Source organism: Franzmannia pantelleriensis, from assembly GCF_900102875.1.
In the GTDB taxonomy this organism is placed as follows: Bacteria; Pseudomonadota; Gammaproteobacteria; order Pseudomonadales; family Halomonadaceae; genus Franzmannia; species Franzmannia pantelleriensis.
Genome location: NZ_FNGH01000005.1, coordinates 55,120 through 112,231, shown reverse-complemented (window position 1 = coordinate 112,231; position 57,112 = coordinate 55,120). Strand labels below are relative to the sequence as shown.

General features: G+C 58.8%; 52 protein-coding genes, 1 tRNA gene, 2 pseudogenes and 1 other annotated feature (2 of these 56 running past the window's edge). Of the genes and pseudogenes, 27 read left to right on the top strand and 28 right to left on the bottom strand.

All coding sequences use genetic code 11. From position 1 onward, the window contains the following. Nucleotides 1–804, top strand: the 3' end of a protein-coding gene (gene putA, locus BLT16_RS07705) for a bifunctional proline dehydrogenase/L-glutamate gamma-semialdehyde dehydrogenase PutA (protein WP_089657951.1). Its footprint begins 2,862 nt before the window's first position; the window shows 804 of its 3,666 coding nt (coding positions 2,863–3,666); its start codon lies off the left edge, out of view; it ends in the stop codon at nt 802–804. 233 nt (nt 805–1,037) lie between these two features. Here putA and BLT16_RS07700 read toward each other — a convergent pair. Next, nucleotides 1,038–2,127, bottom strand: a pseudogene (locus BLT16_RS07700) (IS3 family transposase). Nucleotides 2,128–3,405: 1,278 nt separating this feature from the next. Further along, on the bottom strand, nt 3,406–4,104 hold the full coding sequence (locus BLT16_RS20590) for a hypothetical protein (protein ID WP_143025051.1): 699 nt from the start codon (nt 4,102–4,104) through the stop codon (nt 3,406–3,408). Nucleotides 4,105–4,288: 184 nt separating this feature from the next. Here BLT16_RS20590 and BLT16_RS20585 point away from each other — a divergent pair, with 184 nt between their 5' ends. From BLT16_RS20585 to BLT16_RS07645, 10 genes are all read left to right on the top strand, one after another. Beyond that, nucleotides 4,289–5,719 (top strand): helix-turn-helix domain-containing protein, encoded by a 1,431-nt coding sequence (locus tag BLT16_RS20585; RefSeq protein WP_143025050.1) that lies wholly within the window; start codon nt 4,289–4,291, stop codon nt 5,717–5,719. Nucleotides 5,720–5,782: 63 nt separating this feature from the next. Continuing rightward, nucleotides 5,783–5,980 (top strand): helix-turn-helix transcriptional regulator, encoded by a 198-nt coding sequence (locus BLT16_RS07690; RefSeq protein WP_205600931.1) that lies wholly within the window; start codon nt 5,783–5,785, stop codon nt 5,978–5,980. Between the two features lie 310 nt (nt 5,981–6,290). Continuing rightward, nucleotides 6,291–6,950, top strand: coding sequence for an inovirus Gp2 family protein (locus tag BLT16_RS07685; RefSeq protein ID WP_176817188.1), 660 nt, complete (start codon nt 6,291–6,293; stop codon nt 6,948–6,950). 103 nt (nt 6,951–7,053) lie between these two features. Continuing rightward, the gene (locus tag BLT16_RS07680) at nt 7,054–7,323 is read left to right on the top strand and encodes a hypothetical protein (protein ID WP_089657948.1); all 270 of its coding nucleotides are present in this window, start codon (nt 7,054–7,056) and stop codon (nt 7,321–7,323) included. A gap of 423 nt (nt 7,324–7,746) precedes the next feature. Next, a complete protein-coding gene (locus tag BLT16_RS07670; RefSeq protein WP_422717922.1) occupies nt 7,747–8,688 on the top strand; it encodes a CysB family HTH-type transcriptional regulator in 942 nt (313 codons plus the stop codon). Between the two features lie 101 nt (nt 8,689–8,789). Continuing rightward, on the top strand, nt 8,790–9,845 hold the full coding sequence (locus BLT16_RS07665; RefSeq protein ID WP_089657946.1) for a sulfate ABC transporter substrate-binding protein: 1,056 nt from the start codon (nt 8,790–8,792) through the stop codon (nt 9,843–9,845). Nucleotides 9,846–9,909: 64 nt separating this feature from the next. After that, nucleotides 9,910–10,740, top strand: a complete 831-nt coding sequence (cysT, locus tag BLT16_RS07660) for a sulfate ABC transporter permease subunit CysT (RefSeq protein WP_089657945.1) — start codon at nt 9,910–9,912, stop codon at nt 10,738–10,740. A 12-nt stretch (nt 10,741–10,752) separates the two neighbouring features. Beyond that, nucleotides 10,753–11,640, top strand: coding sequence for a sulfate ABC transporter permease subunit CysW (gene cysW, locus BLT16_RS07655; RefSeq protein ID WP_176817187.1), 888 nt, complete (start codon nt 10,753–10,755; stop codon nt 11,638–11,640). A 26-nt stretch (nt 11,641–11,666) separates the two neighbouring features. Further along, nucleotides 11,667–12,746 carry a sulfate/molybdate ABC transporter ATP-binding protein gene (locus BLT16_RS07650; protein ID WP_089657944.1) on the top strand — a complete coding sequence of 360 codons (1,080 nt, stop codon included), beginning with the start codon at nt 11,667–11,669 and terminating at the stop codon, nt 12,744–12,746. Nucleotides 12,747–12,889: 143 nt separating this feature from the next. After that, nucleotides 12,890–13,483: an RBBP9/YdeN family alpha/beta hydrolase gene (locus BLT16_RS07645; RefSeq protein WP_089658093.1), complete on the top strand. Its 594-nt coding sequence runs from the start codon at nt 12,890–12,892 to the stop codon at nt 13,481–13,483. Here BLT16_RS07645 and BLT16_RS07640 read toward each other — a convergent pair. After that, complete coding sequence (locus BLT16_RS07640) at nt 13,480–13,677, bottom strand: hypothetical protein (protein ID WP_089657943.1); 198 nt, start codon at nt 13,675–13,677, stop codon at nt 13,480–13,482. The two genes, BLT16_RS07645 and BLT16_RS07640, sit on opposite strands and share 4 nt — an antisense overlap. Between BLT16_RS07640 and BLT16_RS20990 the strand changes: the two genes are divergently transcribed. Further along, nucleotides 13,676–14,014, top strand: a complete 339-nt coding sequence (locus BLT16_RS20990) for an IS66 family transposase zinc-finger binding domain-containing protein (RefSeq protein ID WP_245701527.1) — start codon at nt 13,676–13,678, stop codon at nt 14,012–14,014. The two genes, BLT16_RS07640 and BLT16_RS20990, sit on opposite strands and share 2 nt — an antisense overlap. 553 nt (nt 14,015–14,567) lie before the next feature. Beyond that, nucleotides 14,568–15,230: an SOS response-associated peptidase gene (locus tag BLT16_RS07630; protein WP_089657942.1), complete on the top strand. Its 663-nt coding sequence runs from the start codon at nt 14,568–14,570 to the stop codon at nt 15,228–15,230. 28 nt (nt 15,231–15,258) lie between these two features. Here the strand turns inward: BLT16_RS07630 and BLT16_RS07625 are convergent, their stop codons facing one another. The 4 genes from BLT16_RS07625 to BLT16_RS07610 all read right to left on the bottom strand — a co-directional run bounded on the left by BLT16_RS07625 (nt 15,259) and on the right by BLT16_RS07610 (nt 18,169). Next, on the bottom strand, nt 15,259–15,546 hold the full coding sequence (locus tag BLT16_RS07625; protein WP_089657941.1) for a hypothetical protein: 288 nt from the start codon (nt 15,544–15,546) through the stop codon (nt 15,259–15,261). Between the two features lie 81 nt (nt 15,547–15,627). Next, a complete protein-coding gene (locus BLT16_RS07620; protein WP_089657940.1) occupies nt 15,628–16,920 on the bottom strand; it encodes a Y-family DNA polymerase in 1,293 nt (430 codons plus the stop codon). 15 nt (nt 16,921–16,935) lie between these two features. Further along, entirely contained in the window at nt 16,936–17,376 is a 441-nt protein-coding gene (locus tag BLT16_RS07615; RefSeq protein ID WP_089657939.1) for a LexA family protein, read from the bottom strand. A gap of 331 nt (nt 17,377–17,707) precedes the next feature. After that, the gene (locus BLT16_RS07610) at nt 17,708–18,169 is read right to left on the bottom strand and encodes a very short patch repair endonuclease (RefSeq protein WP_089657938.1); all 462 of its coding nucleotides are present in this window, start codon (nt 18,167–18,169) and stop codon (nt 17,708–17,710) included. A 39-nt stretch (nt 18,170–18,208) separates the two neighbouring features. On the opposite strand from BLT16_RS07610, the gene BLT16_RS07605 reads away from it, so the two are divergent. Then, nucleotides 18,209–19,906 (top strand): DNA cytosine methyltransferase, encoded by a 1,698-nt coding sequence (locus tag BLT16_RS07605; RefSeq protein ID WP_089658092.1) that lies wholly within the window; start codon nt 18,209–18,211, stop codon nt 19,904–19,906. A 104-nt stretch (nt 19,907–20,010) separates the two neighbouring features. Here the strand turns inward: BLT16_RS07605 and BLT16_RS07600 are convergent, their stop codons facing one another. From BLT16_RS07600 to BLT16_RS07585, 4 genes are read right to left on the bottom strand one after another with little or no spacing between them, the layout of a single operon-like run. Then, on the bottom strand, nt 20,011–22,098 hold the full coding sequence (locus BLT16_RS07600) for an AIPR family protein (protein WP_089657937.1): 2,088 nt from the start codon (nt 22,096–22,098) through the stop codon (nt 20,011–20,013). Further along, a complete protein-coding gene (locus BLT16_RS07595; RefSeq protein ID WP_089657936.1) occupies nt 22,091–23,101 on the bottom strand; it encodes a PD-(D/E)XK motif protein in 1,011 nt (336 codons plus the stop codon). Before BLT16_RS07595 ends, BLT16_RS07600 begins: the two co-directional genes overlap by 8 nt. Then, entirely contained in the window at nt 23,094–25,931 is a 2,838-nt protein-coding gene (locus BLT16_RS07590; protein ID WP_089657935.1) for a Z1 domain-containing protein, read from the bottom strand. The genes BLT16_RS07595 and BLT16_RS07590 overlap by 8 nt, the downstream gene beginning before the upstream one ends. A 2-nt stretch (nt 25,932–25,933) precedes the next feature. Further along, nucleotides 25,934–27,412 carry an ATP-binding protein gene (locus BLT16_RS07585; protein WP_245701534.1) on the bottom strand — a complete coding sequence of 493 codons (1,479 nt, stop codon included), beginning with the start codon at nt 27,410–27,412 and terminating at the stop codon, nt 25,934–25,936. A 681-nt stretch (nt 27,413–28,093) separates the two neighbouring features. On the opposite strand from BLT16_RS07585, the pseudogene BLT16_RS07575 reads away from it, so the two are divergent. Continuing rightward, nucleotides 28,094–29,288 (top strand): annotated as a pseudogene (locus tag BLT16_RS07575) (IS3 family transposase). Beyond that, nucleotides 28,372–28,487 (top strand) — a sequence feature (AL1L pseudoknot). Its footprint overlaps the pseudogene before it by 116 nt. A gap of 569 nt (nt 29,289–29,857) precedes the next feature. Here the strand turns inward: BLT16_RS07575 and radC are convergent. The 12 genes from radC to BLT16_RS07515 form a co-directional block, all read right to left on the bottom strand. Then, on the bottom strand, nt 29,858–30,355 hold the full coding sequence (radC, locus tag BLT16_RS07570; RefSeq protein WP_089657932.1) for a RadC family protein: 498 nt from the start codon (nt 30,353–30,355) through the stop codon (nt 29,858–29,860). 11 nt (nt 30,356–30,366) lie between these two features. Continuing rightward, the gene (locus BLT16_RS07565; RefSeq protein ID WP_089657931.1) at nt 30,367–30,978 is read right to left on the bottom strand and encodes a lambda exonuclease family protein; all 612 of its coding nucleotides are present in this window, start codon (nt 30,976–30,978) and stop codon (nt 30,367–30,369) included. A gap of 56 nt (nt 30,979–31,034) precedes the next feature. After that, a complete protein-coding gene (locus BLT16_RS07560) occupies nt 31,035–31,796 on the bottom strand; it encodes an ERF family protein (RefSeq protein WP_245701526.1) in 762 nt (253 codons plus the stop codon). 10 nt (nt 31,797–31,806) lie between these two features. Continuing rightward, complete coding sequence (locus BLT16_RS07555; RefSeq protein ID WP_089657930.1) at nt 31,807–31,992, bottom strand: hypothetical protein; 186 nt, start codon at nt 31,990–31,992, stop codon at nt 31,807–31,809. Nucleotides 31,993–32,068: 76 nt separating this feature from the next. Next, the gene (locus tag BLT16_RS07550; protein ID WP_089657929.1) at nt 32,069–33,037 is read right to left on the bottom strand and encodes a DUF932 domain-containing protein; all 969 of its coding nucleotides are present in this window, start codon (nt 33,035–33,037) and stop codon (nt 32,069–32,071) included. 73 nt (nt 33,038–33,110) lie between these two features. Next, complete coding sequence (locus tag BLT16_RS07545) at nt 33,111–33,425, bottom strand: hypothetical protein (RefSeq protein ID WP_089657928.1); 315 nt, start codon at nt 33,423–33,425, stop codon at nt 33,111–33,113. Nucleotides 33,426–33,550: 125 nt separating this feature from the next. After that, nucleotides 33,551–34,420, bottom strand: a complete 870-nt coding sequence (locus BLT16_RS07540; protein WP_089657927.1) for a hypothetical protein — start codon at nt 34,418–34,420, stop codon at nt 33,551–33,553. A gap of 2 nt (nt 34,421–34,422) precedes the next feature. Next, nucleotides 34,423–35,352 (bottom strand): hypothetical protein, encoded by a 930-nt coding sequence (locus BLT16_RS07535; RefSeq protein ID WP_089657926.1) that lies wholly within the window; start codon nt 35,350–35,352, stop codon nt 34,423–34,425. Between the two features lie 3 nt (nt 35,353–35,355). Beyond that, entirely contained in the window at nt 35,356–38,187 is a 2,832-nt protein-coding gene (locus tag BLT16_RS07530; RefSeq protein ID WP_089657925.1) for a hypothetical protein, read from the bottom strand. Next, a complete protein-coding gene (locus BLT16_RS07525) occupies nt 38,180–38,611 on the bottom strand; it encodes a hypothetical protein (protein ID WP_089657924.1) in 432 nt (143 codons plus the stop codon). Before BLT16_RS07525 ends, BLT16_RS07530 begins: the two co-directional genes overlap by 8 nt. Nucleotides 38,612–38,744: 133 nt before the next feature. Continuing rightward, the gene (locus tag BLT16_RS07520; RefSeq protein WP_089657923.1) at nt 38,745–39,977 is read right to left on the bottom strand and encodes a tyrosine-type recombinase/integrase; all 1,233 of its coding nucleotides are present in this window, start codon (nt 39,975–39,977) and stop codon (nt 38,745–38,747) included. Nucleotides 39,978–40,326: 349 nt separating this feature from the next. Continuing rightward, entirely contained in the window at nt 40,327–41,190 is an 864-nt protein-coding gene (locus BLT16_RS07515) for a YicC/YloC family endoribonuclease (RefSeq protein WP_089657922.1), read from the bottom strand. Between the two features lie 164 nt (nt 41,191–41,354). Here BLT16_RS07515 and rph point away from each other — a divergent pair, with 164 nt between their 5' ends. Further along, nucleotides 41,355–42,077 carry a ribonuclease PH gene (rph, locus tag BLT16_RS07510; RefSeq protein WP_089657921.1) on the top strand — a complete coding sequence of 241 codons (723 nt, stop codon included), beginning with the start codon at nt 41,355–41,357 and terminating at the stop codon, nt 42,075–42,077. Nucleotides 42,078–42,150: 73 nt separating this feature from the next. Here rph and BLT16_RS07505 read toward each other — a convergent pair whose 3' ends face one another. Further along, nucleotides 42,151–42,918: an exodeoxyribonuclease III gene (locus BLT16_RS07505; RefSeq protein ID WP_089657920.1), complete on the bottom strand. Its 768-nt coding sequence runs from the start codon at nt 42,916–42,918 to the stop codon at nt 42,151–42,153. Between the two features lie 119 nt (nt 42,919–43,037). Here BLT16_RS07505 and pyrE point away from each other — a divergent pair, with 119 nt between their 5' ends. The 4 genes from pyrE (at nt 43,038) to rep (ending at nt 46,930) form a co-directional block, all read left to right on the top strand. Next, nucleotides 43,038–43,691, top strand: coding sequence for an orotate phosphoribosyltransferase (gene pyrE, locus BLT16_RS07500; RefSeq protein WP_089658090.1), 654 nt, complete (start codon nt 43,038–43,040; stop codon nt 43,689–43,691). A 41-nt stretch (nt 43,692–43,732) separates the two neighbouring features. After that, complete coding sequence (locus BLT16_RS07495) at nt 43,733–44,290, top strand: YfaZ family outer membrane protein (protein ID WP_089657919.1); 558 nt, start codon at nt 43,733–43,735, stop codon at nt 44,288–44,290. Between the two features lie 84 nt (nt 44,291–44,374). Continuing rightward, complete coding sequence (gene trmL, locus BLT16_RS07490) at nt 44,375–44,863, top strand: tRNA (uridine(34)/cytosine(34)/5-carboxymethylaminomethyluridine(34)-2'-O)-methyltransferase TrmL (RefSeq protein ID WP_089657918.1); 489 nt, start codon at nt 44,375–44,377, stop codon at nt 44,861–44,863. 3 nt (nt 44,864–44,866) lie between these two features. After that, nucleotides 44,867–46,930 (top strand): DNA helicase Rep, encoded by a 2,064-nt coding sequence (gene rep, locus BLT16_RS07485; RefSeq protein WP_089657917.1) that lies wholly within the window; start codon nt 44,867–44,869, stop codon nt 46,928–46,930. A gap of 73 nt (nt 46,931–47,003) precedes the next feature. Here the strand turns inward: rep and BLT16_RS07480 are convergent, their stop codons facing one another. Continuing rightward, entirely contained in the window at nt 47,004–47,828 is an 825-nt protein-coding gene (locus tag BLT16_RS07480; RefSeq protein ID WP_089657916.1) for a c-type cytochrome, read from the bottom strand. 254 nt (nt 47,829–48,082) lie between these two features. Here BLT16_RS07480 and BLT16_RS07475 point away from each other — a divergent pair. Then, a tRNA-Arg gene (locus tag BLT16_RS07475) sits at nt 48,083–48,159 on the top strand. Between the two features lie 59 nt (nt 48,160–48,218). On the opposite strand, the gene BLT16_RS07470 is transcribed toward BLT16_RS07475, so the two are convergent. After that, nucleotides 48,219–49,097, bottom strand: coding sequence for a LysR family transcriptional regulator (locus BLT16_RS07470; protein WP_089657915.1), 879 nt, complete (start codon nt 49,095–49,097; stop codon nt 48,219–48,221). Nucleotides 49,098–49,190: 93 nt separating this feature from the next. Between BLT16_RS07470 and BLT16_RS07465 the strand changes: the two genes are divergently transcribed. The 6 genes from BLT16_RS07465 to BLT16_RS07440 are packed head-to-tail and all read left to right on the top strand — an operon-like array spanning nt 49,191 to nt 56,179. Then, complete coding sequence (locus BLT16_RS07465) at nt 49,191–50,630, top strand: aldehyde dehydrogenase family protein (RefSeq protein ID WP_089657914.1); 1,440 nt, start codon at nt 49,191–49,193, stop codon at nt 50,628–50,630. Nucleotides 50,631–50,640: 10 nt separating this feature from the next. Then, complete coding sequence (locus tag BLT16_RS07460; protein WP_176817186.1) at nt 50,641–51,621, top strand: dipeptidase; 981 nt, start codon at nt 50,641–50,643, stop codon at nt 51,619–51,621. A 50-nt stretch (nt 51,622–51,671) separates the two neighbouring features. Then, entirely contained in the window at nt 51,672–53,261 is a 1,590-nt protein-coding gene (locus BLT16_RS07455; protein WP_089657913.1) for a BCCT family transporter, read from the top strand. After that, nucleotides 53,251–55,005 carry a hypothetical protein gene (locus tag BLT16_RS07450; protein WP_245701525.1) on the top strand — a complete coding sequence of 585 codons (1,755 nt, stop codon included), beginning with the start codon at nt 53,251–53,253 and terminating at the stop codon, nt 55,003–55,005. The genes BLT16_RS07455 and BLT16_RS07450 overlap by 11 nt, the downstream gene beginning before the upstream one ends. After that, nucleotides 55,002–55,769, top strand: coding sequence for a DUF3726 domain-containing protein (locus tag BLT16_RS07445; RefSeq protein WP_089657911.1), 768 nt, complete (start codon nt 55,002–55,004; stop codon nt 55,767–55,769). Before BLT16_RS07450 ends, BLT16_RS07445 begins: the two co-directional genes overlap by 4 nt. 14 nt (nt 55,770–55,783) lie before the next feature. Further along, nucleotides 55,784–56,179, top strand: a complete 396-nt coding sequence (locus tag BLT16_RS07440; RefSeq protein ID WP_089657910.1) for a RidA family protein — start codon at nt 55,784–55,786, stop codon at nt 56,177–56,179. Between the two features lie 39 nt (nt 56,180–56,218). Here the strand turns inward: BLT16_RS07440 and BLT16_RS07435 are convergent, their stop codons facing one another. Beyond that, nucleotides 56,219–56,536: a hypothetical protein gene (locus BLT16_RS07435; RefSeq protein ID WP_089657909.1), complete on the bottom strand. Its 318-nt coding sequence runs from the start codon at nt 56,534–56,536 to the stop codon at nt 56,219–56,221. Nucleotides 56,537–56,623: 87 nt separating this feature from the next. After that, nucleotides 56,624–57,112, bottom strand: partial view of an NADP-specific glutamate dehydrogenase gene (gdhA, locus tag BLT16_RS07430; protein ID WP_089657908.1) — the 3' end only. 864 nt of this gene lie beyond the right edge of the window; the window shows 489 of its 1,353 coding nt (coding positions 865–1,353); its start codon lies beyond the right edge, outside the window; the stop codon is at nt 56,624–56,626.

Below are 57,112 nucleotides of genomic sequence, written 5' to 3'. Positions count from 1 at the left end.
CGGGTGCAGCAGATCGTCGAGCGCATCCACGTCGGCAACATCTACGTCAACCGCAACCAGATCGGCGCCATCGTCGGCTCCCAGCCGTTCGGCGGCGAGGGCCTCTCGGGCACCGGGCCCAAGGCCGGCGGCCCGCTCTACGTCTCGCGCTTCCGGCGCACTGCCAAGGTCGAGCACCATAACGCGCCGCAGGGCCAGGCCGTGACCCACGCACAGCTCCAGTCGCGCCTCGACGGCCTGGATGCCCGCAACTGGGCGGCGCGCCCCGACCGCGTCGAGGTACTGCGCAAGGCGCTCTCCGGCAAGGGCGGCGTGGTGCGCCGGGCGCTGAACGAGACGGCGGCGCTGGACATGACGCCGCAGACGCTGCCGGGGCCGACGGGGGAAAGCAACCGGCTGTCACAGTACCCGAAGGGCCCGGTGCTGTGCCTGGGACCAACCCTGGATATCGCCGTGGCCCAGGCCGCCCAGGCGCTGGGCGCAGGCTGTGCGGCCCTGGTGGTAGCGACGGGCGCCGAGCAGGCGGTCAAGTTGCTGGTCGATGCCGGGGCACCAGTGGCCGGCATCGACGGCAGCGTCTCGCCCGAGGCGCTGCTCGACCTCAACGGCATTGCCGCGGTGGCCGCGGCCGGCGACAGCGACTGGACGCGTCAACTACGGATGGCGCTCGCCAAGCGCGACGGCGCCATCGTGCCCCTCGAGACCCAGACCATCGCGCCGGAACGCTACGTGGTGGAGCGCCATCTGTGCATCGACACCACCGCCGCGGGAGGGAACGCCAGCCTGCTGGCGACGGCGGTATAGCGCCAAGGCAGTGGGGGAGCGGCGTCCGTAGACATCACTCGATATTCTGGATCTTAATGTCGACTAAATGAAAAAATTCGTTTAAAATTAAAGAATTATATATAGATTACAGGGTTGGATGCTTAGATTACTCCCCGTTGTACTCCCCACCAGGCAGAGGCTGTCCAGCGTCACTTGATCAAGTACGGCGGAGATGAGAACTATGACCTTACCCAGCATTGATGGACACTGGTCTAAGCGATCATTCGAGCCTCGAAGGCCTCTGGGCTGATCATCCTGATCGCACTGTGCCGGCGTTGCCGGTTGTAGTCCAACTCAATGTACTCGAACACTTGCCGTCGCATGGCTTCTCTGGTCGTGAATCGCTCGCCGTGTATGGCTTCGACCTCGAGGCTGTGAAAGAAGCTCTCGGCGCAGGCATTTTCGAAACAGTTGCCCTTGGCACTCATGCTGTACGGGAGGTCGTGCCGGGTCAGCAACGACGTGTACAGGGACGAACAAAACTGGCTACCACGGTCGCTATGCACGATGACGCCCTTGGGCATCTTGCGGCTCCACTGCGCCATTTGAAGCGCGTCGCCGACTAGGTCAGCGGTCATGCGCTCACTCACCGCCCAGCCGATCACATTGCGTGAATACAGGTCAATCAGCACCGCCAGGTAGAGCCAGCCCTCACCAGTCGCCAGGTTAGTGATGCCGCCGACCCATTTCTGGTTCGGCGCCGTAGCGTTGAAGTCCTGGTCCCAGCAGATTCGGTGCGACGGGCAGGCCATGCCGTGAGTTCGTCGTGGCCTTTAACTTACACGCGGCTTTCACCCGCAAGTTTTGCCGCCGGAGGCTGGCAGCCACGGTATTGAGGCAGATGGCCATGCCAGCATCGTTCAGGTCATGGGTCAGCCTGGGGACGCCTAAGCGCCCCTTTCCCTGCGAAGGCCTGAGCCACGCGCTGATCGGTGAGCGCTTGCCGGCGTCGGCGAGAAGAGGGTTCACCTCCCCGCAGTCTCCAGGCGTAGTAGCCGCTGCGGCGGTCTCCGAGCGAGGGCGGCCTTGCCTTGTCCTTCAGGCCTGACAATACTGCTCAATGAAGGCGTACTTCACATCAGGCTTTTCGCGAAGTACACCGCGGCTTTTTTTGCGATTTAAAGCTCTTCCGACTTCTCAGCTAGCTGATACTTGAGCCTCGCGATCTCTTCCGCTAAGGCCTGCTCGCGACCTAGGAACTCTTCGGTTACTGAGCCTTGGCTCCTCATTGGGAAGCTGGCTTGGTTGAAGACTCAGTTCGCGGGCGGCAGCACTGGCACCAACACGGTCCGAGAGTGACAGGGCTTTGTCCTTGTAGGCTGGGAGTAACGGGTACTGGTCTTCTCATCGACGTTGCTTGCCTTCCCATGGGGCACACTCATTGAGTGTACTGTTTGACGGGGTGTCCGCTGTTGGTGGGCAAGATAAGTGCGTCGATCGGTTGTCTATTCAATTTTTAAATGTGAGAGAAAGCTGGACAAGATCAAATAGCTCTGAAGTGTGCACTGACATTGAGGAGGAATGTTAATGTGTAAACTAGTCATCATGTTGGCGAGCGCTGCCACAGGCCTTTAGGCCACTGTATAGCAAGGAAATTAAACCAGCGTGTTACGTCGCTTCTCGCGAGATAGCTTTTAGCTGAATGCCTTTTCTCCTTTTTTACTCACTACCATGATAGTGTAAATTTTTCGTTGCGACATCAATGTCGACTATGCGAATCATGTTTATGTACGGGTGGGCGGTCTCAAGTTTCAGGCGGAATACTGTTGAGTGTTGCCCACGTACTAGGATCGAGCTGAGAGTTCAGTCTGGGGGATGGAGAGGTAGAACCACCGTGTTGCCCATGGTCATAATTTGGTAAATGCGCACTCTTAAAATAGCATCTCGTAGGACAACGAAGTCAGTTTTTAGGGATGCTGATTACGTTTGATCCGCTGTGTTCCCGTCATCGGCCATTATGTATATTGTGCTTTTCGAGTGTAAGTTTTTTATTATTCAATTAATAATCGCTGAAGTTAGAAAAGATTCACGTATTATACTAACGGATCCATGGGTTAATGACATGTGGGCTGAAACCTATCTTGTCTTACTATGATGGCTGATACCATGGTTTGATAGTTGTCTATAAAATAATTGTAAAAATTCATCCTGCATTCATACGCACCCAACTGAAAGTGAAATATTTTTGATTTTTGATGCGTTTCATCAGACTCGCTTTGACGCTATTAATCCGGAACAATATCCATTGTTAAACAATTTATAATCATGAACAGGAGTGTTCGAAAGCAACCAAGCTAGTAGTGGTCTATCCCCACCTAATATCTGAATTAAATGCTAGGATCTAGGTTTTAATTCTAAGCGAAATTTTATGCCGCCATAGAAAGATCAATCAGAATTGAGGTGCTTAAAGTTCAGTTTATATATTTTCAGTAAAATTTATATCTAGTATGAAAAAATAACTGCCTTCTGCCGTGTATTTTAATTTTCAGGCAACAATTTATCACTTGGCACTTGGCACTTGGCACTTGGCACTTGGCACTTGGGCAACTGCTGCGAGATTTGTTCTGGAATCCATTTTATCTAAGGGTCTTGCTTCCACACCTTGTCACATAATAGCGGCATATGGAGCGATGAGGGGACTTGCATTTTCTTCTGAATCGTCATCTTGATTTCCTCCGTTTGGCGATTGATTTTATGTATCTTGTCTAAGCTCAATCCTTCGTGTGGATGGTCTGGAGGGGGGCTTTTATTTATGTCCTCTTTTAGCTCAAGTTTTTCTTTTATTAATTTCTCTATTTCTAAATAGCACGTGGTGACTACTGAGGTGGCGCTCTTTTGATAATCTAATAGCTGTCTTTCCAGGTGCTCAACTTTTTCTTTTTCTTGCTTTAGTTTCATATTGAGATTTTCATTACCCTGCCTCCTATGTTCTTTGTCCTGATTTACTAGGGCCTCAATATACTCGTGTTGATTTTTGTACCCAAGTTGTTTTGAAGTTGAAAAAATCTTACTTTTAGTTGACTTTTTTAAATTGAATTGACAGCGAGTTCTGTTTTCTCGCTTTACCTTAGCATCATAAGATCTTTTTCTCCACGCTGATTTCATCTTGGATACTGCAAACATAAAGTCATCCCTTCCATCATGCAGACGGAACAATTCCTCTAAGTCAGCGCGGCTGTCATATTTCGACTGATTAACTTTAAAATTTTTATTTTTAAGATAATTCACTGCCCACGCAGCTTGCTCGCTATTTGTTATCCAGTCACTAATATCATTCATGTTAAGAGCTCTTTATCCTTGGGCTGCTATTAAACATATGTTTTTATTACTAGTGTCGTTTACAGTAACGTTACCAGTATCGTTACTCATAACTCAATTGTCAATAATTTTCAATAAAACAGGGTGTTTTTTTGAAAATAGTGTTAAGATTTAGTGCCCTTCGGAGCTCGCATGAGGAGCAGAAATGGAAGATGTGCGATACGCGATAGGCGCTGAGCTGCTGGCTGACTGCCCGCCAGGACTTCGGGCCACTGACAAATTCATCATTCTCCGATGGCTTCAGAAATATGGTCGGAATGACTCCATCGGTAGGGCTGTAGATGACATTGCTCAAGATCTCAAAATTACAGAAAGCAAGCTGCGTAGATCGCTTCAGCGCCTTTTAAGTGCTGGGTTGGTGGGAAAAAAAACTACACCTTCAAAGCGGGGCCCTACTAAGGCGCTCTACGAGTTTACGGGAAAAGGTACTCGCTACAGCAATGCTGTACTCATGGATGCTAAAGGCCTGAAAGCAGCCTGCTGGATGCTTAGCCCATCGGCTGATGACCACCTTAGCAGAGTAGAGGTAGAGGTAGGGGAAGGGGCTCGCAGAGGCGAGGAAAAAGCCCATTGTCTGACTGAAGCAAATCGATTATTGCTGGCTATTTTGCTATTTCATGCTGACGAATTTGGATGGGTCGACGGGGTAAGCTTTGCTAAACTAGCCAAGCTTACAGGGATGAAACCGGACCAAGTTAAAGCCCATATTCGCAAGGCTGCTAGCCTAGGCTACATTAGGTCTATTATTCCAGGTGTGAGCAGCAAAAACCTGATTGGAAAGGTTGCTACCTCTTATGTGTTGAATACATCTCTTGCTTCGCCAAGAAAGGCCTCGTGCCAGATTATCACGGTGATACTTGAAGAGCCGTGGATAACTAATATTAGTGGCAAGGAATCTGGGTTGGTTCGCAAAATATGCCGTGGTATTAAGCATGGTGGGTCTACAAAAAATCTTAACACCATCGGTGGTCAAATATCGGATTTTAATATGGCTAAGTTTGAGGAAATCACATGGATATTTGATGACCTCAAGCGAAAGGAGGTAGCTTTTACCTTTCAACACAAGATTGAGCTCCTGACTTCCATTTTGTTATCGCAGTATTGGGACACTATAAATAAAGATGGTGAGGATGCTGCTGAATGTTTAAAAGATTATGTTGATAGAAGCTTTTCTTATGCTAGAAGCAAAATATTAGAAAGAGAAGGTTTGCTTAACCCAGAAGCGAGTGCCGATTATTTTTGTGATTTTATTTCTGGTCTGATTGTTGTTGTAGCAAGGAGGATACAGCGTCGACTTGAAGAGGTTGGTGCCGGCGAAGGCTTGAGTTATAGTGAAATGACCCATTTTGTAAGTCCGTCCGGAATATTCCCTCATAAAGATAATGGGTTCAGCACAACAAGGTGCATAATATCAATCAATGACAATGCTTCTGCTGCGATGAGGGGTCTACATATTTGGGGGTTGTTTAAAAAAGAAAATAAAAACTCATACATTAGCTTTACTTCTGAAGATGATAAAGGTGTGCCTTATGCATATCAGTTTGGTATAAAATATCACTCGGGACGAATTTGGTGAGTTATTATAAATTAAGAAACTACTCACCAGCTTGATCTCATGAAGGACAATCAGGAGTTCGTCATGAGCATGAAGCTGATCCGCATCAAAGAAGTCATGGACCGCACCGGTCTCGCCAGAGCGACGATCTACAAGTACATGAAGCTTGGATTGTTTCCCAAGCAAGTAAAGCTCGGGACTCATGCTGTGGCTTGGGTCGAGAGTGAAGTGGAAGCCTGGATTCAGAGCGGCATCGAATATAGGGATTCTGAATCAGCCTGACACCTGTCAGTTTAGGAGTAACAATTTAATGGGAGAGTGGAAAAGCCGCTACCATTCTGTTGTCCCAACAGCACCCACCTGCATTTGCTGATCACACATCAGAATTTTCGACCCTTGTTTAATTATTATTACTCTGATCATTGGAACAGGGGAGGGGCCTCAAGCCCCGTACCTAGAAGAGAAAGGTAAGTAGTAGAGAACAACCCACCCATAGGCCAATGTATCCAGCGTATAGCTGGAGGATTCATCGTGCCTGAAAAGAGCCCGTAACCAACAAGGCATGGGCTCTTTTCCATGTCAGGAGAAAAACGTGCTACAGCGACATCATGCCAATCCCAACCTGCACTTGGGCTTCAACACCTCATTCAGAGGCATGCCCGTTCAAAAGGAGTATTTACCAATGGTGACTGAGTACCTCGAGGCACTCCGTATAACCCTCCAGAAGGCAAAATACGAATACCCGAGGGTGTTAGCGATCCGGGTTGATCCGATTATTCCATCGGATATCAGTGACATCATGACGGTAGAAGACCACAAGGGGCTGATCAAGAAGTTCATCGCTTCCCTCAATGCCATCATCGACCACGACTGGGAGCGAAGGCGCAAGAGCGACTGGTTACCCAACAACACGCTACGCTACGTCTGGTGCCGTGAGGTCGGTACCAATGGAAAGCCTCATTACCACTTCCTCCTCATACTCAATCGTGATGTGTACTTCACGATCGGCAAGGCATGCTCGCCTAACGAAAATCTCTGCAGTCGTATCTCTCGGGCCTGGTACAGCGCGCTGGGCGTAGTGTGGAACCCGCAGGAGCCTTGGGTTCATGTTCCTCAGAACCCGGTGTACTGGATTGAGCGAGGTGATGCCGAGAGCTTCCAGCAGGCCTTCTACCGGGCATCGTACCTGTGCAAGGCCAACACGAAGCAATACGGCATTGGGCTGCGAGCTTTCGGGTCTAGCCGTTATTGATGCGATAGGGCCCTGAACAGCTTGGAGGGGCTCTGGAGATCTCATGGAACACGTCAGCAGCGCTTCACGGCGCTGCTGTTGATCGACGAAGAGGACACCGATCATGCAATGCAAGTGCGGAAGTGAGACAAAGCTGAACGAAGCGGTGAGGAGCAGGCTGAAGGCGCGACTGGAGTTCCAGGTCTGCAAGGCCTGTGGTCGCGTGTCGAATGCCGAGTTGTTCGTGAAGGAAGTGAAGGTCGTCGTGGATGACGGGGTGGGGGCCACGGCTCGGCAGCAGTTTGCCAACCTGGATGCAGACACAGCGAAGGCGCTATTTGCTCGTGCTGGAGGGCTTCAGAGGGGGTTCTATCATCAGCGCTCTGTCATCTGAGGGCTGAAGGCGCCAAAGCACAATCTCAATCGGAGCCGGTTCGCTGGCCATCCGAGGTGCTGTCGGTGCTCTGGCGGCGGCTGGCCGCCTTCATGGCCGTGCCCTTGCTGGTGTTAGTGATCGAGGAGGAGCCTGATGCGTGGGCGTTTGCCCAGTCTATCAGCATCGTGCTGGGAGCGGCTTGTCTTGGCGATCTACCTGCGCTAGTGGCTGACACCGATAGCGACTGGGCCACGGCCTCGGCCTCGACTGCGGGCAGTCCCGCCATCGGTTCCATCAAGCCATCCCGGTGCCCTGCGGGCACGCCTCGTTTCCTCGATATGCTTCCCTAGGCGCCTGTCTGTCTCAGGATAAGGATATCGGATTTTCTTATTTTGAAATAAAAATCAGAATTTATATTCTTTTATGGAATATATCTTGGGAATGCCAAATGTGAACTTCCAGCAGCTACGCATCGTCCGCGAGACCGTACGGAAGGGCTTTAATCTCACCGAGGCCTCGAATGCCCTCTACACCTCCCAGTCCGGTGCCAGCAAGCATATCCGCGACCTCGAAGAGGAGCTTGGCGTCGAGCTCTTCGAACGGCGCGGCAAGCGCATCCTGGGGCTGACCCAGGCCGGCAGCTCTCTGGTCGAAATCATCGAGCGCATCCTGCTGGACGCCGAGAATCTCAAGCGCTCGGCCCACCAGTTGACCCATGAGGACCAGGGCAGCCTGGCCATCGCCACCACCCACACCCAGGCGCGCTACGCGCTGCCCCCGATCATAGCCCGCTTCAAGCAGGCCTTTCCCAAGGTACACCTGGAACTCCACCAATGCGGGCCCGATGAGATCGTTTCGATGCTCAAGGCCGGCAAGGTGGACATCGGTATTGCCACCGAGGCGCTCCACGAGGAGGGCCAGCTATTCGCCTGCTTCCCCTTTTACCACTGGTATCACGGGGTGATCGTGCCCGCCGGGCACCCCTTGGACGATGGCAAGCCGCTCAGTCTTGAGCGCATCGCCGAGCATCCCATCGTCACCTATCACGAAGGGTTTACCGGTCGGGCACGAATCGATCAGGCCTTCTCCGCGGTCGACGTGATGCCCGATATCGTGCTGACGGCGCTGGATGCCGATGTGATCAAGACCTACGTGGAGCTAGGCTTAGGGGTGGGGCTTATCGCGTCGATGGCCTATCACGACCAGCGCGATCAAGGTCTGACCCTGCTCGATGCCAGCGACCTGCTGCCTAGAAATACCACCTACCTGGCGCTGCGCCGCGGTCATTTCCTGCGTTCCTATGCCTACCGCTTCCTCGAGTTGTGCCGCGAGGACCTCGACGAGGCCACCGTGCAGTCGGTACTGGCAGGAAAGGCAGCGTAAGCACTATTCGCGATAAGCAATCCAATTTATATTCGTTAATGTGCTTAAGCCGCGAAGGTAACCTGAGTGCATCACCTCATCAATGCCTCAGGAGTAACGCCATGACCCAACAGGCCATCCGCCCCCAACGCCGCCTGCTCCCGCTGACCGCCGCCGTGCTGCTGGGCGGCGCCCTGCTCACTGGCCTCGCTGGCAGCGTTACCGCTCAGGAGCGGGTCGAGCTGCTCAACGTCTCCTACGATCCCACCCGCGAGTTCTATCGCGAGTACAACCAGGCCTTCGCCGAACACTGGCACGAGGAGGCGGGCCAGCAGGTCAACATGCGCCAGTCCCATGGTGGTTCCGGCTCCCAGGGGCGGGCGGTGATCGATGGCCTAGACGCCGATGTCGTGACTCTGGCACTGGCCTACGATATCGATGCCATTCACGACCGCGCGGATTTGATCCCCGAGGATTGGCAGTCGCGCCTGCCCAACAACAGCTCCCCCTACACCTCCACCATCGTGCTGCTGGTGCGCGACGGCAATCCCAAGAATATCCAGGACTGGGACGATCTGGTGCGGGATGACGTCGAGGTGATCACCCCTAACCCCAAGACCTCCGGTGGCGCGCGTTGGAATTACCTGGCCGCCTGGGGTTACGCCCTGGAGAAATACGACGGCGATGAGGAGCGGGCCTACGAGTTCGTGCGCGACATTTACGCCAACGTGCCGGTGCTTGACCCTGCCGCTCGGGGTGCCACCAACACTTTCGTGCAGCGGCGCATCGGTGATGTATTCATTGCCTGGGAAAACGAAGCCTTCCTCTCTGTAGAGCAGCTTGGCCAGGGTGAGTACGAGATCGTGGTGCCGTCGCTGAGCATCCTGGCCGAGCCGCCGGTCACCGTGGTGGACGCCAACGTCGACCGCAAGGGCACCCGCGAGGTGGCCGAAGCCTACCTGGAGTTCCTCTACACCGATGAGGCCCAGCACCTGGCCGCCAAGCACTACTACCGGCCCAGCAGTGAGGAGATCCTCGCCGAGTACGAGGAGCAGTTCCCCGAACTGGAGCTGTTCACCATCGACGACGTTTTCGACGGCTGGAAGAACGCCCAGGAGACCCACTTCAACGACGGCGGCACCTTCGATCGCATCCTCGAGGAGATCAACGCCGGCTGATTACCTGGCGCCGATAAAACAGGAGGCGCCCTTGCCGGGCGCCTAACGACGTTGAGGATTCATCATGTCGATTGCCTTGCCCCGCCGCCGGGTCATCCCGGGTTTCGGGTTGACCATGGGGTTCACGCTGCTCTATCTGGGGCTAGTCTTTCTGATCCCAGTGGGCGCCTTTCTGCTCTACACCACCACCATGAGCTGGGAAACCTTCTGGAATGCCGTGACTCAGCGCCAGGTCGTGGCCTCCTATAAGCTCTCCTTCGGCGGTTCGCTGATCGCTGCCACCATCAATCTGGTGTTCGGCGCCCTGGTCGCCTGGGTGCTGGTCCGCTACCGCTTCCCCGGCAAGCGCCTGGTGGATGCCCTGGTGGACCTGCCCTTCGCGCTGCCCACCGCCGTGGCCGGCATCGCCTTGGTCACCCTCTATGCCAGCAGCGGCTGGGTCGGTCAGTACCTGGAGCTGTTCGGTATTCGCGTGGCCTACACCCAGTTGGGAGTGATCGTGGCGCTGACCTACATCGGCCTGCCCTTCGTGGTGCGCACCGTGCAGCCGGTACTGGAGGACCTCGAGGCCGAGTGGGAAGAGGCCTCGGCCAGCCTGGGCGCCGACCGCCTCACCACCGTTCGCCGGGTCATCCTGCCCGCCCTGCTGCCGGCGCTGCTCACCGGCTACGCCCTGGCCTTCGCTCGGGCCCTGGGCGAGTACGGCTCGGTGGTCTTCATCTCCGGCAACCTGCCGTTTCGTACCGAGATCACCCCGCTGCTGATCGTTGCCAAGGCCGAACAGTATGACTACCACGGCGCCGCTGCCATTGGCACGGTCATGCTGCTGGCCGCCTTCCTCATGCTGCTGGTGATCAATGGCCTGCAGTGGTGGACCAGCCGCCGGCACGGATAACAGGAGCCCCTCGTGACTACTTCAACAACCGTTCTGGAAACCCAAGACACGCTGGCCAAGCGCTGGCGACGGGCTACCGAGGAGCCCGCCTGGCTGCGCCTCACGTTGATCGGCACGGCGCTCACCTTCCTGGCCCTGTTTCTGGTGCTGCCCCTCTCCGTGGTGCTGTATGGCGCCTTCGAGCAGGGACTCGGTGTGTGGTATGCCGCCATTCGTGACCCCGACGCCATGGCGGCGATTCGCCTGACCCTGCTGATCGTGGCGATCGTGGTGCCGCTCAATACCCTGTTCGGCATCGCCGCTGCCTGGGCCATCGCCAAGTTCGAGTTCCGCGGCAAGCCGCTGCTGATCTCGCTGATCGACATGCCCTTCGCCATCTCGCCGGTGGTGGTGGGGCTGATCTTCGTGATCCTGTTCGGCTCCCAGGGCTGGCTTGGCCCGTGGCTGTCGAGCCACGACCTGCGCATCATCTTCGCCGTGCCCGGTATCGTCATCGTGATCGCCTTCGGCACCCTGCCGTTCATCGCCCGGGAGCTGATCCCGCTGATGCAACAGCAGGGCAAGGAGGAAGAAGAGGCGTCGCTGACCCTCGGGGCCAGCGGCTGGAAGACCTTCTGGCATGTCACCCTGCCCAACATCAAGTGGGGGCTGATCTACGGCATCATTCTCTGCAACGCCCGCGCCATGGGGGAGTTCGGCGCCGTAGCGGTAGTCTCGGGCCGTATCCGCGGCGAGACCAACACCATGCCGCTGCACATCGAGGTGCTCTACAACGAGTACATGTTCACCGCGGCCTTCGCCGTCTCCTCGCTGCTCACCGGCCTGGCCCTGGTCACTATCGCCATCAAGAGCCTGGTCGAGTGGCATGACGAACGTCGTCAACGCCTCGCCGTCCTCTGACACGCACGCTTCAGGAACTCACCGCCATGAGCATCGAGATCGATCACGTCAACAAGCACTTTCGCGACTTCATCGCCGTCGACAACGTCAGCCTGACCTTTCGCGAGGGCGAGCTGACCGCTCTGCTCGGGCCCTCGGGGTCGGGCAAGACCACGCTGCTGCGCATCATTGCCGGCCTGGAGCAGCCCGATACCGGGCGCATTCGCTTCCACGGCGAGGACACTACCGATCTGCACGTCAGCCAGCGCGGTGTCGGCTTCGTCTTCCAGCACTATGCGCTGTTCAAGCACATGAGCGTGTTCCAGAACGTCGCCTACGGGCTCACCGTGCGGCCGCGTCGCACCCGCCCCAGCAAGGCCGAGATCAGGCGCAAGGTCATGGAGCTGCTGGAGCTGGTCCAGCTTGACTGGACGGCCCATCGCTACCCTCATCAGCTCTCCGGCGGGCAGCGTCAGCGCATCGCCCTGGCTCGTGCTCTGGCGGTGGAGCCCAAGGTGCTGCTGCTCGACGAGCCCTTCGGTGCCCTGGATGCCAAGGTGCGTGCCGAGCTGCGGCGCTGGCTGCGTCGTCTGCACGATGAGATCCATGTCACCAGCGTCTTCGTCACTCACGACCAGGAGGAGGCGCTGGAGGTCTCGGACCGGGTGGTGGTGATGAACAAGGGGCGCGTGGAGCAGGACGGCTCCCCCGAGGAGGTCTATGACCACCCGGCCAACCCCTTCGTCTATCAGTTCCTGGGCAACGTCAACCTCTTCCATGCCCGCGTGCATGACGGCGTGGCGAAGATCGGTGACGTGACGCTCCCCGCACCGGAGTTCGAGGGCTATCAGAACGCACCCGGCCAAGCCTATGTACGCCCCCACGAAATCGAGGTCTTCGCCGACCGCGATCACGACGGCGCCCTTCACGCCAAGGTCGAGCTGGTCTCGGTGGTTGGCCCCATGGTGCGCCTGGAGCTGCGTACCGACAACAGCGAGGCCCTGGTGCACGCCGAACTGCCTAAACATCGCTTCCGGGCACTGGGCCTTCAGCAGGGCGGAGATGCCTGGATACGGCCCATCCATAGCCGCGTCTTTTTGCCCGACTCGCGGGTGGCCAATGGCTAGTCGTCCACCGTCATTCGAGGGGCTATGGACATGCTGGTTGACTAGATACTGGCAGTGGCTTGGTCAGCATTACCGCACACCCCTAACGGATATTCTTGACTGGATTGATGGGCCTTGACCGCTGTCGAACTTGGGTGATGAGCATGCCAACCGATCCCCCTATCAAGGATTACCACTGTTTAATCGTCCCGGGGTGGCAAGGCTCCGGGGACAATCACTGGCAGACCCACTGGCAGCATCGGTTGCCAAGAACCTCGCGTACCCATGTGGCCAATTGGGATGAGCCAGAGCTCGATGATTGGGTTGGCGCCCTGGATCGGGCGGTGAGCAGCGTCGAGGCGCCCATACTGCTGGTGGCCCATAGTCTGGGCTGCATCACCGTGGCCCATTGGGCGGCGGTCGCCGAGATTTCCGGGCGTATTGCGGGGGCCCTGCTGGTCGCACCGGCGGACGTCGAGCGTGGCAGCGTTCGGCAGGAGCTGGCCGGCTTTGCTCCCATCCCAATACACCGCCTGCCGTTCCCGAGCCTTGTAGTGGGCTCCACCAATGACCCTGCTGCCAGCGCCCAACGCGCTGCCGGCTTTGCCACTGCCTGGGGAAGTCAGTTGGTCGTCCTCGATGAGGCCGGACATATCAATCCGGCCTCTGGCCATCATGAGTGGGAAGCAGGTTTTTTGTTGCTGCATCGGCTCGTGGCCACAGGCGCTCTGACCACTAGCGCCTGCCCCCTCTGCTAGACACGCTGATCCTGCTGCAGCATGCCGCCCAGAAGGCTGCCACTGACGAGGGTAGGCTCGAGCGGGGTGACCGCGCCGAGATCCCCCGGGGTATCGAGCCCTGGCCACCACACGGTCAGGCCGGCGGCACGCGCCTCGTGATTCCACTGGGCGATCCTTGGCCAGTGTTCGCGCCCCCGACGCACCAGGCTCATGGCATTCGATTCGGGGGTCACCCACCCCGCCCCTGACTCGACCAGCCAGCCGGCCAAACGCCGCATGCGCGGTGGCCGCGTCGCCTTGCTCCCCGAGCTGCCCCGCGTCGAGGTCATCCACGAGTTGCCCGAGGGCACCCGGCACTGTGCCGAGGATGGCACCGAACTCAAGGTCATCGGCGAGGACGTCAGCGAGGAGCTCCATGTGGTGCCGGCACGCGCCGCCGCCATCGTGGAACTGCGCCCTTGGGAGGCCTCGGACGACCTCACTCGGATCAGCGGCCTGAACCCTGCTAGGCTCGCAGAGATCCAGGAAAGTACCTTGCTCTGTGAGTAGAAATCATATTCGCATCTGAGATCGTAGCCAGCCATCCATGGCCGGGGGCTCGACGCAAATGCAAAGCGAAGATCCGCTGGGTGAAGTTCAATTCGGATAGCTGGCATAGCGCTGATCTGAGCGTAACCCTGGCAAGGCCATGGCGGTTTAGGGGATGGCTGACAAGCAACGCAGAATTATGAAGCTTTTCGTTTCCGGCTTGAGCACTATTAGTGCAGATTTTTCTAATTTAAAGGTCGCGCCTGCAATGCACAACCCGTGTATTTCAGAGGCTTGTAGAATTTCACCCAGTCTATGACTCGCACCGACCCCACTCGGTCAGCAACCAAACCGATGCTTGAGGCCTAGCAGCATGCTTGGGGGAGTCTAAGGTTCTGGATCACTCCGGCCGTTGGCTCTGGAAATAGCGCCGCCATAGTTAAATCAACCCGCAGCGCTGTCGGCCCACCCCTTGGAAGGCTGAAGGTATCGGCATGATCTATGGTGAATGGCATACTCCGTCGATGCGTGCTGCTGCGTGAGCAGGTTAGTTGTCAGGATTACGAGGCAGGCCATGTGTGGACGCTTCGCTCTCTACAGTGATTATCCCAAGCTGTTGGCTTCGCTGAAGCTACCGCTAGCCGAGCCTGAGCAGCCTCTGGCGCAGCGCTACAACGTCCCCCCGGGTACCTTCATCACAGCAGTGCGCCGCGCCGATGACGAGGCGCCGTTGGAGATGACTGCGCTGTGGTGGGGTTATCGCCCTCACTGGGCCGGCGAGAAGCCGCCGCAGCCGATCAATGCGACGGTCGAGAAGGTCGCGACCTCAACGTATTTCCGCGGTGCTTTCGCCCATCACCGCTGCCTAGTGCCCGCCGATGGCTGGTTTGAATGGGTGCTGATCGATGGCAAGAAGCAGCCGCATTTCCTGTGCCGTGAGGATCGCGAGCCACTCTGGCTGGCGGGGATCTGGGCCAAGCGCGCGGATGGCACGCCGGGGTGTGCCATCATCACCGAGCCGGCTCGCGGAGTCGTCGGGGAGGTCCACTCGCGTATGCCGCTGGCCCTGGATGCCGAGAGCCTCGAGCCGTGGCTCGACCCACACCTGACCGACCGCGAGACCATCCGTCATGTGGTCCACCATCTGGATGCGCACCTGATCACGCACTGGCCGGTCAGCATCCGCGTCAACCGCCCGACCAACGACGCAGCCGACCTGATCGAGCCAGCACGATAGCGTCGACACCGACCATACCGTCAGCGTTTCAATGCAACATCTGGCTTCGCGCGGCGGCCAGCCGCTGAAGGTCCTGTTCCGTGCTGACGACGGCGATCCAGTCTCTTGAGAGATTCCGGCTAGCCCAGTCCTTGGCTGCCTCCCATGCCATTTCTTCATCTGTGCCCGCTGCCTGGGGCGGCATGATGTAAGTGATTGGCTGGGAGAATTCCTCTGGGTGCCAGCGCGTGATGGCGAGCCACTCGTGGTTAGTCGAGTCGCGTACCATGCTTAGTTCAACCTCTGCACCGCACAGCGTGAAAACGCAGTGACGCATGTTGCCCTCCATCGTCTACGAAGAGCATAGGACCTGGGTGTCTGCGCGGCTGTAGGACAACTCGGCAATGTATGTAGGTGATTACCGACGCAAGCGTCCCGGTCGGACGACGGGCAGCTCATCCCAGCGTGTGGTCCAGCGTGGCGTGCGGTTGGCGCAACGCAGATGCCAGGCAGCACCGGCGTCTGCTCGTCCGAAGGTGACGGTGCCTTTACCCATCCTCTGGTTCAACTGATCGAGCGCGGACATCAGCTGCTCGCTACGCGCACTCTCAGCCTGGCTCTGTGGAGTATCCAGCAGAGAGAGCTGCTCACGGTTGGCATCGATCAGGTCGACCAACATCACGCCCGCTTTCATGAAGCGATAGCGAGGCCTGTAGATCGCATCCAGGGCCTGGCTGGCCGCATGCAGGATGGCGCGGCTGTCATCGCTGGGTGATGGCAGCTCGACAATGGCACTGGGGGAGTATTGTGGCAGGTCAGGCCGGTGCCGATTAGTCTTCAGGAAGACGTATACGGCGCGCGTCAGGCTGTCCTGTGCGCGCAACTTCTCGGCACTGCGCTGAGCGAATTGACGAATGGCCTGATGGATCTGCTGGCGGTCATCGGTCAGGCGCCCGAAGGAGCGCGAGGTCATGATGCGCTGTCGAGCGTCGCCTGGGTCGTTCATCTCGATGCAGGGAATCCCTTTCAGTTCCAGGCAGGTGCGCTCCAGGGTCACCGAGAAGCGCCGACGAATCTGCTTGGCGTCTGCCTGAGCTAGATCCCTGGCGCTGTGCAGGCCGAGCAGTGCGAGTCGTTCGACCAGCCGCCTCCCCACGCCCCATACGTCACCAATAGCAACCTGCTTCAGCAGCGCCTCACACTCCTCGGTACCCGGCCTCATCACGCAGACGCCGCCGTAGAGGGGAACCTTTTTGGCCATCCGATTGGCCAACTTGGCCAGGGTGCGCGTCGGTGCGATCCCCACGCTGACCGGGATATGCGTGAAGCGACGCACCTTGGTAAACAGCTCCTGGGCATGGTCATGCATTTGCTCCGGGGCAAACCCATCGAAGCGCACAAACATCTCATCGATGGAATAGGGCTCCACCCCGGCCGAGAATTCCTCCAGCACCCGCTGCACCCGTGACGACATGTCGCCATAGAGCTCGTAGTTGGACGACAGCAGCACGATGCGACGCTGACGCAGCAGCTGCTTCAACTCGAAGGCGGGCGTGCCCATCTCCACCCCCAGGGCCTTGAGCTCGTTGGAACGGGCAATCACACAGCCATCGTTATTGGAAAGGACACCGACCGGCACACCGTCCAGATCCGGCCGGAATGCTCGCTCGCAGCTCACGTAAAAATTGTTGCAGTCGATCAGTCCGATCACTTGGCGGCCCCCTGGCTACACCGGGTACTCGTGGATCACAGCACGGACCACGCCCCAGGCCTGGCACTCCAAGTCAGCGGCGGGTATCGGACGGTAGCGAGGGTTACCTGAGGTGAAGTAAGGCCGGTTGCCCAGCAGCTCGTAGCGCTTGACCACCAGCTCTCCCTCCACCGTCGCGACGAGGATATGCCCAGGGCGTGGGTCTATCGAGCTGTCCACTACCAGTAGGTCCCCCTCCTGGATGCCCAAGGCCTCCATGCTGTCGCCGATCACCGTCATGAAGAAGGTTGAGGCTGACCGCTTCACCAGCCGCTCATTGAGGTCCAGGGTACGGCCTTCATAGTCCTGGGCCGGGCTCGGGAAGCCCGACAGGCCGGCCCTAGTCAGCGGCAGCGGAAAAGGGAGCGGCAGCGACGGCGGCTCGCGATGGGCAGGGATCAGTGTGTCTTGCGCCATGAAGAGACTCCTTGATACTGTACATAAGTACAGTATCAGGCATGCAGCAGGCCTTGCCAAGGGAGTAGCGAGCGGAGCCAGCCGGAGTGTACGGCCACGGCGACGGGATCGGCGTAGTGGGCGAAGCAGGAGCACATGACTTATCAACCTCCCTGGCCGAGGGGGAGCCATCGGCGGGAAGATGGGGCCATGCCACGGTAATTGTTCTGATGTGCTTGCGAATGTCACTCTCTGACCTGGTAATCCTAGCCCTAGGTGGATAACCTGGTATCATACGCCGACCAGAGACAGTATCGGCTGATTAGAGTTTCCGTCTCGGTGGACTGCAAGACTAGGCAGGGCGAGGCCTTGGCGGGTGGGATGGCCACTCCTGATACAGGTTGACAGCCTGGATCAACTCCGAAATGTCGGATAACTGCTCACGACAGTGCTTGAAACCGCATTCCCAGACCACCAGAACACGCCAGCCGAGGTGGTGTAGATCAATGTACGCTCTGTTGTCTCGGCGGACGTTGCCATGGAACTTCTCCTCCCAGAACGCCTGCCGTGTCTTTGGGATCGTCGTGTAGAAGCAGCCCGCATGGCGGTGCCAGAAGCAGCCATGCACGAAGAGGGCCAGCCTGTAACGAGGCAGGACCAAGTCGGGAGATCCAGGAAGGTCCTGGCGATGAAGGCGAAAGCGGTACCCAAGGGAATGGAGGTACCTGCGCAGGAACAGCTCAGGCTTGGTATCACGGCCTCTGATGCCTCGCATCATGCGTGAGCGGGTCGTGCAGTTAACGACGTCGTTCACGCCAACCTCCTGACCATGAATATATTGCAGGTTTTCAAAATGACGAAGCCGGTTCAACTAGTAGATCTGTTCGCGGGCCCTGGGGGGCTTGGCGAAGGGTTTAGCTCTATCAGAAGACCGGATCACAGCCGTCAGTTCAAGACGCTGGTGTCGGTGGAGAAGGAAGCATCGGCCCATCGCACCCTGACGTTGCGTGCATTCTATCGCCTCCTGCTCGACAGCGACCATAGCATGGATGCCTACTTCGAGTACCTGCAGGGTGGAGAACACCCAAGCAAAAGGGACGATGTCAAGGATCTGTGGCTGGAAGCAGAGCAGGAAGCTCTGCGTTTGGAGCTCGGCGGTGAAAACGGCAATCATGCCCTAGAAGAGCGGCTGCGGCAGAGTTTGGACCATGACCGTAATTGGGTCCTCATCGGCGGGCCGCCGTGCCAGGCCTACTCTGTTGTCGGGCGTGTCCGCAACCGCGGGAACAAGGGCTACCGGCCGGAAGAAGACAAGCGACACTTCCTGTATCGCGAGTACTTGGACGTGATCGCCAAGTTCCGGCCAGCTGTCTTTGTCATGGAGAATGTGAGGGGCATGCTGACGTCACGGATCGGCAAAGAGAGGATCTTCGGCCAGATTCTGGAGGACCTGCGATACCCGGCCATGGCAACCGGGCATAATGGTCCAACGAGCTGGGGATCTGAAAGAAAATACACGATTTTCTCTCTAGAAGACGATCGCGTCTACTTCCCGAGAACCACAGGTCTTTTCGATACTCCGGAACCACTCGAGGAAGACGAATACAACTCTTTCGTGATCAAGGCGGAGGAGCACGGCATCCCCCAGGCTCGCCACCGAGTTATCATGGTCGGCGTCCGAAACGACATCGTAAGCTCCATTGGCGCTCAGACAATAGCCGCTAGCCTGAAAATGGCTAGCACTGATGATGATAAAAGAACGGTCGAGCAGGCCTTCGTCGGGCTTCCGCCACTACGCAGCGGACTGAGCCGTGATGACTCCTATGATGCATGGAAAGCGGCCATCAAGCGCGTCGCTACCAAGGTAGCAAATGAGCTGCTAACTCACCCGAGCGATCATCTCCAATATGCAGATAGAGCGCGAATCGCTGCAGAGCTTCACGCTATCGCGCAAGCACAGCACGAAGAACTCCCAAGGCGCCACGAACCAAGAAAGGAGCACAGACCTGTCGGCCCGACCGAGAAACTCGAACGGTGGTACCATGGTGTTCAGGACCCGAACATCAACGGCCTCTGGTACAACCACGAGGCTAGGAGTCACATGGAAGAGGACCTTGCCAGGTACCTTTACTGTGCATGCTTTGCCGAGGTGATGGGGTACTCACCAATCGGCACCAAGGAGATCTACCTCGACTACCTTGCTCCCATGCATGCCAACTGGAAGTCCGGAAAATTTGCGGACAGGTTCAAGGTAGTTCTCAAAGATCAACCTTCCAAGACGATCACCAGCCACATTTCCAAGGATGGCCACTACTACATCCACTATGATCCCAAGCAGTGCAGAAGCCTCACCGTCCGCGAGGCGGCACGACTTCAGACCTTCCCTGATGACTACTACTTCGAGGGAAATCGTACTGAGCAATACGTGCAGGTAGGTAACGCAGTGCCTCCCCTGCTTGCCAGGAGCATTGCCATCAAAGTGATGAAAGTGCTTGAACAAGCGCAGAAAAAAAATCCACATCAGCCGCGCTCAAGCGTACTGGAAGCATGAAGCAGAACGCCTGGCCAGGCATGGCCAGGAAGTATCACCTCCGACAGAATTTCAGCTCAAGATGTCATCTCGGCAACCTTATATTTACGTGCACCGCCCTACACCTACTCCCCATCAACTTCATCCTCTTCAAGACGCTTTAATACGCCACTTTCCTGAAGATCAGCAACAATCTTTGCTGAATGTTTTGCCTGCTTGACAGACGGCACCTTTACCCATTGTCCCAATGCGTACCCAGCCATGGTGGTTGCAAGGCTACACTGAAATTCAGTAAGTTCCCCGCTCTTCTGCCCCCACTTAGTGATCTTCCACCACATTTCAGCGTCCAACCCCATCGTCAACGCAATATTTCTACGGCCTTCTGGAGTCATGGTAATTTTTCCCTTCCTAGCATCCTCACCGACCGTTGGGAGGTGGTCTCCCTGAGAAAGTTCAGCCTCCAGCGCTTCTGGTATAACAAACTCCATCTCTTTTACCGCTTCCCAGCACTCTTCTCTCTTTGCCCACTCAGTTATGTTCCTTCCACCAGCTGATTCTATAATCCTATCTAAAACTTCTGGCATCCAGTCGAAAAGAACTTTGTTTATAGGCTGGGTCACCTCCTGCCTATTCCATACATTGCGAAGGACTATTCTTCCGTAAGTCTTATTAGACAAAAGAGCGACAGTATAAGCTACAGCATTAGCCCTATATGCAGAAAAAGCATGTTTCCTAGCAATAGACTCAGCATTCTTGAATATAATTGCTTTGGATATAAGATCCTTGAAAAAACCCACATCCGGAACTTCATTTTTTCTTTCACGCTTAACTTTTGACATATAGTGAACGAAATTTTTTTGAGCACCTCTAGAAACTATGTAAGGCAGCTGGGCCCAAGCATTTTCATACTTAGCAAGATCTGTTTTGACAAACTTCTTGCTGGAAGGATTTATCGTTTCAAACTGCTTTCGTCTTGCGGGAGTGGTGGAATTACGACTCTTTGCAACTTGGTACTGGCCTCGAGCCCTCTCATAAAACCATTTAAACTGCTGACCGGGGGTCCATACGGTTTGTGAAAGGCGCTCAATTTCGACATGAAAGCTGTCATTTGCAGCAAAGTCTGCTTCATTCACCTTGTTCTGAGTATTTGAGAATCGACTGATTTTTGGTACTAATTCATCAAGACTTTCTGGGTTAACTTTTGTTATTTTTGCCTGTACTGCGACACGTTGCAAGTGAGAACAACGATCAGCTTTTTTCGCACGGTGAATTGAGGCCACAGTTTGGCCGCCGTTGACAATTTGGAGACCTCGCATAGAAGTAATGACTTCTTGCCCAGAGTCATTTCTCTCTACCTCCAATGATTCAACCGTCGCAGAAATACCATTGTTATATGCCAAAAAACGGCTAGGTTCATTAATGATCGTATCTCTTATTCCTTTATTAACCTTACCTTTCTGCTGAAGAAATGACCGAACATTCAACTCCATCATCCGGCCAGCGTACTCTTCATACAAATCCGCCAGCCATTCACCAGGAAGAATTGCAAGGTAACCACTGTATTCATCACTATTCCCGGGCATAGAAAGACAAGGCAATCCTCTTCCAAATCTTTTAACAAGATCTATTTCTATACGCTCTTGGTTTGCTTCTGAGGCCTGTGCCCTGCTCAGTCGTACAATATCCCACTTATGAATCTGGATATCTACTCCCGAAGGACCTATAACTTCCGGTTCCTCACGGAGGGAAATTTCGGAGTCAGTCAAATAGTGAAGTCTGACCTGGCCTATCGAACCCAATACTTCCTTGACTAAGGATACGCAGTCGTATGTCTTCGACGCTGGTTCAATTTCAGAAAGTTGAGTTTTTTTACAGAATTCCAGTAATCGAAGAGCACGTTTCAAAGATGACTCAAGGTTGGACTTATTGATGGTTTCAGGGTTATCAACTCCAAAATAGTCTGACACCACCAGATCCAGCCTTCCTTCCGAAAGGTCAGCCCCCCAGGCATCACAGCGGACACTCCTAGAGCCGAACTGTCGCTCTATGTGCCCAATGGAAAGATCGAACGATGCACCTGATTCCGAGAGCATCGCAGTAACATACTCGGTAAATCTTTCCACAGGATATTCTTCAGACAGATTGCCATTATCAGGGTCAGAGATGTCTGAGAGGAGCTGATACCGGAACTCCTGAACGCTTGAGTCAATCATTTTGGTTACTCGATATCGCTAGCATTAAGTCATCGAAAGTGAGGGCTTGCAGGGCTACTGTGCCCAGATTGACCTGGTAAGCGGCCTCCACGATCCCTTCGGGGATTGTGTCATAAGTTAGCTTTGGGAAGTTTTCATCGACGCTGAAAGCGCGAACTTTCCTTACTTGAAAGGATCGCTGAGCGTAATTGGACTCATCCTTGTCCCGGTAGCCGGATTCAAGGAGTTTCTCCTCGAACTCGAGCCTATCAGCCGGGAATGATGAGAGGCGTTGGCGAATGTCCGACACCAGGTGAGGCAGGGTCTGGTCGCCATGATCATGAGAGTCCACTGCCACCTGAGCAAGGAACAACTTTTGGGTCCCCGTAGGATCGAGTTGACGCAAGCTGCTGATGGAAACAGTTTCAATGTTGTGTGCGATAGTGGCTTTTACCTCTACAGAAGCGAGAGGAAGCTGGAAGTCATGATGGCTTCTCTCACTGCCCTTCCACGCTCGGATAACAGTGGGTACTTCAATGCCGTTATCAATGAACATGGTTGCAAGAATAAGCTCCCCCGCCAGGCCTGTTTGCTCAGAACCTGAAAGGACTTTCTTCTCGGAAGAAAAGAAAGCTCTCCAGACAACCAGGACTCTTCTGATGACGTTGTACCCTGTAATCGGGTAATCCACTCCTGATAGATCATCGGAGAGTCGTGCAGCCAACGTCAGAAAAATGTCAATTGCGGCGCTTTGCTTGAGGGTTAGCGATAGAAACAACTCTTGGTTGTGATACGAAAGATCAGAGTCAACTCCCTTGATTGACGGCAGGGGAGCATCCTTCAAGAGATCGGGAGTGATCGGTCCAAATTCGAGGACCGGGGCCCTATCATCAAAACGAATCGCGAGGTAAGCTCCGAATCTGGGCGAACCAGAGATTCGGTATCTCGCGCTTTGAGAACCTGCTCCTGGCTCATCAAGCAGGCTTTCCCAAGTTTCGAGGATACGGTTGATAATATCAGCCATTAGTTTGCTGTCCGACCGGGTTCACAATGTACTCAACAGGGATGTCGTTTTCGCCATCAATTCCCGGGAAGCTAATTGCGAATCCCATGAAGGGCACGTCTATATAGCTAAGCTTGTGGGCTTTTGGGTCAATAGGATAGATGATCAGTAAGCCTATGGTACTGGGGCGGTATTTTCGCAATTGTGGACCTCCGGGTGATTGGACCTTTGCAGCCTCCTCAGGGCCACTTTTCTGCTCCACAATTTTTCGTCTTTCAGCCAGCGCTTTCGCGCGATTCTCATCACCGATATCTATGACGTTTTCATCTGTAGGATCAGTAATGACGCCGGGACGGAAATATTCCTTCGTAGTTGCCTTGTCACCACGGTCGCGAAGGCCAACTGAAAAGCGCCCCAGATCGAGAGCCAACTCTGGTTCTTTTGGAACGATGCCTGATACCAAGACAGTCCAGTCCGACAGGTTATCCTTTGTATTCTGGGCGCTGATATATTTTGCCAGCAGGCTGGTATCAACTCTCCTGATATTTCCTTCCGAACCGGGTTTGTATGACTCAAGAAAATTGAGGATCGATCTGGCCGGGACGCCATGCCAGATTGGCCGGTGATTGGCGCTGCTAGAATCGAAACTTCCTTTCTCGTCTGCCTCGTGAATCAATTTTTTTGCCGTGGCGAGATTGTGCTCTCGCGAAGTCTTTTGGGTGTCAAAGACAATAGTCTGTATTAGGTCGCCACTGTAACTGCACTTTTCCTTCTGGCCAGCTCTCATCTTTACGGGTGAGGTGACTTGTAGAAGGGGGTGCGTTCGAACCCTATGACCGAAATTCTCCGGAGTGGCACCAACAGCGCACATCGTCTCAAAATCGTTTCTAAGTTCGGTGTCGGCGTCCGAGATATGTCGAAACCAGTTGATAAGTTCTTTAGGTGCAAAAAGCCGGGTAAGATCGACGAAACCATCCCTGTATCCGAACCAGCGGCCCATCTGCATAAGAGTGTCGTAAGTTTTGCTGGGCCGCGTGAAGTAACTTACCAGTAGCCCCTCGAGGGTGAGGCCCCTTGAAAGCTTGTCACCGCCAATTGCGATCACGTTGAGCCCGCTTTCTCGGTGCCTTTCGTAGTCGAGTACGTCTCCAGCGGTTCCATTGATCTCCTTTACGACGACAGTCTGGACAACTTTTGGAAGGACCTCTTCTACCTCAGACCACTCATGCACTGGGCAGCGTTCTTCTGCGATGGACTCGGTCGTTTTGACGTAGTCGTTTTCCCAGATGCTATTGAGGTCTTTCCAGGCAGAAAAGCTTGGATCGTCTGCACCATAAACTAGGCAATGGCGAACGCTCGTCAAAACTTCTTTGACCTGCTTGGTCACCTTGTTCTGCACATCGGTGAAACGGGTAACGTGAACCAGCATTGACGAGTGTTTATTGCCCTGACCTCTCAGAATCCTGACACTACATGCGAGCAGGTATGAAAGGATCGCTTCATAGAGACTTGGGGGAGTTTCAGGCTGCCCCTGATAAAGTGGTATATGGCTACTCTTGTGTTTCGGCGGCATCCACCCATTTTTTTCATTCAGCTCCTCGCTGTCCGCGTAGTCCGAAATTTCCCGGGTGAGCGGCAACCCCTCGGTTTCCTGTCCAGTCTCAGTATCGGTGTAACCGAACATCCTCTGAGGGCCGACATAGTTTGTTGGTGGGCGAATGCACGTGATAAAGCTTCTCGGAAACAGATCCTCTCCGAACTTTTTGGAGTCCGAATCCTTGTGAATCATAATGTTAGCAAATGGAGTTGCCGTGTAAGCTACGTAGGCCGATTGCTCGAAAGTGTTGAGAGTTTTCCTGATAAGGCCATTGATGACCGTTGGATCGACTTCCGGATCCAGCGGTTCATCACTATCTTGGCCAGCATCCTTGAGGTTCGTTTTGTTGGTATTGATTGAACCCTGATCGGATTCGTCGTCAATCAATAGTAGGGGAATGTTCGAAATTGGAGCCTGTTCAGTCGCATCTGTTATGCCTTTCTGAGCTCTTCCTTCGCCCTCTAGATAGTTGATGAGGTTCTCCAGTACCGATTTATTTTTCTTCACTACGAAGACCAACGGTCGATCTATACTGTTCGCGAAGTTCTTTGTCGCTGCCGCAACGAAATCACCGTTGTCAGCCCGAGTTGTAGCTGCATCTGGCGAGAGTGTCTTGTGATCGTAAGCAATCCTTCCGACACCAATCAGTTTTCTATTACCGGGCTCACTTTTGTCATAGCCAAGAAAGCCTTCTTCGATACGGATTTGTGTCTGCGACCGAAGATTCTTGTGAAACCCCGCGAGAACTATAATGACCTTATAGCCTGCATCAGCCGCCTTGCAGATTAGACCCGTATAATTCGCGGTTTTGCCCGACTGGACAGATCCAACAACCATCCCCCTTCGATCCCATCTTCCTTTTTGATTTGGGTCGGTTAGCTGTCCTAATGATTCGTCGATTGTCTCATCAAGTGTTTCAATTACCTTGGGTGGCCAACCGCTCTGTCTCAGAAGTTCTGCATATCGCTCCCAGTATCGCCATGAAATTTCTGGTTTTGCCTTCGTAAGCCATGCCGACCAGTTACGGTCTTCTGATGTCATGGTATGCGCAGAGTCCATCCATGTTTTGTTGTTGAACTCGGCAATCTCAATCAATTTGTCTCTGATGTCGGGGTCGTCGTCACCACCCGAGAGCTGCAAGGCCACTTCGACAGCTTTATGGATCATTTCTTTTGTAAGCTTCCCGCCATTTTTTTTCTTTAGTAGCTGTATATTGCTAGAAACAGACGCTTTAAGCTCGTCGAGATTATCCATGTTTATTCGGCTCCAAAATGGGCATATATAACTTCTTTGTGGTCTGCAAAACACTCCAGCTCACAGACTTCGTCAATAAGATCCTTCTTCGGAGTCGAAACGTCCCCTTGCAACATCTCCAGAAAGGTACGCGCAGCGTCAATGACCTCTTTTTCTGGAGCCGATCCAAAAGGGGAAGAACGCATTTCCGGTGACTCTGCAGAGTCAAGCCAAATTTGTTCTACCGGAACGGTTTCTTCTATCAACCTGAAAATCGCTTCCGCTTCATCTCTGCGGCCTCTGATATTTTCAAAAAATGTCCTTATCACCGGATGTTCGCGATTAAGGCGATAGGTGTTCTGGCCTCGGAGCTGTTTAGAAAGCCATACCTTTCCAACTTTTTCATTGCGTTTACGCTTACCATACTTGCCACGGTGAGCAAAAACATCTCTAGCCTCTGCTCTTACTGTAGAGGCATAACGGACCAAGGAAAGCGCTACATTGTGCGGAGGAATAGCCAGAGACTTCTTGACATCAATTTTCCAGTCGTTGTCCATTTCGTTGGTGATATCGATCCGTATTCTTGCCAGCTTATAGTGCTCCTCCGCACGCCACTTTGAGATACCATCTCGGAGCCCAAGCCAAGACCCACTGACAAGTAATCTATCCGCGCGATAGATGTAGAATCCTTGATGAGAATTCCAGCCCAGCGGCCCACCGGCTTCTTCATATTCAGCCGGAGTAAGCATATCCTTGTGTGGAAGAATAAAGCCTTGGACATCTGTGACCGTTTCACCGAACGGAATTTGTAATTTTGGTTTTGGCTCAGTTGCCTTATGCTTGGAATAAAAAGGATCCCATGGCTTAACCAAATGGGCCTCTGACTCACCATTAATAAATATTCTCAGCCTAGTTGACGTGCTGAGGAAACGGTGAAAAATCATACCAAGGTGGTCATTGAGAGAATCAATTTTATGGTAGAATTCATTACGGTCTGCCGGACTTTTTTCTAAGGTTCCTGCGCAAAGATTATCTAAATTTTCAAGAAGAACCACAGTCCCGGACCGCTGACTTTCAAAGTCTTTCAGCTTTTCTCTTGAACCTTCTCTGGCGCTTTTGAGAAGCCTCCATTGATCTGTGTTTTCTTCGGCTATGTAATCCAAATCCCATCGTCTAATGGCTAGAGAGTTTTTTTCTTCTTTTGACACTACTGTAAGCACACGCGCAAGAGACAGGGAGGCGGTTTTCAACCCCAAACCAAAACGTCCTAAGTCATGTCGCTCCCGACGATCAAGTGGACTTTGGCTTCCCGCAATCATTGCACGAGACAGCTGCTCCTCATTCATTCCAACTCCATCATCTCGGATGGATATCCAAGAGCACTCTCCTTTCCACCTTAATGTTATCCAAATATTTTTTGCACTTGCGGTAATAGAATTATCTATCAAGTCCGCAACTGCTGAATTAAGTGAATACCCATAAGCTCTCAATGACTCGAGCATTGAGGCCGCGCTTGGGGGAGATATTTCGTAATCCATCAACAGTCCTTGGTTTGCAACCTCAACAGGTTGATAACATAAGGAAATTGCGTTTTATCCGAGTGTATCATAAGCAGTTCAAGTTGCTAAAGTTGATCGATATCAACTTTTCTATCGCCTCTCCCACGGCCGCTGCTGCATCCCCGGCTCGGCTCAGACGCCTGCCCCGTCTGGCGGGCCTGCCGGTTGGCCACCGAGTAGCCACGCTCACTGCAATATTGTGTGTACACCACCGCTGCTCCGCCTCCACCAGCGCTAGGTTGAAGCTGCGTTCGCCATCGAACAGTTCGCCGATCAGACGGCCATAGTGATCGCGATACTGAATGACGATGCTCACTTGGATCGGCGTGATGCGGCACAGGCAATCGCGGCTCTGCCCCCCACAGGGATCTTGGTCCATCTCGGGGCGTCGATGCAGTAGAGCCTCACCCTCTCTCGTTGGCCGCCGCAGTCCACAGTGCCGGTATCACTGTGGTAGATTTGATCATGCAGCACGCAGCACGCAGCACGCAGCACGCAGCACACCTGCCCGCCTCTTCCCGTTCCTGCACCAGCCTGCCCAGATCTAGGACAAGGTGAGTGCCGCCGCAGCCATTGAACCGTACCGGGATTCCCGGAGGCTCCAAACCTTGAGAGGATGGAGCCATGAACACTTCCAATCGATATGCACCTGAGGTTCGTCAGCGAGCCGTCCGTATGCTCTTCGAACACGAAGCTGATTAACCCTCGCAGTGGGCACCCATCGGCGCCATTGTCCCCAAGATCGGCTGCACTCCGGAGACGTTGCGCCACTGGGTTCGTCAGGCCGAACGTGATGCGGGGCGCCGGGGAGGCACGACCAAGTCTGAGCGGGAGCGGATTAAGGCCTTGGAGCGCGAGAACCGCGAGCTGAAGCAGGCCAATGAGATCCTGCGGAAGGCCTATGCGTATTTTGCCCAGGCGGGTTCGACCGCCGCGGCAAGTGATGATCGAGTTCATCGACGATCACCGGGAGTCATACGGGGTCGAGCCGATCTGCCGCGTGCTACCCATCGCCCCATCGACCTACTACGAGCACAAGGCCCGTGTCGCTCAGCCTGATTGCGCACCACCCCGCATCCAGCGCGTCTGGGACGAGAACTTCGGTGTCTACGGCATTCGCAATGTCTGGCGCCAACTGCATCGAGAAGCGGTTCACACCGCTCGTTGCACAGTCGAGTGCCTGATGCGCTGGATGGGGCTGCGAGGCGTGGTGAGAGGCAAACCAGTCCGTACGACCGTGCCAGATCCCAACTAGGCCTCTCCGGCGGACCAAGTGGGGCGGCAGTTTCAGCCGGCTCAGCCGAATGCACTGTGGTTGTCGGATTTTACCTATGTCGCGACCTGGCATGGCTTTGTCTATGTTGCCTTCGTCATCGATGCCTTTGCTCGTCGAATCATCGGCTGGCGAGTCTCCCGCTCACCCCGCACCGACATGGTGCTGGGTGCGCTGGAACAGGCGCTTCATGAGCGGCCTCAGCGGTCTGGTGGTGACTTGATCCACCATAGCGATAGGGGCGTTCAATATGTCTCGATTCGATACACAGAGCGCTTGGAGGACGCTGGCATCGTCCCATCTGTCGGGAGTGTCGGCGACTCATATGATAACGCGCTGGCCAAGACGGTGATCGGATTGTTCAAGACGGAGGTCATCCGCCGAATCGGGCCATGGCGGCACCTGGATGCCGTTGAGTTCGCCACCCTAGAGTGAGTCGACTGGTTCAATCATCGGCGGCTTCTGGAACCGATCGGCAACATGCCGCCGGCCGAGCGAGAAGCGCTGTATTATGAGCAACTGGGTCAGGCCAAGAAGGTGGCCTGACTCAAACCAACGGGTCTCCGAGAAAGCCGGTACGGTTCACTCTCACCCGCAGCACCTAGAGTGATTTACGGCACGGACTCATCGCGCAGCGCCCGCTGACCTCATCTCGAGGCTGGCATAGGTCAGGCTTACAGTGTGACCGCTGACCGCGCATGGTGTGCGCCTTTGGCGCAATCCCGCCGACGGCCTCCAGCGGTGCCAGGGCCACGCATACCAGCAGTGGATGAGTCTCAGTACGATGTCCCAAAAGGTACTCCATTGGCTCTGACAGCCAAAGGAACAGCCGCCCAATGATTCCATGGCGAATGGCGAATGGCGAATGGCGAATGGCAAATGGCGAGGTCGGGCAACCGTGCCGCGTCGGCCAGCCAGGCCTAGGGCAGTGTCAGTGCATGGCCCTAAAAGACTCACATCGACGTAATGGCTAGCCAGGTATGCACTTTGGCGACGCATCTGTCGCTGTTCATCCCTGAAAAAAAAACTCCCCCGTCAACGCCCGGTGCCGTCCCTGAGGACAGCACCGGCGCTATGACGTAGCCCACAGGTAGCGACCTGCCAGGCAGAAGCCACTATAGGTCTTCCCGCTCTGCAAGCGATACGCAGCTATCGATGCCGACAACGATATGACCGATGACCCGGACATCTATCAGTGTCAGCGCGTCCTTTAACCGCTGAGTAATACGCCGGTCGGCGTCGCTGGGCTCTGGATCACCCGATGGATGGTTGTGGACCAAGATGAGGGCGGCGGCGTTGTGCGCCAGAGCCTGCTTGACCACCTCACGGGGGTAGACGCTAGCCGAGTCGATGGTGCCGCGGAACAACTCCTCGAAGCAGATCACGCGATGCTGGCTGTCGAGGAAGATGGCGCTGAACACCTCATGCTCGTAGTCCTGCAGCAGGATCTGCAGGTACTCGAACGCCAGCGCTGGCTGGGTGATCTTGCGTCCCCGGGCCAGGCGGCGGCGGCCAAAGGCCTGAGCGATGCTTAAGAGCTCCGCTTCGGTCACAGTGTCGGTGATGCGATAGGTACCGGCGGTCTCGCCGGCACTCAGCTTGCGATGGTTCATGGTGTCTCTCCTCAGGCCGCCATCACTTGCGCCATGCGGCGCTCCATTTCTTCGTAGAACGCCTCGACCCGCTCGGCGATGGTGCGGATCAGCGCCTCGTCCCGATAGGCGCGCTTGACGAACAGCGGCATACCCGGCCAGTAGCTAACGAAGTCGATCCATTCCCGCTCACTGACCCACAGTCCGCCTTGGCATTGGGCCACGTGCTCCGGGGGCAGCTCACCGTCCAGCAGCAGTTCGATCTGGTACTTGGGCAGCTTGGTCTTGATCTCGGCCAGGCCGTGGCTGTCCACCAGGCAGTCCGGTGAATAGCCCACCCCGTGGTTGAGGATGATGCCGACCTGCTCGAGCCGAGGCAGGCCAGAGGCTTCCTGGTAGAGCTCCCGGGCCACCGGCTCCAGTTCTTGGCCACGCTGTGTATGGGCATTGCCCTGGAAGGCATCCGAGGGCTCACCGGTGATACGTTCGCCGATCAGCTGATGCATGTAGCTGATGGCGCCGGTACCGAAGCCTCCCGGCCCTTTGCCCTTGACCAACAGAGTCTTCAGCTCGGACATGGTGACGATACCGAGACGGGCGGCATGCCACTCGGGCGTGCCCTGGTCCAGTGTCAGGATCTGCATGACGATCTCCTTGAGACATGACGGCATAGCGGCGAGGGGTATCCCTCGCCGATCGCTCAGTGACGTTGATGGTTGGGTAGGGCCCGCTTCTGCAGCGAGGCACGTAGCTTGTCGAAGTCGCTGCGGGGTACCCGCTCGACCTCGCCGTACTTGCCGACGAACCACTCCTGGGTCGTGACGGGACAGGCGGTGATCAGTTGCTTGAGCTGACTCGCCTGGAATGGCGTGACCACCTTCACCGGGGGCGCGGCGCCATGGCCGTTGTCGTCCTGGCCGCGGGTGGTGATGTTGAGCAGCGCGCACAGCACATAGCGCTTGCCATAGCTGGTGGATGAACCAAAGGCCTGTACGGCGTTCTTGTTGCCGCTGACGTCCGCCGGCAGCAGCATGCTGGTCTCCTCGCGATGACCTCCCTGGTGCATCAGCACCCCGGTGACCTGAATACCGCGCTCCTGGGTCTGAATTCGGAAGCTCACCGCGAAGCCGTGGCGCTGCATGATGGGACGCACGGTTTCGACGATATCCTCCAGCGTGGCGTAGGCACCGTTGTTGCCCTGGCCACGCTCGGCGATGCTCGGCATCTCCGTCTGCATTGCCGCCATGGCAGCGCTGTATGCCATCAGCGCCTGACGATCCAGAACGCGCTCCTGCATCTGCAGCAGGCGCTCCATCTTGTCGATGTCGACCTCCGGGTTGAGGGCGGCACGCTCGATCACCTGGATGATCGCGGTGCTCTCCTGCAGTGGCGGGTCCGTCGGCACCTGGCTGTTATGCCCAGATGGCTTGGGGGAAGGCATCGGTTGAGTGGTGGTTGCCATGTTGGCCTCCTTACAGGTAGCGGTTGATGACCTCATGGAGCTGCTCGGCAGGGACCGGCTCCAGCGACACGACCACGCGGTAGATCCGGCCCTCGGCCAGCACGTGGGTATGGGTTTCACGCTCATTGGCCCCCAGCAGCTGGCGCGTCAGCTGAGTCAGGGCGCGGCAGATCTCGAATGACAATCGCGATGACATGAGTCCTCCAGAAACAGAAACGCCCGGCCTTGGGGGGCCGGGCGCTATGCCGTGATGGGATTGGAATGAATGAAGATCAGGCGATCAGCGCCATGGCCGACGCCAGGGCCTTGTCCTTGAGGCTCGCCCCCTGGCCGAACCAGGCAGAGTCCATGCGGTAGTCGTTGCTGCGAGCGCGCTTCTCGTGGTCGACGTACTCGGTGATGGCGTTGAGCAGGCCCCAGGCGGTGCCCTGGGCCGTGCAGAGCTGCGAGCCCCGGCCTTCGCCCTGGTAGAGCTTCTGGACGCGGTTGAGCGCCCGCACGTTGGGCAGCTTGGAAGGATCGTCCAGCGGCTCCTCGGCGTTGCAGATCACCGACTGGAAGTAAGACTTCACTTCCGCCTGGCTGACCTTGCGCTCGGCCAGCGTCTTCATGCGGTACATGAAGTCGTCCCACTGCGAGACCGAGATACCCAGCTGCTGCTTGATCCGCTGCGGGTTGAACTCGGTGCTGTGCGGCACCTTCACGCCCTGGGCCATGCCGTCCACGGCGATGGTCAGGGTGTTATTGCATACCACCCGCACCGACGTGGGTGTGGCTACGGTCGCCAGCGAGCCGTCGCAGGACGTGGCCAGCAAGAGGTAGGCGTTGACCTGGTCCTGGCCCTTGATTGCACTGCCCAGTCCACTGCGGGCCAGGGCCCAGAACTTGCGGCCGCCCTTAAGCACCCCGGCGGTCTCCAGCTCATAGCCGGCGTACTCGGTCAGGTCGCGGTAGAACTCCAGCACCTCCTCTGGCTGGACCACCTTGTAGCGCTGGGAGACCACCGATAACGGTGCCCGGGTATCAGAGCGATAGAGCACCTTCTGCTCCGGGAAAGAATGAATGCTGCCCAGGTGACCTGCGCCATCGGCTATGAAGCGCACCGGGGAGGATTCGATATGCCAGTCCATGCCGGCCTGCTGACGCCAGACTTCCAGCGGTTGATGACGCGACAGCTGTTGCCCCAGGCCGTGCCAGGGGGTGTCGCCGACGTACGCCATTTGCTCGATGAGATGTGCCATGGAAAAACTCCTAGACGTAAAAAAGCCGGCAAATCGCCGGCGTGGAAGGGTTGAGAGGACGGTAGAGCGCGTGTCAGCTGAGGTCTCTGAATGCGTGACCACAGCACAGGCATAGCCAGGGCGTGCCCTCACCTGGGGGAAAAAGGTGCAGCACCACACGATGGCCGGCGGCCGCCCCGGCGATACCGCCTGAGGTGCCGGCCATCACGGCCGCCGCTACCCGGCCGACCGGGAACACGGTGGTAGGTTTCAGCCTGCCGGGTGAATACAGGGACGCATAGGCGCCTTTCAGCGTACCGGCCACTGCGCCGGCTGCGATGCCGAGCTTGCGGGCCGTCTCGAGGTTGATGACACGCTGCGAGTCACAGCGCATGCAGGGTGGGGGCATATCACGACTCCTGTGCCGGTGGAAAAGCCCGGGGAGGGCTCAGGTCACAGGGGTGATATATATCTAAAAATGAGTGGGATACCGGCGGCGCCAGTCTGGGCGCCGCGGTACTAAAGCCACCAAGCTCAGTCAAATAGGCTCTGCGGCCCGTCGTCGTCCGGGGCGCCCGCTTCTAGCCACTGCTCATGGGCAGTAACTACAGTCCGACGAGTGCTAGGCGTGTTCCAATTGCTTGAATGAATATTTCCTATATCGATGGCGATAGCGCCTGCTGCGCTCGCCACTGTGAGTACGGCCTCCTTCCCAACGCGGCAGTTCATGCCAGGGAGGTCTTGTAAGCTATGAGTCAGGTTGTCCTCGACTGAAGTAATTTCTCTGTGATTTCCGGACACATACCAAGCTTTATTATTATAGCCTTCTACTTGCCCACTAAAGCGAACAAAAAAATCTGCGTAGTGCAGATACACTGTAGGTTCATTACAGCGGCTGGCGGCATTGCTGCCAGCATTTGCTGATGTATGCGCAGCAATCTCCCCTGCGCTCGCCAAACGTTCAATCAGTTCCTGATCTTCACTTACTAAAGTAAAGAGCCCAAGAAAGCCAGCCGAGTCCATCGGCTCTGCACGAAAGCTCCTGAGCAGTATGCCCGATGTTTTTTCATCTCCACGAAGTACTGCATCCTCGAAGGCGTTGTATAGCAGTGGGAAGGGTATCTCGACCTTTACCGGAGGTTCGCCACCCACCACCTGCATGGTGTTGCAGTTGGCATCAAGCAAGCGCAAGTTGTCACCGATGACGTCACGGGCGTTAGGAGTCAAGCGCAGATATGTCTCGGCTGTTAGCTGCAGTGGTTCGGCGTTACCATCACTTTGAGCCTCGAGGAAATCTCCCATGCGGTACAGGCGTTCATCATCCTGGCAGGCGGCTTGTGCCGTGGCGGCGAGGGGCAGAGAGGCCACCGCAACAGTGGTGACGAGTAGCGACTTCATGCGCATGTTCAATTGCACTCCTTAGGATAGATAGTAACGCGACGGTGCACGTTGAAATAGGGGTTGATTGGCTCATCGATCAGCGTGGCGGCGGCTAGGGTAAAGCCTTGCTCTTGGCGCTCGACCACATTGCGCCATTGGCCGCGATGGCGAATTGACTCGGAGGAGTAGAAATCTGCAACTGTTTCCCAGGGCAAGTTTGAGTCGACTACGATCTCCTCGCCGGGCTCAGCTCCCTCGCCTTGGCATTCGCGGGTAGCTGCCACGTAGATGCCCTGATTGAACAGCTTGGAGAAGATCTGCCAGTGACTGTTCGTTGGGGTGATGTTTCCCAGGTCGCCAGGTAGGGACGCAGCCAGACCGGCGATGGTGTCGTAGTCGTGGCCGTGCATCCGGTAGTGGTTGCGGTCCATCAGATAGAAGGCCCAGAACCAGCGAGCGTCGATGGCTGCGATCTTGGTACCACGCACAAAGTCGAGGTGTGAGCTAAGGCTGGGTTGCGCTTCAAGTTTGTGAAGCAGGATCTCCAGGTATTCTTCATAGGGAAGCACTGGATGTCCTATCATCTCGCCATCGAAATGGTAAACCTGATTGCACTCCATACTGGCGATGAACATGTTGCGTGCCAGCAGCGTCTGGACGTTGTCGCTGGCGAACAGGAAGGTACGCAGGGTGACCTTTAGCGGCTCCATTTCCTCGTCGCTGGCCAGCGCCTGAAGCGTGCCGCGGGGGTCTTCCTGCAGCCGCGGATCATCTCCGTACTGGCAGCCAAACTGGGCACTTTCATCGGCCAGGTAGTACTCCCAAGCGTGGATTTGCTCGGGCGTCATCGCTGAGCCGGCGAAAGGTTTTTTCACCAGGTCGTTGGCCTGTGCTGAAGCGCCGATGGCGACGCTCAGCAGGGCAGCAGTGCTCCACCTGGCGATGGTATTTGTCATCGTTTAATCCCTTGTCACAGTTATATGATTTTGCGTGTCGTCTTGAAGCCCTCCAGCAGGGCCGAAAACCCCATGGCGCCCAGCAAATGCCTTAAGCGCCTGGCGAATGGCCTCGCTGCCGTGCTGGTGGTGAACCACGATGGCATCCTCGGGCTCGAGAAGTTCAAGGGCCGGTGCCAGAAGGGAGGTGCTCAGTTGAGTAACATGCTCGCGGTAGGCCTCCCCTCGAGCGCGTTCGCGCAGCCGGCGGGCATCGGCGAGGGTGAGGTGGCGAAGTGAGCTGTCGTCGCTTTCTGCACTGCCATGCTCTGGGCCGAAGTAGGCCAGCGAATAGTCACGCCCATGCTGGGTAAAGCAACTCAGCATCTCAGGGCGACTGACCGCGGCCGTGAAGCGCTGGCTGCCTAGCAGCTCCGCCAGGGCGTCGGCCTCGCTTCTAACTGCATGGCAGTTCACCTCGCCGTGTAGGGTGGGCTGGAAGTGTGCCCACAAGGAGAGATCTGCTGCGCTGCGTTGGAACTGACGGGCGAACTCCCGCGCAGTCGGAATGGCGACAGGCCGATGGGCCAGCGCCTCGCTGCCGCAGCTGGCGTGGCGCGCGCCACGCCACTGCAGGCTGTCGACGCGGCTGAGGTCCATGGCGCGTTGGAAGTTGGTCAGGCAGGTGCCCTGACCGGAGATGATCGGTGCGCGGTGTATCGCCCAGTGGCGGTCGCTGAGCATCTGCAGGTCTACCATCACGGCGTGCTGATCATGAGCTTTTGCCGCTTGGACTTGGTCGAACAGAGGGCGGGTCACATCAAGATGAGTGATACGGGAAGCCTTACGCTGATCGGGCTCGCGGTCAGCCACTGGTTGATTTAATGCGGGCTGACTGGACGCCTGAGGCAGGACAGTGGGCTCCGGAGAGGTCTGAATTATGGGCGCCTGGGCTTCCGCTTGGGCCTGGTCTTCGGCGACCTGTGAGGTCGTTACAGTGACCAGAGGTGGGGCGAAGAAGGTCATCATGCGTCCGATCGGGTAGATGACGGGTTCGGTATTGATTACCCAGGTGGCGAACAGTCCGCCTAGCGGGGAGAAGGCGCGTTCGGCCTCATCGGCGAAGTAGCGGTAGGTGTCGGTCTTGACCACGGCGGAGCTGTTGGCCATTGGCAATGCCAGAACGAGCACAAGTCCCGAAGCCTTGATAGCCGGCGGCAGCCATCGGCGCTGATAGCCGAGCAGTGGGGGCAGGCTGGCGGCTAGTCCGATGGCGTTGACTAAGGCGAAAAACAGCGAGAAGCCCATGGCGATGGGCGGCACGATAAGCGCACGCACATACTGCTTGCCTTCTTCTTCCCTAACCTCGCCGTTGGCGAGCGCTTGTGCGTCGGCGTAGAGGCGTGCGCGCTCCTGGTCGGCCAGCGCACGGTAGTGCGGCATGATGATGGCGTCGCGAAAAGCTTCCGGGTCTAGGTTCAGAGAGATCAGCAGATTGGGATCTTGTGGGCGTAGTGCCTTGTGCAGCTGATCTTGGACAGGTGGGGAGGCGAGGAAGTCTTTGGCATCGAGATCTAGCGGTAAGGTGCTGCCGAGCTGCGCCTGCATCGCCTCGTCCGCCTGGAGGCCCAGGGCCCGCATGGGCTCGGCGACCGCGATGTCCAGGAAGGTGGCGCGATCGTCCGGGCGCCAACTGTCTGGCAGGCTGAGCCCCTCGGCGTAAAGTTCTTCCCTGATACGCTCTCCCACTGCATCACTGGCCAGAAATTGTTCGTAGGACATCGCCTGCTGAGTGACAGCAGTAAGCTTATCGGCTAGATGGTCGAATTCTAAGCCGTGGCAACGCTGGACCTCCTGGCGCTCGGTCACGAAGCGTCCGCGGCGCTGTACGGTGGTGGTAACGAGTTCAGGCTCGTGGCACCAGTCGTGAGGGGCCACGTAATTGCCCAGGTTGCTAGTGACCTCTTCTCGGTAGATATCCTCGACTCGGATGATGCACTCGTCGCGGAACCGACCATTGTCGCATCGCTCACGGGCCTGGAAGTAAGTGGTAAGGCTGCGCTGCAAGGTAAGCACTTGCCGGGTGAAGGCATGCTCATCGCGATCGTCAGAGAGCACCTGCCACTGATCCATCAGGTTGGACTGCAGCTCATACCATTGGTCCTCAGCCTCCTGCATTAACGCGCTTTGGGCCTGCCAGTACTCGTCGGACACCTGCTCATAGTCGGCCCAAGTCTGCTGCATGCTGATCTGCAGCTGACGGTATTTTTCATAGCTTTCCGGTAAGTCGCGGGTGGCCTCGTTAGTGATCACCTGATCTATGATGCGGTCGGCTTCGTTCTTGAGCGAGTCGATGAATTCCGGCGATACGAAGGTCATCAGGCCCAGCACCGAGAGGAAGCTTCGGGTATGAGCGGATTCGAGATCTGCATCATCGAAGGGAATACCATCGAGCTGCAAGGCGTTGCTGGCCAACCCGCGCTTGAGCAGCAGCAGGTGCTGGGCATCCATGCGCTGCTCCGCCGAAGTTCGGTCCACCAGGGTGTCAACTAGAATGCGCTGACCTTGATACATCAGAGGAAAGCCGATACCGATGGCCAGGCTGATGACGATTAGGTTGCGCAGCAGTGGCCTGTCCTGGACCTTGATCAGGCGTAACAGAAGCAGGCATAAGCCGATGCCGGATAGAATGCGCCCCTCTAGCTCCAGAGCGAGGACTTCAGAACGGGTCAGGCTTGCAACTGCAGCGTCAACCAGGCGGCTATTGAAGGCCAGCTCATACGCTAAGTAGAGAAGGTTGAGGGCAAACAGGATCAGCAGCCAGGCGGGAAGCCCCTTGCCGAAGGGGTTAGTCACGTGAGCTTCCTTGTGGAGATGGGGAGGTACGGGGGATTGCGATGATAACGGGGCCAGTGGTCGGCACCAGATCGGCCGGGCCATGGTCATGAGCCTGGAGCACCCCACGCTCCGGAACTTGAATGCTTGCGGGTTGATCGGTTAGCGAAGAGATGGTGCCTTGGTCGGTCAGATATGCGCCCTGGCGCACTAGGAAAGCTTGTTCGTGGTCTCGCTCTCGAGCGGCGTCGCTGGGGAGTGTGGTGCCTTCAATGACCAAGGGCACGGGTGGCGCCTGAGAGTCGGGAGGCGTGCAACTTTCTTGGTCGCAAAGCAGGCTGGCGGCAAAGGCATCTAGATCATCGCTGTACGCCAGGATAGGCATCATCAGGACGAGATTAAGCAACAGACCTGACACAATGTGGTAGCGCAGCGAATGTCTCATCATGCCCTCCCTGGCCGAACGAAATGTGAGTTTTGATCCCATATCGGCCAGAGAGGCTGGATCTTTAGGGTGGGTGAGAAGTGCCCAGAGCTATTTTCAATGAAGCTAATCAAACTCGGCAAAAGTATATATTCTAAATTAGCAATGCTCTATGATTGGTTGCAGGCTCCACCAGCTTAGCCACTTTGGTCAGAGCCTCTTTCCGCTCCTCGAAGTAGTCGTGTCGGTCGTAGATGCCTTCTACGCCCTTAAGCTTGTGGTTCAGGCAGCGCTCTGCGACATGCCCCGGCACACCTGCGGCAGCCAGCAGGCTTCGGCAGGTGCGGCGCAGGTCATGCACTGTGAACTCGGCGATGTCGCCCATCCTGTTCGCCGGCTGCTGCTTCTTGCCGGGCTCCTTGCCGAACAGCTTGGCAATGGCGCGATTCAGGGTGTCCTTGCCCATGTGTGGTCGCATGCTGCTGCGGCGGCTGGGAAAGACGTAGGGCGAGCCGCAGGCGCGGATCTTGAGTTCTTCCAGCCAGCTGACAGCCTGCGGAGGCAGAGGAATCGCCATCCCCCGGCCTGTCTTGCTTCGCTCGCCGGACAGGTTCCACCGCTTCTCCTTCAGGTCAAATTCTGACCACTGGGCCTCGGTCAGCTCGGTCTTGCGTACCCCCAGGACGAGCAGCAGCGCGCACGCGAGATAGTTCTCTCGGGTGAAGCTCTCCCGATTGTCTCTGAAGATTTGGAAGACCTGGTGAATCTCCTCGATGGTGAGGGCTCGGTCACGACTTTTCTCGATACCGCCGGCGTCGTTGACGCTGAAGGCTGCCGCCGGGTTGTAGGTGAGCAGTCCAAGCTTGATGGCGTGATTGAACAGCTGCTTGAGGTACATCAAGGTGTCGTTGGCGATGGCCGGACGTCCGCTGCTGGCAACCTTGCGGATGATGTCTCGCACGTCCATGGGGGTGACGTTCTCCAAGGCCTGGTGCCCAATGGACGGAGCGACCTCTTTCTCGAAGATGCGCTTCGGGATGCGTGGGTGCTTCAGGCGCTTCTCCAGATCGTGGTACCAGTCATCGAACAGCTCCCTGACGGTGTGGATAACGATCTGCTCTTCCCGCCTGCGCTCTTCGACAGGGTCGATACCGCTCCGGATGGCTTTCTGTGCATCTGCAGCTTGCTCGCGGGCCTCAGCCAAGGATAGGTTCACGCATTTTCCCAGTGTCAGTTCACGGCGCTTTCCAGCGAGCGTGAACCGATGCATCCAGTAAGGAGCGCCCTTTTTGGGAATCATCAGGTATAGGCCGTTGCCATCACTGTAGCGGCCCGGTACGCCGTCCTTGATCAGGGACTGGATCTTCTTGGCTGTGAAACTCCCCATCATTCACTCCTGGCAGCTGTTATCAAAAATTTGAAACCATCGTTTGAATTTTTGTCAGCCAAGGTCGGGCATTGCTCATCAACTCCCTGTATAGCCAGGCCTTCGTGCCTGGCTTGCTGGGGTGGGCCGTCACTGGAAGGAGGGCCATGCCTGGGTAGGAGTGTTTGAGGTGGGGAGTACCCATAGAGAATTTTCGCCTTTTTGGTGGGGAGTAACCCGGTGTACTCCCCATTGTACTCCCCAATTGGCGATAGCTTAAGCTAGACTTCCGTAGATTGCTGTAGACAACCCCTCCAGTAATTTCCTTTAAAAATAATGAGTTGTGTATTTTTGTGGAGAGGCGTGGACACTACTCGATGTTCTGGATCTGCTCCCTCATCTGCTCGATCAGCACCTTGAGCTCCACCGCGCAGCGGGTGCTTTCGGCAACCACCGACTTTGAGGAGAGGGTGTTGGCCTCGCGGTTGAGCTCCTGCATCAGGAAGTCGAGGCGGCGGCCGACGGGGCCCTTCTGGGTGAGCTGGCGCTCGACCTCGATGACGTGGGTGTCGAGGCGGTCGAGCTCCTCGTCGACGTCGGCCTTCTGGGCCATCAGTGTCAGCTCCGCCTCGAGGCGCTGGGGGTCGAGTTCTGCCTTGACCGCGTCGAGTCGTTCCAGTAGCAGCTGGCGCTGACGGGCAAGGATACCCGGCAGCAGGCGCCGGACTTCGGCGACCTGCTCGTGAATGCCGGTCAGTCGGGCGCGGATAAGCTCGGCGAGCTGATCACCCTCGCGGGCGCGCCCGGCCACCAGGTCGTCCAGGGCGGTCTTGAACAGAGCGTGGGCGGCGGCCTGGATGGCGTCGAGATCGACGCTGTCGGCGGTGAGGATGCCGGGGTGCTGGAGCATGCCGAGGGCATCGGGCATGGCCACGCCGGGTAGCTCGCTGCGCACCTCGACCAGTGCCTGAGCGAGCGACTTGAGCCGGGTGCGGTCGATGCTGAGGCTGTCGCTACCGTTCACTGGCTCGAAGCGCAGGGTGCACTCCAGCTTGCCGCGTGCCAGGCGTTGGCGCAACGCGTCGCGCCATGCAGGCTCGAGGTCGCGCAGGCTGTCGGGCAGGCGAAAGTGCAGGTCGAGATAGCGCTGGTTCACCGAGCGCAGCTCGAGCTGCAGGCTGCCCCACTCGGCCTCGTGGCGCTGGCGGGTGAAGGCGGTCATGCTATGCACCATGCGAATCTCCTGGCGTATCGAGAACGGCGTAAACGCGATGGCGCCAGTGTACCCGATTCGCGGTTGCGAACGTGTAGAATGGCGCCACTTCGGCGGTCGTCAGCCACTCCCACGGCCAGGCCGCGCCGACCATCTAGAATTGCAACGCGAGAGTTGAGAGACCTATGCGCCCCAGTGGACGACAGCCCGACCAGGCCCGCGAGATCCGCCTGACCCGTGATTACACCCGCCATGCCGAAGGCTCGGTGCTGGTGGAGTTCGGTGACACCCAGGTACTGTGCAACGCCAGCGTCGAGGCCGGCGTGCCGCGTTGGCTACGCGGCAAGGGCCAGGGCTGGGTGACCGCCGAGTACGGCATGCTGCCACGCGCCACCCACTCACGCAGTGGCCGTGAAGCCTCGCGGGGTAAGCAGGGTGGCCGCACGCTGGAAATTCAACGCCTGATTGGTCGCTCGCTACGCGCTGCGGTCAACCTCAAGAAGCTCGGTGAATTCACCATTACCGTCGATTGCGACGTGATTCAAGCCGATGGTGGCACCCGCACCGCCTCGATCACCGGCGCCTGCGTGGCGTTGGTCGATGCGCTGCGCTACATGCAGCGCAAGAAGCTGATCAAGCAGGACCCCTTCGTGCAACTGGTCAGCTCGGTGTCGGTGGGCATCTTCAAGGGCACGCCGGTGGTCGATCTCGACTACCCCGAAGACAGCGGCGCAGACACCGACATGAACGTAGTGATGACCGAGACGGGGGGGCTGATCGAGGTGCAGGGCACCGCCGAGGCCGGCGCGTTTTCCCGCGCCGAGCTCAATGCGCTGCTCGACCTGGCCGAGGCGACTGGCGCCGATCTATTTGGCCACCAGCGCGAGGCGCTGGGCATTCGCCGCTAGGCCCGCGCGCTAAATGGCCAACGCATGACGCCGGCCTCTGGGCCGGCGTCATGGGGACGGGAGGGCGCAGGGATTACAGGCTGAGATCGTACTCGACGATCAGCGGCGCGAACTCGGAGAAGGTCGCATCGTAGTCGATCCAGGCGTCGACCACATGGCGGCGGAAGTTGGGGCCGACCATCTGGTAGTCGAGGCGCCAGCCCTCCTGGCGCGAACGCGGCTGATCCTGGTCCAGCGCCGGCCACCAGGTGTACTCGCCGGCGTCGCGATTGATCTCGCGGAAGGTATCGATGAAGCCGGTCGGGCCAAGTACCTGATCCATCCAGGCACGCTCTTCGGGCTTGAAGCCCGGCGTGGTCTGGTTGTCGGCCCAGTTCTCGAGGTCGATGGTCTTGTGGGCGATGTGCCAGGTACCGCAGATGATGTACTCGCGACGCTTGCGCGCCATCTTGCCGAGATACTCCTGGTACTGCGCCATGAAGGTTTCCTTGGCCTGCGGGTCGCTGCCGTCGGGCATCAGGAAACTGGCGATGCTGAAGCGGTCGTAGTCGGCCTGCAAAAAGCGCCCTTCGTGGTCGCACTGCTCGAAACCCAGGCCGTACATGATGGCCTTGGGGATCTTGCGGCAGTAGAGGCCGACCCCGGAGAAACCGTCCTGCTCGGCATCGAGGAAGTAGCCTTCGTAGCCTTCGGGATAGAGAATACTGTCGTCGAGCTCGAAGCTCTTGGCCTTGAGGTTCTGCACGCAGACGACATCGGCATCCTGGTTGGCGAGCCAGTCGAGAAACCCTCGACCGACCGCTTCGCGGATGCCATTGACATTGATGCTGGCGATTTTCATTACGTGGTCCCTTTTCCGTCGCGCGTGTATGATACCCGACGTTTCGACGTTTGGGTAAATGGCCTTAGTTGATAAACATGATAGGGGGTCCTGTGGTGCAGCAAGGCAATGCTGGTGAAATGCAGCCGTACCAGCGCGAATTCATCGAATTCGCCATCGACCAGGGCGTGCTGCGCTTCGGTGAATTCACCCTCAAGTCGGGCCGCGTCAGTCCTTACTTCTTCAATGCCGGCTTGTTCAAGAGCGGTGCGGCCCTGGCGCGCCTGGGCCGTTGCTACGCTCAGGCCATCGAGGCCAGCGGCCTCCAGGCCGACGTGCTGTTCGGGCCAGCCTACAAGGGCATCCCGCTGGCGGCGACCACCGCCGTGGCGCTGGCGGAGCACCATGATCGCGACCTGCCGTTCTCTTTCAATCGCAAGGAAGCCAAGACCCACGGTGAGGGCGGCAATATCGTCGGCGCACCGCTTGAAGGGCGGATTCTGATCATCGACGACGTGATTACCGCCGGCACCGCGATTCGTGAAGTGATGGCGTTGATCGAAGCCGCCGGCGCTGAGGCCGCGGGGGTGGTCATCGCCCTCGACCGCCAGGAGCGCGGTGCCGGTGAGCTGAGCGCCATTCAGGAAGTCGAGCAGCGCTACGCCATGCCGGTGATCAGCATCGTCACCCTGGACATGGTACTCGAGTACCTCGAACAGCACGCCGGCGAGGCCATGCAGCCCCATGCCGAGGCGATCCGCGCTTATCGCGACCGCTACGGCATCGTCAGCTGAAATACCGATTCAACCCGTCAACCGATGTGAGTGATATTGCCATGAAACGCGCCCTCTCTGCCCTGTCCATCGCTGTCCTGATGCTGGCTGCCACGACCGCGTCGGCCACCAGCAGCCTCGATCTCAACCTGAGTGGCGACGCCGTGCAGTTCGACGCGGCCGGCGAGATAGCACCGGGCATCGCCCTGGGCGGTGGTATCCTGCACAGTGGCTACCGTGACGATGCCACCCAAGGGCATATCCAGCTGCTCGGCGTGGACCGCAACAGCGATCTGGATATCGGCATCGGGGCGCGCTGGAGTCAGTACGATACCGATTACGGCAACGGCGGTGGCCTCGGCCTGGGTGGTTACGGTTACGCTTATCTGCCCCAGGCGCCGGCGGTGTCGCTGGGCGGCTATGCCTTCTACACCCCCAGCGTAGTGACTACCAGCGACCTCGACGATAGCCTCGAGGTTGGCCTGCGGGCGCGCTATGCCTTCACCCGCAACGTCGATGGCTACGTCGGCTATCGCCGCCTGCGCGCCGACTTCGACACCTCGCCGGGCAACCAGACCCTTGACCGCGGTGCTCATGCTGGGGTGCGGCTGACCTTCTGATCCATCGCCCCTACCAGCACTCGGGCCCCTCGGCGCTGGTCGAGCCGGGCCCGAGTGCGTCTGGGGCCAGTATATGGGGGCGCCATGCTCGATGTGGTCCTGTTCGAACCCGAGATCCCGCCCAATACCGGCAACCTGATACGGCTGTGCGCCAATACCGGCTTCCGGCTGCATCTGATCGAGCCGCTGGGTTTCGTGCTGGATGACAAGCGGCTGCGGCGGGCCGGGCTCGATTACCATGAGTGGGCGGCCGTGCGCGTGCACCGCAACTGGGCGGCGTTTCTTGCCGATGTCGCCCCGCAGCGGGTATTTGCCGTATCGACCCGCGGGCGCAGCGGCTACCATGAACCCCGCTATGCGCCGGGGGATGCCCTGGTGTTCGGCCCCGAAACCCGCGGCCTGCCCCAGTCGATGCTCGATGCGCTGCCGCCCGAGCAACGCCTGCGCCTGCCGATGCTGCCCGATAGCCGCAGCCTCAATCTCTCCAACGCCTGCGCCATCCTGGTGTACGAGGCGTGGCGCCAGCTGGGGTTCGCCGGCGCCTCAGACCCCATGGCCACTGCCGAGGAGTAAGCGATGTCGATTCAGCAGCGCCTGGCCAAGCTCAATCCTCGCCAGCAGGAGGCGGTGCGCTACATCGATGGCCCCTGTCTGGTACTGGCCGGTGCCGGTTCCGGCAAGACCAGCGTGATCACTTCCAAGATCGCCTACCTGGTGCAGGAGTGCGGCATGAGCGCCCGGCGTATCGCCGCGGTGACCTTTACCAACAAGGCCGCACGCGAGATGAAGGAGCGCGTGGGGCAGATGCTCAAGGGCAAGGAGGGCCACGGTCTGACCGTCTCGACCTTCCACACCCTGGGACTCAATATCATCCGCGGCGAGCTCAAGACGCTGGGCTACAAGCCGGGCTTCTCGCTGTTCGACCCCGAGGATGCCAAGGCGCTGCTGCGCGATTTGATGAACAAGGATGCCCAGGTCGACGCCGAGCAGATCAACGCCGTCCAGGCGCAGATCTCGCAGTGGAAGAACGACCTGGTGCTGCCCGGCGAGGCGCTGTCGCACGCCGTGGACGACGACCAGCACTTCGCGGCGCGGGTTTACGAGGCCTACGGCCGCCACCTCAAGGCCTACAATGCGGTGGACTTCGACGATCTGATCCTGCTGCCGGTGGCGCTGCTGCAGCGCGACCCCGAGGCGCTGGCGCGCTGGCGACGCAAGATCCACTACATGCTGGTCGACGAGTACCAGGACACCAACGTCTCGCAGTACCTGCTGGTCAAGCTGCTGATGGAGGAGCGCAAGACCTTCACTGTAGTCGGCGACGACGACCAGTCGATCTACGCCTGGCGCGGCGCGCGCCCCGAGAACCTGGTCACCCTGGGCGAGGATTTCCCGCGACTCAAGGTGATCAAGCTGGAGCAGAACTACCGCTCCACCGGCACCATCCTGCGCGCCGCCAATACCCTGATCGCCAACAACCCCCACGTTTACGAGAAGTCGCTGTGGTCGGACATGGGCGACGGCGAGGCGATCCGCGTGGTGGTCAACCGCCACGAAGAGGCCGAGGCCGAGCGGGTGGCCAGCGAGATCCTCACCCGGCGCATCAAGGAGCGTGCCGAGTGGCGCGACTTCGCGGTGCTCTACCGCGGCAACTTCCAGGCACGGCTGCTGGAGCTCAAGCTGCAGCATTACCAGATTCCCTACAAGCTCTCCGGTGGCACCTCGTTCTTCTCGCGTAACGAGATCAAGGACGCCATGGCCTACCTTCGGCTGCTGATCAATCCCGCCGACGACAACGCCTTCCTGCGCATCGTCAACGTGCCGCGCCGCGAGATCGGCCCCGGGACCCTGGAGAAGCTTGCCAACTACGCCACCGAGCGCGGCTGCTCGCTGTTTGGCGCCTGCCACGAGTTGGGGCTCGAGCAGTTGCTGCCGACCCGCGCCGTCGAGCGCTTGGGCAGGTTTACCCACTTTATCGACGGCGTGCGGCGGCGCATGGATGGCGGCGATGCGATCCATGCCATCCGCGATATGCTGCGAGAGATGGACTACGAGGCGTGGCTCTACCAGAACGCCAGCGCGCCGACCATTGCCGAGCGTCGCATGGCCAACGTCTGGACGCTCATCGACCAGCTCGAGAAGTCGATGCAGCGCGCGCCGGATGAGACCGGGGATGAGAACCTGGCCAGCGAAGACACCGAAACCGACAGCGTGGAGGCTGCCATCTCGCGGCTGGTGCTACGCGATATCCTCGAGCAGCAGGCCGAGGAGGACGACTCCGACCGCGTCCAGCTGCTCACCATGCACGCCTCGAAGGGGCTCGAGTTTCCCCACGTCTACCTGATGGGCTGGGAGGAGGAGCTGCTGCCACATCGCAATGCCATCGAGGCGGGCACGGTGGAGGAGGAGCGCCGCCTCGCCTACGTCGGTATCACCCGCGCACGCCGTACCCTGACGCTGACGCTGGCTCGACAGCGCAAGGCCTATGGTGAGCTGATGGACTGCATCCAGAGCCGCTTCCTCGACGAGCTTCCGGACCAGGACCTGGCCTGGGAGGGGCGCGCCGACAAGGAAGACCCTGACAAGAAACAGGCGCGCGGCAAGGATGCATTGGCGGGGATTCGTTCGCTGCTGAACTAGCCTTTGCCTGTAAACGTACGAAGGGCGCCGAATGGCGCCCTTCGCGGTAATGGCCGTCAGGTACTCAAGCCACTTATTCTGACTCGGCGACCATAAAGTCGACGATGGCTTCGACCTCTTCATCGGAGAGCGACATATTGCCCCCCTTGGGCGGCATGGCGCCAATGCCATTGATGGCGTGGTCGTAGAGGGTCTCGATGTCCTGGTCGAGACGATCACCCCAGTCGTCACCCAGGATCGGCGCGCCGGCGGCACCGCTGGCGTGGCAGGCGGCACAGCCGCCACTGGCATACAGCGCTTCGCCGTCCAGGCCGTTGTCTTCTTCGGTCGCCGCCACGTCTTCTTCAGCTGCGGCATCTTCTTCACCGTTGGCGGCGAGGTCGGCCTCTTCTTCGCCATTGGCGGCGTCAGTCATGTCGGCCTCATCGTCGCCACCGATCTCCGGCAGATCCCCATCGTAGACCGACTCGATCAGGTAGTTGGTCGACGCCATTACCTCTTCGTCCGAGAGATTGGGGTTGCCGCCGCGGGCCGGCATGGCGCCGATGCCGTTGATGGCGTGGTCGTAGAGGGTCTCGATGCCCTGGTCGAGGCGTGCGGCCCAGGCGTCCGCATCGTCCATCATCGGCGCGCCGGCGGCACCGCTGTCGTGACAGGCGGCGCAGACCTGCCCGTAAATCGCCCCGCCGTCGAGACCGTCGCCATTCTCTGCGACATCGTCAGCGTCTTCGGCGGCCGCGGCGGTGCCGCAGTCCTGGCCCTGCAGACACACCTGGCCCACCGGCTTGAGGCGTTCGGCAATGGCGTCACGATCGACGTCGGCGTGTGCTTGGGAAGCGGCCGCCACGGCCAGGCCCAGGGTGGTCAGGCACCCGATGATCAACTTGCTGGAATTCACTCTCACCACCTCTTACGGTCTGGTATCGAGAACAGCTCGATGCATTATTGTGTAGGACGCCGCCATGCCACCTGTGGCCGCGCCAGGCACGAAGAATGGCCACAGTATACCGGCAACCGGTTTGCCAGGAAAATGCCCCATTGCAGGCCATTTGGCGAAGGGGCGCGCGCAGCGGCCGCGGCGAGGCTGGACACTCGCCGGGCTGGCAGTTAGCATTATGCCCGCCTCACGGCACTGCAGCCCGCTGCAGCCGCGCGCCCATAGCTCAGCTGGATAGAGTACTGCCCTCCGAAGGCAGGGGTCGAAGGTTCGAATCCTTCTGGGCGCGCCAACGAATTTCAAGGGTCTACGGTTCAGCCGTAGGCCCTTTGTCGTTTCTGGCGCCTGCCTTTAGCCCATTAGCGTATTGAGCAGGTGGCGTTCCATCGCTTCGGCGGCGGGAGAGAGGCTCTGTCGTGCCCGACGCAGCAGGCCGATCCGTCGCTCCAGGCGAGGCTCGGCCAGAGGAACGAAGCGCAGCCGCTCATGCTCCTCCTGGAAGGCCAGGCGCGGCAGAGTGGTGATGCCGATGCCGGCCTCGAGCATGGCGGTCAGGGAGATCATGTTGGAAATATATAGCGTGCTCTCGACCAGTAGCTCGGCGGCGGGGGAGCCCTCCAGCAGTCGCGAGGTGCCGTTGCTGATCAAGGGATGGCCGATCAGTGCCTGCCAATGCAGCTGATCATGATTGGCCAGGGGGTGATCGTCGCGGCACACCACCCCTATCTCGTCCTGTAGCAACGGCGTAAAGCTCAGCGCCTCGTCGGGCCGCCATATGCTGGTAATGCCGAGTTCCACCTCGCCCCTGAGTACCATCTGGTTGACTCCCTCGGAGTGGCCGTCCTGAAGGCTGATCTCGATGCCGGGATAGTCGTGCACGAAGCTGGCCAGGATGGCAGGCATCAGCCGGCTGGCCACCGAGGGTACGGCGGCGATATCGACACGCCCGCGCTGCTGGCTGACCAGCGCCAAGGCGTCCTGGCAGATACGATCGTGATGGGCCACCAGCTCGCGAAAGCGTGGTTCGCACCACTGCCCGAAGGGGGTCAGCAGCGCCTTGCCGTTCCCTTTCTCGAACAGCGCTTGGCCGAGACGGGACTCCAGGTCGCGCACCGCCATGGAGATAGCCGGCTGGCTTCGGTGTAGCTGCTTGGCGGCGGCATGAAAGCCCCCGTGATCGACGATGGCGAGTATATAGCGCAGGGGCTGGAGCTTTAGTTCTGGCAGCACGGTAAGCTTACCTGATCAAATTATCTGTTTTATTGATTATCCTTATCTTGGCGGCTCTCCTAGGATGACGTCAACGCTATCCAGGAGGTCATCATGTCATCCCAGCACTCCCTTTATATTGCCGGCCGGTGGATCGAGGGCGAGAGCACCATCGCCAATCACAGCCCGTCGGATCGCCAGGACCTGATCGGCCACTACGCCCAGGCCAGTGTCGCCCAGGTGCACGAGGCCATTGCCGCAGCGCGCCAAGGGCAGCGTGAGTGGGCCAAGAGTGGCCTGGAGCAGCGCTATGCGCTGCTGATGGCCATTGGTGACGAGCTGATGGCACGCAAGGAGGAGCTGGGACGTTTGCTTTCCCGGGAGGAAGGCAAGCCCTTGGCCGAAGGGATTGGCGAGGTGGGCCGCTCGGCCCAGTTCTTCCACTACTACGCCGCCGAGGTGCTGCGCCAGATCGACGAGCGGGTCGACTCGGTGCGCCCCGGGGTCGAGGTGGAGACCCGTCGCGAGCCGGTGGGCGTGGTGGGGGTGATCAGCCCTTGGAACTTTCCCATGGCCACGGCGGTGTGGAAGATCGCCCCGGCGCTGGCTTTCGGTAATGCGGTGATCTTCAAGCCAGCCAATCTGGTGCCCGCCAGCGCCTGGGCGCTGGCCGAGATCATCAGCCGCCAGGCGCTGCCCGCCGGCACCTTCAACCTGGTGATGGGTGGTGGGGGTAGCGTCGGCGAGACGCTGATCTCGAGCCCCGAGATCGATGCCCTGAGCTTCACCGGCTCGCTGGAGGTGGGGCGCCGCGTGGCGGCGGCCACCGCCGGCAATCTGGTCAAATGTCAGCTGGAGATGGGGTCCAAGAACGCGCTGATCGTCGCCCAGGACGCCGACCTCGACCTGGCCGTGGAAGCCGCCTTCAACGGCGCTTACTCCGGTACCGGCCAGAAGTGCACCGCGTCGTCTCGCCTGATCGTCCATGCGGCCGTGCATGACGCCTTCGTTGACAAGCTGGTGGCTCGCCTGGCCAAGGCCAAGGTAGGGCCGGCCCTGGCGGAAGGGGTGCAGATCGGCCCGGTGGCCGAAGCCCGTCAGCTGGAATCCAACCTGGCCTGGATCGAGCGCGCCAAGGCCGACGGCGCCGAGCTGGCCTTCGGTGGCGAGCGCCTCGACTGCGGTAGCGAGGGCTACTTCATGGCGCCGACCCTGTTCACCGGTACCACCAACGCCATGGCCATCAACCGTGAAGAGGTCTTCGGCCCCATCGCCTGCGTCATCAAGGTGGCGGACATGGACGAGGCCATCGCCACCCTCAACGACACGAACTTCGGCCTCACCGCCGGGATCATTACCGATTCCCTGGCCCTGGCCAGCGAGTTCAAGGCCCGCGCCGAGACCGGTTGCGTGATGGTCAACCTGGCCACTGCCGGCACCGATTATCACGTGCCTTTCGGCGGTCGCAAGGATTCGAGCTTCGGCCCCCGCGAGCAGGGGCGCTATGCCCGGGAGTTCTACACCGTGGTCAAGACCTGCTACGTCAAGGCTTGAGGAGCGCTCCATGTCCAAGCAAATGCTGACCGTCGACGGCCTGCAGTACTCCAACTGGTCCCGGGAGATCTTCCAGCAGATGCATGAAGGCGGCGTCGATGCCGTGCATGCCACCCTGGTCTACCACGAGACGACGCGTGAGACCCTCTCGCGGCTAGGCGAGTGGAATCGGCGCTTCGAGCAGAACGCCGACCTGATCATGCCGGTGCGGGAGCCTGCGGATATCCTGCGTGCCCAGGCGGCCGGCAAGGTGGGGATCTTCCTGGGAGCCCAGAACTGCTCGCCGATCGAGGACGATATCGACATGGTGGCGGTGATGCGCCGCCTAGGTCTGCTGATCATGCAGCTCACCTACAACAACCAGAGCCTGCTGGCCTGTGGCTGCTACGAGAGCGAGGACAGCGGCATCACCCGCTTCGGGCGTCAGGTGATCCGCGAGATGAACCGGGTCGGCATGGTCATCGACATGTCGCATAGCGCCGAGCGTTCGACCCTCGAGGCCATCGAGCTTTCCGAGCGTCCGGTGATCATCTCGCATGCCAACCCGAGCTTCTTCCACGAGGCCAAGCGCAACAAGTCCAACCGCGTACTGTCAGCCATCGCCGAGAGCGGCGGCCTGCTGGGCTTCTCGGCCTACCCCTTTCATCTCAAGGGAGGGCCGGACTGCACCCTGGAGGCCTACTGCGAGATGATCGCCCGCACCGTGGACCTGATGGGCATCGAGCACGTGGGGCTGGGTACCGATCTCTGCCAGGACCAGCCGGTCGCGGTACTGGAGTGGATGCGTAACGGTCGCTGGTCCAAGGAGATGGACTACGGCGAGGGGAGTGCCAGTAACGCCGGCTGGCCGCGACCACTGGCCTGGCTACGCGACAGCCGTGACTTCCCCAAGCTGATCGATGGGCTGCGCAACCAAGGCTTCGCCGAGACAGACATCGAACGCATCATGGGACGCAACTGGGTGGCGCTGCTCGAGCGCGTCGCCAGCTAAACCGCATTACGCCAGCTCTTTTTATAACAACAGATAACGAGGCAACGTTCATGAGCAGTCAACCTGATCCGGCGGCCACTCGGCCCTCTGCCACCCGATCGCTGGGCGACCCTGTCGTCCTCGGCCTGAGCGGTGGCTTTATCGTGCTCTTCGTGCTCCTGTCGCTTTACGATACCGAGGGCGTGGCCAACGCCATTGGTGCCGGCTTCGCCTGGACCGCCGCGGTACTCGGCTCCTATTTCCAGCTCCTGCTGCTGCTGACCTTTTTCATCGCCATGGGGCTGGCGGTCTCGCCGGCGGCCAGCGCCAAGGTGGGCGGCCTGGACACACCGGAGTTGAGCACCTTCAAGTGGCTCTCGATCATCATGTGCACCCTGCTGGCCGGGGGCGGGGTCTTCTTCGCCGCCGGTGAGCCGGTCTACCATTTCGTGGTCACACCGCCGGCCTTCGACACCGAGGCGGGCACCGCGGAGGCGGTGGCCGCGGCGCTCGCCCAATCCTTCATGCACTGGGGCTTCCTGGCATGGGCGGTGCTGGGTTCCTTGACGGCCGTGGTGCTGGCCTACTGGCACTACGACAAGGGCCTGCCGCTGCAGCCGCGCACCCTGCTCTACCCGATATTGGGGGAGCGGCTGATGCGCGGCTGGGTCGGTGGCGTGGTGGATGCCTGCTGCGTGATCGCAGTAGTGGCAGGGACCGTGGGCCCCATCGGCTTTCTGGCCACTCAGGTCAGCTTTGGCCTGCATGAGCTATTCGGGATGAGCGAAGGCTATACCACCCAACTCACCATCCTGGTGGTGCTGGGGGCGCTCTATGTCACCTCGGCCGCTACCGGCATTCACCGCGGTATCCAGCTGCTCAGCCGCTTCAATGTCTTTCTGGCCCTGGCCATTGCCGCCGTCGTCTTCCTGTTCGGGCCCACGCTGTTCCTCACTAACGCCTACCTACAGGGGTTCGGTGAGTACATTAGCTCTTTCTTGACCATGGCCACCATGACGTCGGAGACCGCGCCAGGTTGGTGGATGCAGTGGTGGACGGTGTTCTTCTTTGCCTGGTTCATCGGCTATGGCCCCTTGATGGCGATCTTCGTGGCGCGTATCTCCCGGGGGCGTACCATCCGTCAGATGATTCTGGCCGTCGCGGTGATGGCGCCCATTGCCACCACGGTGTGGTTCACCCTGCTGGGCGGCTCGGGGATCCACTACCAGCTCAGCGGGGTCATCGACCTCGGCGAGGCGCTCAACAACTTCCAGTTCGATGTGGCCACCCTGACCGTGGCGCAGGCGCTACCGGGCGGCACCGTGATGGCCCTGGCGATCCTGCTGCTGACCACGATTTTCGTGGCGACCACCGGCGACTCCATGAGCTACGCCATCGCCGTGGTCTGCACCGGCCATGATCAACCGCATACCGCCGTGCGGGTCTTCTGGGGCGTCACCATGTCGCTGATGGCAGCCATCCTGCTGTATATGGGCGCCGGACAGATCGGTGTGCTGCAGCAATTCATCGTAATTACCGCGATCCCTGTCTCTTTGGTGTTGCTGCCCTCGCTATGGCTCGGCCCCCAAGCGGCCTATGCCATGGCCCGGGAGCAGGGACTGACCTCTCGTCGCAGGGTGAACGTCAATGATGAATCATGAGGTTGCCCTGACCCCCCTGAGCCTGCGCCCCGCCGATGAGGTGATGCGCATGGAGCGACTGGGGAGCCTGCATGCCTGCCGTCTCAGCTTCGTGCGCACCCTGGTGCGCCAGATGGGGCGCCAGCGTTGGCAGATCAGCAGGGTACGTTTCGATCTGAACGCCGAAGGGCACGGCACAGCCGTCTATCGCCTGCAGACGCCCCATGGGCGCTACCACGGGGTGATGTTCGCCCAACCACTGGAAGACGAGCGGCGCTCAGATCGGGTGATTGCCGAGGCCTGGGATGTGACCTTCGGTATGGTGGAGGGAGAGGTGGATGACGGTCTGCTGGCGCAGATGGCCGCCAACGTACCGCTGCAGGAGGCGGGGCGCCAGCATCCTCGGGTGCTGGTGCTGTCGCGGGCCAACAAGAGCCTGCGCAACTTTGCCCATTTCGTCGATGCCCTGGCCGCGGGAGAGCAGCCCGACCCCGCCTGGCTGACCCGGGTCGGCTATCTCTATCGCACCACCGCGGTCTACGGCAACGGCAAGTTTGGCATCGCCGACTTTGCCCGCTTGATCGACAATCCGGACTTCCGCCGGCCTTTCTCGGCGCAGATGGCCGGGGTCTACCTGCTGCGCCACTTCTCCATCGAGCAGGTAGAGCATCTGGCTGCCTGCCGGTCCCCCGAGACCGCCCGGCCGTTGGCCACCGAGCTACGTCGCTACCTGGGGATCGGCAACTCCACCGGGCTCGGCATGGCGCCTTTCCTGATCAATCACCCCCAGCTGATCGCGCAGTGGATCACCCAGCGCGAAACGGCGCTGGCGCTGGCACTGCGTCGGATGCCCGAGGAGGGCGACCGGGAGCGGATGATCGCACTGACCCGCCGCGCCATGCAGCACCTGGCCGAGACGGTGACGGAAGATCGTGAACAGAGTGAGCGCAATGCCGCCAGCGTGGCCGCCCTGCCCGATGTGTTGACCTGGCTGGCCAGCGTGCCCCTGGAGCCGGACCTCTGGTCGCAGCTGGTGGAGTGGGGCGCGCGGACCCTGCCCCTGGAGGCCCAGGAGCTGATCAATACCCTGCTGATCGAGCTCTATCCGGAGACGGTGGATGCCCTGGAGGACCAGATGGGTGTCGATGAGAATCTCGACCTGGAACCGGACATGCCGCTGATGCGCTTGCGCCAGCTGATCGAGACCCACTATGGCTGGGCGCTGTCCCACGACTATCAGAGCGCCGAAGGGGCCTACTGGTTCTGGTATCGCTCCGCGGAGAAGGAGGAGCCGCGGCTCGGGGTGCGCCATGCCGAGCCCGGCGCGGAGAAGGAGATGTCGATTGCCATCGGCCCCCGGGTGGCGCATAGCCACCGGGCGATCTGTGACTTCCTGGAGGAGGCGCCCCGCGCCAAGGTGGTCGACTTCCTGCTCGAGCGCCCGCGCCACAAGGAGATCGTGCGCCGCGTGCAAAGCCTGGTGAAGGCGCCCTATGGCGATATTCACGCCAACCTCTGGCATCGCGACATGAAGCCCATGCATCTGCTGCGCGCCAAGCTGGCCTTCTTCGGCGCCAGCCGCTTCGATCCCAAGTCGGACCGCTGGGTCCGGATCACCCTCTTCCAGGGCGCGCCCTTGGTCGAGGAGCTCAACGCCGAGCCGCAAGACCTGGCTGATTTCGATGATTGGAGCTTTCCTCTGGAGCCCCGCCGCGAGGGCGGGGCAGTGCGTCCCCAGTCGCTATCGGGAGAGGTATCCACATGAAGGTGTCGTTCAACGAACTGCAAGGACTCTGCCGCAAGGCCTTTGGCGGTATCGGCTTCGAGGAGGGTGACGCCGCCGATGCTGCCGACATGGTGGCCTGGATGCAGTGCCACGGTTTTAACGGTGTCGATCAACTCAATCGCGGGCTGGATTTCCTGCTCGCCGAAGACCCCGAAGCCCTGCCCCGGGTGATCTATCAGGATGGTGATCTGGCGGTGCTCGACGGGCAGGGGCAAAGCGTATTGCGCAGTATCAGCTTGGCCACCGAGCTGGGCTATGCCAAGGCCAGGGCCCGGGGGCTCTCGGTGGTGAAGATACGTCGTTGTCACAACCGCCAGCTGATCATGGGCTATCTGGCGCGCCTGGCCGGGCGCGGCATCAATATCAGCGCTTTCTGGCGCAATGCCCAGGAGCCGCTGACCGAGCAGGTGGTGGGCTTCCGCGCCGGCCATGCGACACCCGAGATGCGGGTCTACTCGGTGCGCGAGGTGCCCGAAGAGAACGAACCCAACGACGGCATCACCCTGGTGATGGCCAACCACGTAGAGCTGTTACCTTCCCTGGGTGCCGACCACGACCTCGATCTGCTGGCCCACCACTCCGAATCGGAGCTGCTGGCCTGCCGCCAGCGGGCGCTGCAAGACGGCATCGAGGTGGACGACGCCATCTGGTCGCGGCTCAAGACCCTGGCCCATCGACTGCTGGTGGAAGCCAGCGAGGCTTCCCGCAGCGGCGCCGGTAGCGGCGTCAACGACAACGACTGAGCGAGCGAGATCTCATGATTCATCCCGTAAGCACCGACCTCTTCGCCGCCAAGGCGCCCCTGGAGTGGGCCGTGATCGGTAACGGCATCCTGTTTACCGCCCAGATACCCATCGGCGCCGACGGGGCCGTGGTCGAGGGTGGCATCGAACCCCAGGCTCGCCAGACCCTCGAGAACCTGCGGCATACCCTGGAATGTGCCGGGGGCGGCATGCAGGACCTGACCCAGGTGCTGATCTATGTGACCCGTCGCGAGGACCTGGCCACGGTCAACCGCCTCTACGCCGACTACGTCAGCGCACCCTATCCCAATCGTGCTGCCATTATCGTCTCAGGCTTCGCCCGGGAGGAGATGCTGGTGGAAATGGTGGCCTATGCGGCGTTGGAGTCGCCTACTGCAGACCAGAACTGAGCCGATACTCGGCCTTGCGCCGCGACTGAAGTCGGGGAATTAAAGCCGCTGAATATCGATGACGTAGCCGACGATGGGGTAGCCGGCCTTACGGGCGGCCTTCTCGGCTTCCATTTGCGCTTCCAGCTTCGAGATGCTGGTGGAGTGATACTCGAAGGCGGTGTCCATCTCGAGCTGCTTGGTGCGTACCGCCAGCCTGACGATATGGCCGGTCTTCATCGACTTGGCGTCCTGCTTGTCTAGCTTGACGGGGCGTTCGGCGCGCTTGGTCGGGGTGGGCTGTTCAGCGTCAGGCTTGAGGAAGTTCTCGATCTCCTGCTGCATGCGCTGTTCGAAATCGGTCAACTCTGAACTCATGGGCTTCCTGTCGGTGACTGTGGAATAACCGCATGATAGCCGAGTAAGGCAAAGCCCGGCTATTACCGGGCGTTAGGAATTACCTCTTCAGCAGACTCCCTGTTCGATCATGGCGTCGGCGACCCTGCGGAAGCCGGCAATATTGGCGCCCAGCACCAGGTTGGTGGGGTCGCCGAACGCGTCGGCGGTGTCGGCGCACTGCCGGTGGACGTCGGCCATGATCTCCTTGAGCTTGGCGTCGACCTTCTCTAGCGGCCACTGCTGCATGCTGCTGTTCTGGGCCATCTCCAGCTGGCTGGTCGCCACGCCGCCGGCGTTGGCTGCCTTGCCGGGGCCGTAGGCGACCTTGGCTGCGAGGAACAGATCCACGGCATCCGCGGTGGACGGCATGTTGGCGCCCTCGCTGATGCAGTTGACACCATTGCCGAGCAGTGTCTCGGCATCGCCTTTGGTCAGCTCGTTCTGGGTCGCACAGGGGAAGGCGGCGTCGGCCGGGATGCGCCACACGGCATGGCCATCGGCCGGATAGTCTGTCACCGGCACGTAATGGGCCTCGGGATGCGTGGCCAGGTAGGC

Excerpts from the sequence above, each read along its gene's own strand:
- radC (WP_089657932.1), bottom strand. The coding sequence starts at position 30,355 with ATGAACCATCGCAAGCTGAGTGCCGGCGAGACCGCCGGTACCTATCGC.
- BLT16_RS20590 (WP_143025051.1), bottom strand. The coding sequence starts at position 4,104 with ATGAATGATATTAGTGACTGGATAACAAATAGCGAGCAAGCTGCGTGG.
- BLT16_RS07545 (WP_089657928.1), bottom strand. The coding sequence starts at position 33,425 with ATGCCCCCACCCTGCATGCGCTGTGACTCGCAGCGTGTCATCAACCTC.
- BLT16_RS07435 (WP_089657909.1), bottom strand. The coding sequence starts at position 56,536 with ATGAGTTCAGAGTTGACCGATTTCGAACAGCGCATGCAGCAGGAGATC.
- BLT16_RS07650 (WP_089657944.1), top strand. The coding sequence starts at position 11,667 with ATGAGCATCGAGATCGATCACGTCAACAAGCACTTTCGCGACTTCATC.
- BLT16_RS07535 (WP_089657926.1), bottom strand. The coding sequence starts at position 35,352 with ATGACAAATACCATCGCCAGGTGGAGCACTGCTGCCCTGCTGAGCGTC.
- BLT16_RS07590 (WP_089657935.1), bottom strand. The coding sequence starts at position 25,931 with ATGGATAATCTCGACGAGCTTAAAGCGTCTGTTTCTAGCAATATACAG.
- BLT16_RS07585 (WP_245701534.1), bottom strand. The coding sequence starts at position 27,412 with ATGCTCGAGTCATTGAGAGCTTATGGGTATTCACTTAATTCAGCAGTT.
- trmL (WP_089657918.1), top strand. The coding sequence starts at position 44,375 with ATGCTCGATGTGGTCCTGTTCGAACCCGAGATCCCGCCCAATACCGGC.
- BLT16_RS07495 (WP_089657919.1), top strand. The coding sequence starts at position 43,733 with ATGAAACGCGCCCTCTCTGCCCTGTCCATCGCTGTCCTGATGCTGGCT.
- BLT16_RS20585 (WP_143025050.1), top strand. The coding sequence starts at position 4,289 with ATGGAAGATGTGCGATACGCGATAGGCGCTGAGCTGCTGGCTGACTGC.
- BLT16_RS07465 (WP_089657914.1), top strand. The coding sequence starts at position 49,191 with ATGTCATCCCAGCACTCCCTTTATATTGCCGGCCGGTGGATCGAGGGC.
- BLT16_RS07605 (WP_089658092.1), top strand. The coding sequence starts at position 18,209 with ATGACGAAGCCGGTTCAACTAGTAGATCTGTTCGCGGGCCCTGGGGGG.
- BLT16_RS07525 (WP_089657924.1), bottom strand. The coding sequence starts at position 38,611 with ATGAGACATTCGCTGCGCTACCACATTGTGTCAGGTCTGTTGCTTAAT.
- BLT16_RS07595 (WP_089657936.1), bottom strand. The coding sequence starts at position 23,101 with ATGGCTGATATTATCAACCGTATCCTCGAAACTTGGGAAAGCCTGCTT.
- BLT16_RS07640 (WP_089657943.1), bottom strand. The coding sequence starts at position 13,677 with ATGAGCCTGGTGCGTCGGGGGCGCGAACACTGGCCAAGGATCGCCCAG.
- BLT16_RS07455 (WP_089657913.1), top strand. The coding sequence starts at position 51,672 with ATGAGCAGTCAACCTGATCCGGCGGCCACTCGGCCCTCTGCCACCCGA.
- rph (WP_089657921.1), top strand. The coding sequence starts at position 41,355 with ATGCGCCCCAGTGGACGACAGCCCGACCAGGCCCGCGAGATCCGCCTG.
- cysT (WP_089657945.1), top strand. The coding sequence starts at position 9,910 with ATGTCGATTGCCTTGCCCCGCCGCCGGGTCATCCCGGGTTTCGGGTTG.
- pyrE (WP_089658090.1), top strand. The coding sequence starts at position 43,038 with ATGCAGCCGTACCAGCGCGAATTCATCGAATTCGCCATCGACCAGGGC.
- BLT16_RS07625 (WP_089657941.1), bottom strand. The coding sequence starts at position 15,546 with ATGCGTCACTGCGTTTTCACGCTGTGCGGTGCAGAGGTTGAACTAAGC.
- BLT16_RS07550 (WP_089657929.1), bottom strand. The coding sequence starts at position 33,037 with ATGGCACATCTCATCGAGCAAATGGCGTACGTCGGCGACACCCCCTGG.
- BLT16_RS20990 (WP_245701527.1), top strand. The coding sequence starts at position 13,676 with ATGGCATTCGATTCGGGGGTCACCCACCCCGCCCCTGACTCGACCAGC.
- BLT16_RS07615 (WP_089657939.1), bottom strand. The coding sequence starts at position 17,376 with ATGGCGCAAGACACACTGATCCCTGCCCATCGCGAGCCGCCGTCGCTG.
- BLT16_RS07670 (WP_422717922.1), top strand. The coding sequence starts at position 7,747 with ATGCCAAATGTGAACTTCCAGCAGCTACGCATCGTCCGCGAGACCGTA.
- BLT16_RS07460 (WP_176817186.1), top strand. The coding sequence starts at position 50,641 with ATGTCCAAGCAAATGCTGACCGTCGACGGCCTGCAGTACTCCAACTGG.
- BLT16_RS07565 (WP_089657931.1), bottom strand. The coding sequence starts at position 30,978 with ATGCAGATCCTGACACTGGACCAGGGCACGCCCGAGTGGCATGCCGCC.
- rep (WP_089657917.1), top strand. The coding sequence starts at position 44,867 with ATGTCGATTCAGCAGCGCCTGGCCAAGCTCAATCCTCGCCAGCAGGAG.
- BLT16_RS07690 (WP_205600931.1), top strand. The coding sequence starts at position 5,783 with ATGAGCATGAAGCTGATCCGCATCAAAGAAGTCATGGACCGCACCGGT.
- BLT16_RS07450 (WP_245701525.1), top strand. The coding sequence starts at position 53,251 with ATGAATCATGAGGTTGCCCTGACCCCCCTGAGCCTGCGCCCCGCCGAT.
- BLT16_RS07560 (WP_245701526.1), bottom strand. The coding sequence starts at position 31,796 with ATGGCAACCACCACTCAACCGATGCCTTCCCCCAAGCCATCTGGGCAT.
- BLT16_RS07665 (WP_089657946.1), top strand. The coding sequence starts at position 8,790 with ATGACCCAACAGGCCATCCGCCCCCAACGCCGCCTGCTCCCGCTGACC.
- BLT16_RS07555 (WP_089657930.1), bottom strand. The coding sequence starts at position 31,992 with ATGTCATCGCGATTGTCATTCGAGATCTGCCGCGCCCTGACTCAGCTG.
- BLT16_RS07505 (WP_089657920.1), bottom strand. The coding sequence starts at position 42,918 with ATGAAAATCGCCAGCATCAATGTCAATGGCATCCGCGAAGCGGTCGGT.
- BLT16_RS07645 (WP_089658093.1), top strand. The coding sequence starts at position 12,890 with ATGCCAACCGATCCCCCTATCAAGGATTACCACTGTTTAATCGTCCCG.
- BLT16_RS07680 (WP_089657948.1), top strand. The coding sequence starts at position 7,054 with ATGCAATGCAAGTGCGGAAGTGAGACAAAGCTGAACGAAGCGGTGAGG.
- BLT16_RS07440 (WP_089657910.1), top strand. The coding sequence starts at position 55,784 with ATGATTCATCCCGTAAGCACCGACCTCTTCGCCGCCAAGGCGCCCCTG.
- BLT16_RS07445 (WP_089657911.1), top strand. The coding sequence starts at position 55,002 with ATGAAGGTGTCGTTCAACGAACTGCAAGGACTCTGCCGCAAGGCCTTT.
- BLT16_RS07515 (WP_089657922.1), bottom strand. The coding sequence starts at position 41,190 with ATGGTGCATAGCATGACCGCCTTCACCCGCCAGCGCCACGAGGCCGAG.
- BLT16_RS07540 (WP_089657927.1), bottom strand. The coding sequence starts at position 34,420 with ATGCGCATGAAGTCGCTACTCGTCACCACTGTTGCGGTGGCCTCTCTG.
- BLT16_RS07600 (WP_089657937.1), bottom strand. The coding sequence starts at position 22,098 with ATGATTGACTCAAGCGTTCAGGAGTTCCGGTATCAGCTCCTCTCAGAC.
- BLT16_RS07520 (WP_089657923.1), bottom strand. The coding sequence starts at position 39,977 with ATGGGGAGTTTCACAGCCAAGAAGATCCAGTCCCTGATCAAGGACGGC.
- BLT16_RS07630 (WP_089657942.1), top strand. The coding sequence starts at position 14,568 with ATGTGTGGACGCTTCGCTCTCTACAGTGATTATCCCAAGCTGTTGGCT.